This is a genomic window from Thalassolituus sp. ST750PaO-4 (genome assembly GCF_020320405.1).
Taxonomy (GTDB): Bacteria; Pseudomonadota; Gammaproteobacteria; order Pseudomonadales; family Oceanobacteraceae; genus Venatoribacter; species Venatoribacter alkanivorans.
The window spans coordinates 618,790-676,460 of the sequence record NZ_JABVCB010000013.1; the positions used below are offsets into that span (position 1 = coordinate 618,790).

General features: G+C 54.1%; 48 protein-coding genes and 1 pseudogene (1 of these 49 running past the window's edge). 26 read left to right on the forward strand and 23 right to left on the reverse strand.

Annotation, left to right across the window (positions count from 1 at the left end; translation table 11 throughout):
* Window positions 1-159: 159 nt before the first annotated feature.
* The 3 genes from HUF18_RS18290 to HUF18_RS18300 form a co-directional block, all read right to left on the reverse strand.
* Window positions 160-648 carry a hypothetical protein gene (locus HUF18_RS18290; RefSeq protein ID WP_225693291.1) on the reverse strand — a complete coding sequence of 163 codons (489 nt, stop codon included), beginning with the start codon at window positions 646-648 and terminating at the stop codon, window positions 160-162.
* 221 nt (window positions 649-869) lie between these two features.
* Complete coding sequence (locus HUF18_RS18295; RefSeq protein ID WP_145466068.1) at window positions 870-2,357, reverse strand: flavin-containing monooxygenase; 1,488 nt, start codon at window positions 2,355-2,357, stop codon at window positions 870-872.
* Between the two features lie 355 nt (window positions 2,358-2,712).
* A complete protein-coding gene (locus HUF18_RS18300) occupies window positions 2,713-3,021 on the reverse strand; it encodes an MGMT family protein (protein WP_222428426.1) in 309 nt (102 codons plus the stop codon).
* Window positions 3,022-3,152: 131 nt separating this feature from the next.
* Here HUF18_RS18300 and HUF18_RS18305 point away from each other — a divergent pair, with 131 nt between their 5' ends.
* A complete protein-coding gene (locus HUF18_RS18305) occupies window positions 3,153-3,791 on the forward strand; it encodes a hypothetical protein (RefSeq protein ID WP_225693293.1) in 639 nt (212 codons plus the stop codon).
* Between the two features lie 39 nt (window positions 3,792-3,830).
* Here the strand turns inward: HUF18_RS18305 and HUF18_RS18310 are convergent, their stop codons facing one another.
* Complete coding sequence (locus tag HUF18_RS18310) at window positions 3,831-4,667, reverse strand: hypothetical protein (protein ID WP_225693295.1); 837 nt, start codon at window positions 4,665-4,667, stop codon at window positions 3,831-3,833.
* Window positions 4,668-4,886: 219 nt separating this feature from the next.
* Window positions 4,887-5,645 carry an SDR family oxidoreductase gene (locus HUF18_RS18315; RefSeq protein ID WP_145466062.1) on the reverse strand — a complete coding sequence of 253 codons (759 nt, stop codon included), beginning with the start codon at window positions 5,643-5,645 and terminating at the stop codon, window positions 4,887-4,889.
* 292 nt (window positions 5,646-5,937) lie between these two features.
* Between HUF18_RS18315 and HUF18_RS18320 the strand changes: the two genes are divergently transcribed.
* The 5 genes from HUF18_RS18320 to HUF18_RS18340 all read left to right on the forward strand — a co-directional run bounded on the left by HUF18_RS18320 (window position 5,938) and on the right by HUF18_RS18340 (window position 12,714).
* Window positions 5,938-6,384 (forward strand): MerR family transcriptional regulator, encoded by a 447-nt coding sequence (locus HUF18_RS18320; protein WP_225693296.1) that lies wholly within the window; start codon window positions 5,938-5,940, stop codon window positions 6,382-6,384.
* Window positions 6,385-6,894: 510 nt separating this feature from the next.
* Window positions 6,895-8,175 carry a CaiB/BaiF CoA transferase family protein gene (locus tag HUF18_RS18325; protein ID WP_225693297.1) on the forward strand — a complete coding sequence of 427 codons (1,281 nt, stop codon included), beginning with the start codon at window positions 6,895-6,897 and terminating at the stop codon, window positions 8,173-8,175.
* Entirely contained in the window at window positions 8,172-9,308 is a 1,137-nt protein-coding gene (locus tag HUF18_RS18330; protein WP_145466056.1) for an acyl-CoA dehydrogenase family protein, read from the forward strand. Before HUF18_RS18325 ends, HUF18_RS18330 begins: the two co-directional genes overlap by 4 nt.
* Before the next feature lie 25 nt (window positions 9,309-9,333).
* Complete coding sequence (locus tag HUF18_RS18335) at window positions 9,334-10,539, forward strand: acetyl-CoA C-acetyltransferase (protein WP_145466055.1); 1,206 nt, start codon at window positions 9,334-9,336, stop codon at window positions 10,537-10,539.
* A 33-nt stretch (window positions 10,540-10,572) separates the two neighbouring features.
* Window positions 10,573-12,714, forward strand: a complete 2,142-nt coding sequence (locus HUF18_RS18340) for a 3-hydroxyacyl-CoA dehydrogenase NAD-binding domain-containing protein (RefSeq protein WP_225693298.1) — start codon at window positions 10,573-10,575, stop codon at window positions 12,712-12,714.
* Window positions 12,715-12,858: 144 nt separating this feature from the next.
* Here HUF18_RS18340 and HUF18_RS18345 read toward each other — a convergent pair whose 3' ends face one another.
* The gene (locus HUF18_RS18345) at window positions 12,859-13,845 is read right to left on the reverse strand and encodes a caspase family protein (protein WP_225693299.1); all 987 of its coding nucleotides are present in this window, start codon (window positions 13,843-13,845) and stop codon (window positions 12,859-12,861) included.
* Complete coding sequence (locus tag HUF18_RS18350) at window positions 13,845-14,216, reverse strand: TIR domain-containing protein (RefSeq protein ID WP_225693300.1); 372 nt, start codon at window positions 14,214-14,216, stop codon at window positions 13,845-13,847. Before HUF18_RS18350 ends, HUF18_RS18345 begins: the two co-directional genes overlap by 1 nt.
* Window positions 14,217-14,723: 507 nt before the next feature.
* Between HUF18_RS18350 and HUF18_RS18355 the strand changes: the two genes are divergently transcribed.
* The 3 genes from HUF18_RS18355 (at window position 14,724) to HUF18_RS18365 (ending at window position 16,850) form a co-directional block, all read left to right on the forward strand.
* Window positions 14,724-15,083, forward strand: a complete 360-nt coding sequence (locus HUF18_RS18355) for a hypothetical protein (protein WP_225693301.1) — start codon at window positions 14,724-14,726, stop codon at window positions 15,081-15,083.
* A 673-nt stretch (window positions 15,084-15,756) separates the two neighbouring features.
* Window positions 15,757-16,467 (forward strand): spondin domain-containing protein, encoded by a 711-nt coding sequence (locus HUF18_RS18360; RefSeq protein WP_225693302.1) that lies wholly within the window; start codon window positions 15,757-15,759, stop codon window positions 16,465-16,467.
* 107 nt (window positions 16,468-16,574) lie between these two features.
* Window positions 16,575-16,850 (forward strand): hypothetical protein, encoded by a 276-nt coding sequence (locus HUF18_RS18365; RefSeq protein ID WP_225693303.1) that lies wholly within the window; start codon window positions 16,575-16,577, stop codon window positions 16,848-16,850.
* Window positions 16,851-17,155: 305 nt separating this feature from the next.
* On the opposite strand, the gene HUF18_RS18370 is transcribed toward HUF18_RS18365, so the two are convergent.
* Window positions 17,156-17,563, reverse strand: a complete 408-nt coding sequence (locus HUF18_RS18370; protein ID WP_225693305.1) for a GFA family protein — start codon at window positions 17,561-17,563, stop codon at window positions 17,156-17,158.
* A 33-nt stretch (window positions 17,564-17,596) separates the two neighbouring features.
* The gene (locus tag HUF18_RS18375) at window positions 17,597-18,646 is read right to left on the reverse strand and encodes a tRNA dihydrouridine synthase (RefSeq protein WP_225693307.1); all 1,050 of its coding nucleotides are present in this window, start codon (window positions 18,644-18,646) and stop codon (window positions 17,597-17,599) included.
* A gap of 295 nt (window positions 18,647-18,941) precedes the next feature.
* Between HUF18_RS18375 and HUF18_RS18380 the strand changes: the two genes are divergently transcribed.
* From HUF18_RS18380 to HUF18_RS18390, 3 genes are read left to right on the forward strand one after another with little or no spacing between them, the layout of a single operon-like run.
* Window positions 18,942-19,187, forward strand: a complete 246-nt coding sequence (locus HUF18_RS18380) for an OadG family protein (RefSeq protein WP_145466031.1) — start codon at window positions 18,942-18,944, stop codon at window positions 19,185-19,187.
* Window positions 19,188-19,247: 60 nt separating this feature from the next.
* Window positions 19,248-21,020 (forward strand): sodium-extruding oxaloacetate decarboxylase subunit alpha, encoded by a 1,773-nt coding sequence (gene oadA / locus HUF18_RS18385; protein WP_225693308.1) that lies wholly within the window; start codon window positions 19,248-19,250, stop codon window positions 21,018-21,020.
* Between the two features lie 9 nt (window positions 21,021-21,029).
* On the forward strand, window positions 21,030-22,331 hold the full coding sequence (locus HUF18_RS18390) for a sodium ion-translocating decarboxylase subunit beta (RefSeq protein ID WP_225693310.1): 1,302 nt from the start codon (window positions 21,030-21,032) through the stop codon (window positions 22,329-22,331).
* Between the two features lie 124 nt (window positions 22,332-22,455).
* Here HUF18_RS18390 and HUF18_RS18395 read toward each other — a convergent pair whose 3' ends face one another.
* Window positions 22,456-23,001, reverse strand: a complete 546-nt coding sequence (locus HUF18_RS18395) for an NADPH-dependent FMN reductase (protein WP_225693312.1) — start codon at window positions 22,999-23,001, stop codon at window positions 22,456-22,458.
* 198 nt (window positions 23,002-23,199) lie between these two features.
* Between HUF18_RS18395 and HUF18_RS18400 the strand changes: the two genes are divergently transcribed.
* Window positions 23,200-23,805 carry an outer membrane beta-barrel protein gene (locus tag HUF18_RS18400; RefSeq protein ID WP_225693314.1) on the forward strand — a complete coding sequence of 202 codons (606 nt, stop codon included), beginning with the start codon at window positions 23,200-23,202 and terminating at the stop codon, window positions 23,803-23,805.
* A gap of 84 nt (window positions 23,806-23,889) precedes the next feature.
* On the opposite strand, the gene mqo is transcribed toward HUF18_RS18400, so the two are convergent.
* Window positions 23,890-25,368, reverse strand: coding sequence for a malate dehydrogenase (quinone) (gene mqo / locus HUF18_RS18405; protein WP_225693316.1), 1,479 nt, complete (start codon window positions 25,366-25,368; stop codon window positions 23,890-23,892).
* Window positions 25,369-26,018: 650 nt separating this feature from the next.
* On the opposite strand from mqo, the gene gap reads away from it, so the two are divergent.
* From gap to HUF18_RS18420, 3 genes and pseudogenes are all read left to right on the forward strand, one after another.
* Window positions 26,019-27,014, forward strand: a complete 996-nt coding sequence (gene gap / locus HUF18_RS18410; protein ID WP_145466021.1) for a type I glyceraldehyde-3-phosphate dehydrogenase — start codon at window positions 26,019-26,021, stop codon at window positions 27,012-27,014.
* 224 nt (window positions 27,015-27,238) lie between these two features.
* Window positions 27,239-29,926, forward strand: a pseudogene (locus HUF18_RS18415) (cation-translocating P-type ATPase); the annotation flags it as partial.
* 156 nt (window positions 29,927-30,082) lie between these two features.
* Complete coding sequence (locus HUF18_RS18420; RefSeq protein ID WP_225693318.1) at window positions 30,083-31,420, forward strand: Lcl domain-containing protein; 1,338 nt, start codon at window positions 30,083-30,085, stop codon at window positions 31,418-31,420.
* A gap of 40 nt (window positions 31,421-31,460) precedes the next feature.
* On the opposite strand, the gene HUF18_RS18425 is transcribed toward HUF18_RS18420, so the two are convergent.
* The 3 genes from HUF18_RS18425 to HUF18_RS18435 all read right to left on the reverse strand — a co-directional run bounded on the left by HUF18_RS18425 (window position 31,461) and on the right by HUF18_RS18435 (window position 35,277).
* Complete coding sequence (locus tag HUF18_RS18425) at window positions 31,461-32,018, reverse strand: GNAT family N-acetyltransferase (RefSeq protein ID WP_225693320.1); 558 nt, start codon at window positions 32,016-32,018, stop codon at window positions 31,461-31,463.
* 300 nt (window positions 32,019-32,318) lie between these two features.
* Window positions 32,319-34,277, reverse strand: a complete 1,959-nt coding sequence (locus tag HUF18_RS18430) for a metallophosphoesterase family protein (protein WP_225693322.1) — start codon at window positions 34,275-34,277, stop codon at window positions 32,319-32,321.
* 391 nt (window positions 34,278-34,668) lie between these two features.
* Complete coding sequence (locus tag HUF18_RS18435) at window positions 34,669-35,277, reverse strand: TetR/AcrR family transcriptional regulator (protein ID WP_225693324.1); 609 nt, start codon at window positions 35,275-35,277, stop codon at window positions 34,669-34,671.
* A gap of 169 nt (window positions 35,278-35,446) precedes the next feature.
* On the opposite strand from HUF18_RS18435, the gene HUF18_RS18440 reads away from it, so the two are divergent.
* From HUF18_RS18440 to HUF18_RS18455, 4 genes are all read left to right on the forward strand, one after another.
* Window positions 35,447-36,064, forward strand: a complete 618-nt coding sequence (locus tag HUF18_RS18440) for an HD domain-containing protein (protein WP_225693326.1) — start codon at window positions 35,447-35,449, stop codon at window positions 36,062-36,064.
* On the forward strand, window positions 36,061-36,480 hold the full coding sequence (locus HUF18_RS18445) for a hypothetical protein (RefSeq protein ID WP_225693328.1): 420 nt from the start codon (window positions 36,061-36,063) through the stop codon (window positions 36,478-36,480). Before HUF18_RS18440 ends, HUF18_RS18445 begins: the two co-directional genes overlap by 4 nt.
* A 343-nt stretch (window positions 36,481-36,823) precedes the next feature.
* The gene (locus tag HUF18_RS18450; RefSeq protein WP_225693330.1) at window positions 36,824-38,341 is read left to right on the forward strand and encodes a Fic family protein; all 1,518 of its coding nucleotides are present in this window, start codon (window positions 36,824-36,826) and stop codon (window positions 38,339-38,341) included.
* A 180-nt stretch (window positions 38,342-38,521) separates the two neighbouring features.
* The gene (locus HUF18_RS18455) at window positions 38,522-39,157 is read left to right on the forward strand and encodes a hypothetical protein (RefSeq protein ID WP_225693332.1); all 636 of its coding nucleotides are present in this window, start codon (window positions 38,522-38,524) and stop codon (window positions 39,155-39,157) included.
* Window positions 39,158-39,368: 211 nt separating this feature from the next.
* Here HUF18_RS18455 and gcvP read toward each other — a convergent pair whose 3' ends face one another.
* The 5 genes from gcvP to HUF18_RS18480 form a co-directional block, all read right to left on the reverse strand.
* Entirely contained in the window at window positions 39,369-42,284 is a 2,916-nt protein-coding gene (gene gcvP / locus HUF18_RS18460; RefSeq protein ID WP_225693335.1) for an aminomethyl-transferring glycine dehydrogenase, read from the reverse strand.
* 118 nt (window positions 42,285-42,402) lie between these two features.
* Complete coding sequence (gene gcvH, locus HUF18_RS18465; RefSeq protein WP_145466000.1) at window positions 42,403-42,786, reverse strand: glycine cleavage system protein GcvH; 384 nt, start codon at window positions 42,784-42,786, stop codon at window positions 42,403-42,405.
* Between the two features lie 49 nt (window positions 42,787-42,835).
* Window positions 42,836-43,930: a glycine cleavage system aminomethyltransferase GcvT gene (gene gcvT, locus HUF18_RS18470; RefSeq protein ID WP_225693337.1), complete on the reverse strand. Its 1,095-nt coding sequence runs from the start codon at window positions 43,928-43,930 to the stop codon at window positions 42,836-42,838.
* Window positions 43,931-44,215: 285 nt separating this feature from the next.
* Window positions 44,216-44,908, reverse strand: a complete 693-nt coding sequence (locus HUF18_RS18475; RefSeq protein WP_225693339.1) for a TetR/AcrR family transcriptional regulator — start codon at window positions 44,906-44,908, stop codon at window positions 44,216-44,218.
* A 32-nt stretch (window positions 44,909-44,940) separates the two neighbouring features.
* Window positions 44,941-45,957 (reverse strand): helix-turn-helix transcriptional regulator, encoded by a 1,017-nt coding sequence (locus HUF18_RS18480; RefSeq protein WP_145465995.1) that lies wholly within the window; start codon window positions 45,955-45,957, stop codon window positions 44,941-44,943.
* 260 nt (window positions 45,958-46,217) lie between these two features.
* On the opposite strand from HUF18_RS18480, the gene HUF18_RS18485 reads away from it, so the two are divergent.
* The 4 genes from HUF18_RS18485 to HUF18_RS18500 all read left to right on the forward strand — a co-directional run bounded on the left by HUF18_RS18485 (window position 46,218) and on the right by HUF18_RS18500 (window position 51,261).
* Complete coding sequence (locus tag HUF18_RS18485; protein WP_225693341.1) at window positions 46,218-47,366, forward strand: efflux RND transporter periplasmic adaptor subunit; 1,149 nt, start codon at window positions 46,218-46,220, stop codon at window positions 47,364-47,366.
* A gap of 10 nt (window positions 47,367-47,376) precedes the next feature.
* On the forward strand, window positions 47,377-50,424 hold the full coding sequence (locus HUF18_RS18490; RefSeq protein WP_225693342.1) for an efflux RND transporter permease subunit: 3,048 nt from the start codon (window positions 47,377-47,379) through the stop codon (window positions 50,422-50,424).
* A 181-nt stretch (window positions 50,425-50,605) separates the two neighbouring features.
* Window positions 50,606-50,956: a DUF3301 domain-containing protein gene (locus HUF18_RS18495; protein ID WP_145465991.1), complete on the forward strand. Its 351-nt coding sequence runs from the start codon at window positions 50,606-50,608 to the stop codon at window positions 50,954-50,956.
* A 71-nt stretch (window positions 50,957-51,027) separates the two neighbouring features.
* Window positions 51,028-51,261, forward strand: a complete 234-nt coding sequence (locus tag HUF18_RS18500; protein ID WP_225693344.1) for a GNAT family N-acetyltransferase — start codon at window positions 51,028-51,030, stop codon at window positions 51,259-51,261.
* A 51-nt stretch (window positions 51,262-51,312) separates the two neighbouring features.
* Here the strand turns inward: HUF18_RS18500 and HUF18_RS18505 are convergent, their stop codons facing one another.
* Both HUF18_RS18505 and HUF18_RS18510 read right to left on the reverse strand, forming a co-directional pair.
* Window positions 51,313-52,017, reverse strand: a complete 705-nt coding sequence (locus tag HUF18_RS18505) for a glutamine amidotransferase-related protein (RefSeq protein ID WP_225693346.1) — start codon at window positions 52,015-52,017, stop codon at window positions 51,313-51,315.
* Window positions 52,018-52,028: 11 nt separating this feature from the next.
* Window positions 52,029-52,286 (reverse strand): DUF3820 family protein, encoded by a 258-nt coding sequence (locus HUF18_RS18510; protein WP_145465988.1) that lies wholly within the window; start codon window positions 52,284-52,286, stop codon window positions 52,029-52,031.
* A gap of 178 nt (window positions 52,287-52,464) precedes the next feature.
* Between HUF18_RS18510 and HUF18_RS18515 the strand changes: the two genes are divergently transcribed.
* The gene (locus tag HUF18_RS18515) at window positions 52,465-53,118 is read left to right on the forward strand and encodes a flagellar brake protein (protein WP_145465987.1); all 654 of its coding nucleotides are present in this window, start codon (window positions 52,465-52,467) and stop codon (window positions 53,116-53,118) included.
* A gap of 26 nt (window positions 53,119-53,144) precedes the next feature.
* Window positions 53,145-55,808: a putative bifunctional diguanylate cyclase/phosphodiesterase gene (locus HUF18_RS18520; protein WP_225693348.1), complete on the forward strand. Its 2,664-nt coding sequence runs from the start codon at window positions 53,145-53,147 to the stop codon at window positions 55,806-55,808.
* A gap of 37 nt (window positions 55,809-55,845) precedes the next feature.
* On the opposite strand, the gene ppnP is transcribed toward HUF18_RS18520, so the two are convergent.
* Window positions 55,846-56,127, reverse strand: coding sequence for a pyrimidine/purine nucleoside phosphorylase (gene ppnP / locus HUF18_RS18525; protein WP_145465985.1), 282 nt, complete (start codon window positions 56,125-56,127; stop codon window positions 55,846-55,848).
* 71 nt (window positions 56,128-56,198) lie between these two features.
* Window positions 56,199-57,671: the 3' portion of an ATP-binding protein gene (locus HUF18_RS18530; RefSeq protein ID WP_225693350.1), read on the reverse strand. It continues 609 nt past the right edge of the window; 1,473 of the gene's 2,082 nt are visible here — the last part of the coding sequence; its start codon lies beyond the right edge, outside the window; its stop codon occupies window positions 56,199-56,201.

Below are 57,671 nucleotides of genomic sequence, written 5' to 3' on the forward strand. Positions count from 1 at the left end.
ACCAGAAAGCGTGAAGCTGGGATCGGCCCGCCGGCAAGGGGATAAGTTCTCCTGGGAGGCATTGGGTCTGGATGTTAAAAAATGCTGTTTTTGTTAGCTACGGTGCTGATTAAAAACTGTGGGACAGCAGTGAAGTAAAGCTTCCCTTTTTTATTGCAATTATTCTGTTTTTCTCAGACTCTCACCCAGCTCACGCACACTGCGTTTACCGTTAATATGGCGCACATAATACAAGGCTTCACGCGGAATAGTTTTACTGCCTGGCGCAATCTGCCAGTCGCAGCTTAAATGCGCGTTACTCAATACCAGCATTTCCATCAGTTCTTCAACGTCGTCGGCAGCAATATCCACACTCTGTTCGTCTGCCCGACGAACCAGCATGTTTCCTTCACCGATGCCGGACATACCGCCAATCATCAGCAGGCCCTCGTCATTGGTGCAGAAGCTGACAAACATATCCAGTGGTGCTGCTTTGCCCACGGGTAATTCAAACAGATAGTGGTATTCGTGGTAGCGGGAAAACTCGCTGACCGGTAAATCCCAGACAAAACGGGGTTCTTGGTTGACGGTGGTGGGAGTGGTACAGGCGCTGAGAGAAAAAGCCAGTGCCATGGTGCTGATGTTCAGCAGCGTGGAGCGCGCGTTCATAAAATAATACTCTTATTAACAATTGCAATGGCAGCTACTTTGCCCTGATCGGGCTGTGGCGGCAAGTGATGCCTTTGTCGATACAGAATATTGCCGGTTGCGTGGGGCTTTTATGTTGCAGTACTAAACGGCGGGCAAAAAAAAGCGCCGCAGTAGCGGCGCAAACGATCTCCTTAAAATGAATCCGGAGTTCGGAGTGAGAGTAGCGTTATCGTGATTGCTTAAACGGCTCCGCTGGTAGCTGTATTCTCTTCAATGACCGGGTTGGCGTATTCCAGTGACGGATCATCCAGGCTGGCCATTTTGAGCAGTGTCATATCCAGGAAGTAGTTCTGATACAGCTTCCATGGACGTTCATCACCCTGTTGCGGAATCTGATCTTTAACCCGGGAAATATAACCCGACTGCATATCAATAAACGGCAGGCGTTTAATGGTCAGGTTATGGTTGCGCGGGGTAACCTGGCGCACACCTTTGTCATCCATATGCTTGAGCAGACGGCAAACATAGCTGGAAATCAGATCGGCTTTTAATGTCCAGGATGCATTGGTGTAACCGAATACCATGCCCATATTCGGCAGGTCTTCGAACATCACGCCACGGTAACTCATTTTGGTATTTGGCTTCAGCGGTTCGCCGTCAATGGTTACCTGCATATTACCCAGCATCTGCACTTTCAGGCCGGTAGCGGTAATGATGATATCGGCTTCCAGTTTTTTACCGGACTTCAGCTGAATTCCATCTTCAGCAAAACGCTCAATATGATCGGTCACAACAGAGGCTTTACCCTGTTTAATCACCTTGAACATATCGCCTTCGGGTACTGCACACAGACGCTCATCCCATGGCGCGTATTTCGGTGTGAAATGCGTCATATCGAAATCAGCCGGTAACTGTTTTTTTACTGTCCACTGCAGCAGTTTACGGGCCGCATTCGGGAAGCGTTTACAGAAGCGGTACAGGCCAAGAGTGATAGAAACGTTACGGCCGCGGATAATGCGGTAAGCCAGTTTCTGCGGCAGAATTTTGCGCAGCAGGGCAACCATCGCATCCTGTTGCGGAACGCTTAATACATAAGAGGGTGAACGCTGCAGCATGGTGACATGAGCGGCTTTATCGGTCATCGCAGGTACCAGCGTAACTGCAGTGGCGCCACTGCCGATAACAACAACGCGCTTGCCGCTGTAATCCAGATCTTCCGGCCATTGCTGTGGATGGATCACCTGGCCTTTAAAATCATCGCGGCCTTCGAATTCCGGTGTAAAGCCTTCTTCATAGCTGTAATAACCGGTACAGCTCAGCAGGAAATTACAGCAGTATTCTTTTTTGCTGCCGTCGGCCAGCTCAACATCCAGAGTCCAGGTTGCGTTAGCACTGCTCCAGCGAGCAGCTTTTACTTTGTGGCCATAACGGATATGCGGATCAACGTTATTTTCGGCTGATGCTTCACGGATGTAATTACGGATATCGGCACCGTCGGCGATACCTTTTTTATTGGTCCAAGGTTTGAATTCATAACCCAGGGTGAACATATCGGAGTCGGAACGGATGCCAGGGTAACGGAACAGATCCCAGGTACCACCGCTGGCGTCGCGCCCTTCAAGGATTGCAAAGGATTTACCCGGACATTCTTTTTTCAGGTGACAGCCGGCGCCGATACCAGACAGGCCTGCGCCAATAATCAGTACATCAAAATATTCAGTAGCCATGGTGATTTCCGCTTTTCAGAGGTGATCGTTATTGTTATTCGTTGTTCTGATGATCACTTTCTCTTATCGGCGTGTAAAAAAACAGGTGATCCCCTGTCATGTTTGCGGCTTTTATTTTCACTTATTCGGGGTTGGGTGGTACTCAGGCGGCAATGTCGCAGTCTTTGGCCTGATCGGAAAGTAATGCTGTCAGGCGCCAGATCACCGCAGGAAACATCAGTCCCTGCGAGGCTGTAAAGCCTGTTGGCATGGGCTTTTAGCCGGGTAAGGCAGAGGCAGGAGCAGTAAACAGGGGAACAGCGGGTGAAACCCTGCCATCTGGCTTACGGGGGCGTATATGACGGAGGTAAGGGGGTTAGTTCAGGCCAAAGCGTTTCAGATTGATACGCCCGCTGGCACTGAATTCAACGCCTTCACCGTTCAGCAGCGCCTGCTGGCGTGCAGCAGCAGCGCTGCCTGGCGGAAAACTGAGCCGCCCCTGAGCATTAATAACCCGGTACCAGGGCAACTGAGAGCCTTCCGGCAGTTGTGACAACACCCGCCCGACCCAGCGCGCCCGTCCGGGCATACCCGCCAGCGCCGCCAGTTGGCCGTAAGTCACGACGCTTCCGGCAGGAATGCCTGCCAGTGCGGTGTAGAGTCGTTCGTAGGAATCCGATTGCATGGGCAGATAATAACAGTCTCGCTTTATGCGTGGGAACAGAACCGGAAAAGTGGAAAGCTTTTTGCTGATACATCTGCTCATAACCAAAACTCTCAGCAAGAACGCAGAGTCACCTGAAGGAGCAGAAACCTATGGATATGCGCATTCATCCCCAGTCCGGCAGCGTCAGCCCGTTACTGAGTCAGCAGCCACAGACAACAGCCGTTGCCGCCAGTGGCAAGGCATTGCCGGCCGATGGCTATATACCCTCCGCCGAAATTCAGCAGCAGGCCGAAGCCCGTGATGAGCAACTGACAGCCACTTTACAGAGTCTGGATCTAGGGCTGCTGAATCTGCCGGGGCCGGGCGATATCCGCAGCTTTGAAAAGCAGTTTAATCAGGCTCTGGCAGAGGCCGGTATCGACAACAGCCAGGAAATTGAATTGCAGATAGAAAGCGATGGCAGTGTGACGGTCGCAAATGATCACCCGCAGAAAGAGCGCATCGAAGCTTTGTTTGCCGAGCGCGAGTTACAGCAGGGGTTGGTGCGGGCGCAGATGGCGCAGACCTTCGGGAAAATTGGCGCCCTGCATGATCAGTGGCTGCAGAAACTGGCGGCGGGTATGCCCGAAGAGACGGCCAATCAATGGCTGGTAAATGCCACCAAAGCGGTAACGGCCGAGGAAAGTAATCTGAGCTGGAAAGGTGGGAAGGTGCAGGGCGGTGGTGAAGCCATTGCCCTGCACGAGAATCAGCAGTATCTGGCGGTACAGGCCATGGGAGCAGGCTGATGCCTGCCCGGTGCCGTCGTGGAAGTTAGTGAAGCAGCGTCAGTAGCGGTTCATCTGTAAGGCGATCATGCCGGTCAGTTGTTCGACTAATTCGCGCATCTGCGGCGCTCTTACCGGTGACATGCTGTTATAACTGATGCCGGTGGCAATGGCATCGGTGGTGGAATCAATCAGAATATACATTAACCCTTCGGCAATCAGACCGACGGGATTATCCGACTGATATTCATGGGTACTGTTGGAGTCCTGCTCTTCAACGCATTTATGCACACCGATTTTTCCAACCGGGGTGCTGCTCCACAGCATCGTCCGTTGTGACATATCCCACAGCACCATGTTCAGTTGCAGGTTGGTTCCGGCATGCTGACAGCGGCTGCTGGTACGCTCGGCGTGTTTCATTCGTTGCCAGTCAAGAACGCGGAAGTCGATCAGATAATCAAACTGCTGTTGCTGATTTACCAGCAGATTATTGACGACGGCAGAGCGCGCAGGCATCTCCGTGGTTTTAATCTCCTTATCGGCGCTGAGCGCTTCCTGTTGTTCGCTGTCTGATACTGTGGTGGTGTCAGCTGCAGCTGCTGGTTTAGTGAGAATAAAAGACGTGGCATTGGCGACATTGCGGCTGCGTTTAAGCTGGTCGGCCAGCGAGGTGGAAATTAAACGGATTAATTCAGCCTCGTCCGCATCGTCGCCTTTGTGATAACCGGCAATCAGTACTCTTTTATCATCGAAGGTAGAAGTAAAAAAAGCATCGCTGCGATATTCATCTTCCAGCGACACATAAGAGTAGGGCGTGGTGTTGGTGGCGCAGGCGGTGAGTAAAAGGCTGGCTGCCAGAACCATAAAAGCAGAGGCACGTTCTGTTAATGTCGGCATAAGTAAACTGCATCATCCATGAAATAAGATGATCCAGAATAAATACTCCGCTGCCGATAACCAGAGCCTTTATTGCAACAATACGTTGTTGTTAAGCAGCCAATTCATGGCCGCAGAAATATTTCTGTTTTATTACACTCAGCCGCCATAAAAAACGGCAGCCAAAGCTGCCGTTTTTTATTTTGCGGAAATATCCCCGGAGTAACCCGGGTTGGCGGATTACAGACGCAGACCACCGTCTACTTCAATAATACGGCCCGACATATAATCGTTTTCCAGCAGGAAAGCGACGGCCGAGGCGATTTCTTCCGGCTGTCCCATACGCTTGGCCGGAATGCCTGCGGTCATTTTTTCCAGTGCTTCCGGTTTCATGCTGGCGGTCATTTCGGTGGCGATAAAGCCCGGTGCAATGGCGTTGGCACGGATGCCGTAGCGCGCCAGTTCTTTACCCCAGACAACGGCCATGCTGGCAACACCGGCTTTGGCGGCAGAGTAGTTGCTCTGACCCATATTACCGGCGCGGGAAATACTGGAGATATTGATGATGCAGCCGCCTTCGCCGCCGTTAATCATCTGTACCGCCGCTTCGCGTCCGCACAGGAACACGCCGGTCAGGTTCACGTCGATCACGCTCTGCCACTGCGCCAGGCTCATCTTGCTGACTTCGCCGTCTTTTACTTTCACCATCAGACCGTCGCGCAGAATGCCGGCGTTATTCACCAGACCGTGCAGACCGCCCATATCCGCAGCAATGGCGGCGAAGGTGCTTTCTACCTGTTCTTCATTGGCAACGTTACACAGGTAAGTGTTGCCGTTGCTGCCGGCCGCTTCGACCTGGCGTTTTGTTTCATCCATGTGACCCTGATCGAGGTCGATAATGGCAATCCGTGCCCCTTTTGCTGCCAGATAAACCGCCATCGCACGACCCAGACCCTGGCCCGCGCCGGTAATGGCGACCACTTTGTTTTGCAGATCCATACAGAACTCCTGAAATGTTGAAAAGGGGGGTGTTTGTTCGCCGCGGCCTTGCTGAAAACCAGAACTGCAGCCGGGACAGAGGGTAAACAGACGGTCAGATTATAGTCAGTTTTTGTCCCGTATTGACCTATTTGATCTGGCGAAACATAAAAATCCGCCCGATTATACGCCGATAGCATGAGGCCGTGTTATCCGCTGATGGTGGGGGTGATGGTGGGCTTGATTCTGGGGCAGATGCTGGGAATCCGTTCACGCAGTGGTAGACTGCGCGTTTTCCCTGTTGCCGATGCACATGAGCGATAACAATTACACCGTTGCCGATCTGGCCGCTGAGTTCGGCATTACTCCCCGTGCCATCCGTCTGTACGAGAGCAAGGGGCTGATTACCTCGCGCCGCGTCGGGCGCACCATGATCTACGATCACCGCCAGCGCGCGCGGCTGAAAATTGTGCTGCGTTCCAAGCGTGTGGGCTTCTCGCTGGAAGACACCAAATCCTACCTCGATCTGTATGACGCCGACCGCTCCAATCCGGAACGTCTGCTGGGCTTAATGCATCAGTGCCGCACGCGTTTACAGGAGCTGGAAGCCCAGCGCCGCGATCTCGATGCCACCATCGCCGAGCTGCAGAACGTCGAGCAGGCCGCCGGTGCCGATCTCAGCCAGCTCGATATTGCGCCGGAAGAGGCGTACCAGCAGTTTCTGCAGCGCCTGCCATTGTCAGATGACCAGCCAGGCTGATCTTTTTCGTCACGATTTTTCCTCTCATAAGTGCAAATCTGTCAATCCGCTTGAGCGATTTGCACATTGACCCCCCACAGCTCCCCCCGGTAGTCTGAGTTACGTTAAGGTAACTCAGCGGCACTAGCCCCTGTTCCGGCCCGGCCGGAATACCCAGGGCCTGTCGACACTAATTGAATAGGTCCTGCTGAGAGCCAGTTTTTCTCAGAACAAGGAGTGAGGAGGGATATTAACGGGTTAAATGAATGACGAACGACGAAGTTAATGAGAAAAACTGGCCTCAGCCCGAAGGGTTATGGCTAAAAATCCCTCATCCTGCGTTGCTGTTCGCTCGCTGAACCCGTTAGGCCACACTCTCAGCGCCTTGCCTGAGAAATTTTTAGCCAATAACAGGCCTGTTTAATTAGTGTCGACAGGCCCTAGCAAGCTCACGACGAATGGCGGTTAATGGACAACAGCACCGCCGTAAAACGGGCACAAGCCTGCAGATAACAATAATGAGGGCGCAACATGACTTTACCCCTGTCCGGCATGCTGGTGCTGGATCTGTCGCGTTTATTGCCAGGGCCCATGTGCTCGATGCACCTGCACGATATGGGCGCGCGCGTTATTAAGGTGGAAGACACCGGCGCCGGCGATTACACCCGCTCACTGGGCATGCCAAAAGGCTTTGTCAGCCCGGCGTTTCATATTCTTAACCGTGGCAAAGAATCCATCAGCCTCGACCTCTCTATTGCAGAAGGTCATGAACTGCTGATGAAGCTGGTGGCCAAAGCCGACATCCTGCTTGAGAGTTTCCGCCCCGGCGTGATGAAAAAACTTGGTCTGGCTTATGAACAGCTGAAAGCGGTTAACCCGCGGCTGGTGGTCTGTTCCATTTCCGGCTTTGGCCAGACCGGCCCCTGGGCCGACAAAGCCGGTCACGATATGAATTACTGCGCCACCGCCGGCGTGCTCGATCAGGTCGGTGAAGCCGGTGGTGCGCCAACCTTAAGTAATTTCCAGATTGCCGATCTGGCCGGTGGTTCACTCAGTGCCGCCATGGCTATTTTAGGCGGTGTGGTTGGCCGTCTGAATTCGCAATTAAATGGCGGCGCGGGCGAAGGCTGTTACCTCGATATTTCCATGACCGACTGCACCTTCGCGCACAATGTGATTCCGCTGGCGACCATGAATTTAATGGGTAAATCATTACCGCGCGGACAGGACATGCTGACCGGTGCGCGCCCCTGTTATGGCATTTATAAAACCGCCGACGATCTGTATATGGCAGTGGGCTCGCTGGAGCAAAAATTCTGGAATCAGGTCTGCGAAGTTCTGGGTCATCCGGAATGGCAAAACCGGTACTGGGATATGGGCGCCAAAGCCGAATTATTACGTGCTGAAGTGGCAGAGGTTTTTGCCTCTGAACCACAAAGCCACTGGCGCGAAGTCTTTGCCGATACCGATTGCTGCGTTACGCCGATTTTAAGTCCGCAGCAGGCGTTCGAGCATCCGCAATTACTGGCGCGGGAAATGGTGCAGGTATTAACCACCGCCCAGGGGCAGAAAATCCGTTGTCCGGCACCGGCCATTCAGTTTGGCGAACAAAAACACATCACCGATAAACCCGGCCCGGAGCAGGGCGAACACACACTCAGCGTTCTGCAGGAGCTGGCATTGGCCGAGGCCGATATTCAGCAACTGCTGAGCCGCGGAGTAATCCGTCAGGCCGGACATGAAATGGCCACATCCACCGATAACAGTAATAAAAAATCATCGACACCAAGCACCAAGGAGACCACGGTATGATCCCACGCAGTGTATTTACCGAAGAGCACAACATGTTCCGCGACAGCGTACGCAAATTTATGCAGCGCGAAATTCAGCCACACTGGGAAGAGTGGGAAGCACAGGGTCATATTTCCCGTGAAGCCTGGCTGAAAGCCGGTGAAGCCGGCATTTTATGCACCCATATTCCGGAAGAATACGGCGGTGCCGGTGTGGATTTCCGTTATTCGGCTATTGCCATCGAAGAGCAGGGTTATGTGTTTGCTTCAGGCCCGGGTTTCTCCCTGCACTCCGATATTGTTGCCCCGTATATCCTGCATTACGGCAGCGAAGAGCAGAAACAGAAATGGCTGCCAAAAATGTGTACCGGTGAAGTGATTACCGCCATCGCCATGACCGAGCCGGGCACCGGTTCCGACCTGGCCGGTGTGCGTACCACCGCCACCGAAGACGGCGACCATTATGTCATTAACGGTTCCAAAACTTTTATCACCAACGGTCAGATGGCCGACCTCTATATTGTGGTCGCCAAAACCGATACCAGCGCCGGCGCCAAAGGCGTGAGCCTGTTTCTGGTCGAAGCCGACCGTGCCGGTTTCAGCCGCGGTCAGAACCTGAAAAAAGTCGGTATGAAAGCGCAGGATACCTCTGAGCTGTTTTTCGACAATGTACGTATTCCGAAAGAAAACCTGCTCGGCCAGCGTAATGCCGGTTTTATTTATCTGATGCAGGAACTGGCACAGGAGCGTCTGAGCGTTGCCATTATTGGCGCCGCTGCTGCGCGTGCCTGCTACGACGCTACTGTTACCTACGTGAAAGAGCGTAAAGCCTTCGGTAAGCCGGTGGCTTCTTTCCAGAATACCCGCTTTAAACTGGCCGAAATCCGTACCGAACTGGAAGTAACCCAGTGCTACGTTGACCGCTGTCTGGAACTGCATTGCGAAGGCAAACTGAGCATCGACGCTGCGGCCTCGGTCAAACTCTGGGCCACCGAAGCACAGTGCCGCATTATCGACGAGTGTGTGCAGCTGCACGGCGGTTACGGCTATATGTGGGAATACCCGGTTGCCCGTGCTTACGCCGACTCGCGTGTACAGCGTATTTACGCCGGTACTTCTGAAATCATGAAAGAAATTATTTCGCGTACTATTTAAGCCTGTGCGCACAAGGAGTTTTTAAATGACTGATGCCTATATTTTCGACGCGGTACGCACACCGCGCGGTCGTGGTAAAAAAGACGGCGGCCTGCACACAGTAACACCGGTCAGCCTGATGTCGGGTTTATTGCGTGGCCTGCAGGAACGCCACGATCTGGATACTTCTCAGATTGACGACGTGGTACTGGGTTGTGTGGAACCGGTAATGGAACAGGGCGCCGATATCGCCCGTACCGCGGTATTAATGGCCGACTATGCACAAACCTGTGCCGGTACTGTGGTCAGTCGTTTCTGTGCTTCGGGCCTCGAAGCGGTGAATATGGCTGCCGCCAAAGTCAAAGCCGGTGAAGCGCAGATGACCATCGGCGGTGGTGTGGAATGTATGTCACGCATTCCGATGGGTGCCGGCGGAGGCGCTTATTACACCGATCCTGCAGTAACCAATAAATTGTCGTTTGTACCTCAGGGCATTTCCGCTGATTTAATTGCTACCCTGAATGGCTTTTCCCGTGCCGATGTGGACGCCTACGCGGTGGAATCACAGCGTCGCGCCAAACACGCCTGGGATAATGGCTACTTTAAAAATTCCATTATTCCGGTGAAAGACCAGCTCGGTTTAACCCTGCTCGACCGTGACGAACATATGCGCCCGGAAGCGACGGTTGAATCGCTGGCCGGTCTGAAGCCATCGTTCGAAATGCACGGCGGTCTGGGTTTTAACGCCATTGCCCAGCAGGTGTATCCGCAGGTTGAGCGTATTAACCACGTGCACCACGCCGGTAACTCCTCCGGTATTGTTGACGGTGCTTCGGCGATATTAATCGGTACCAAAGAAATGGGTCAGGCGCTGGGATTAAAACCACGTGCCCGTATCCGCTCGGCAGCGTCTATTGGTTCTGAACCAACCATCATGCTTACCGGTCCGGCGCCGTCTGCGCGTAAAGCGCTGAAAAACGGCATGATGCAGGCCAGCGATATCGACCTGTGGGAACTGAACGAAGCCTTTGCCTCGGTGGTTCTGCTGTTTATGAAAGATATGAATATTGACCACAGCAAAATCAACGTGAATGGCGGTGCCATTGCCATGGGCCATCCGCTGGGTGCAACCGGAGCCATGATTCTTGGCACTGTGCTGGATGAACTGGAGCGTCGCGACCTGAACACCGCATTAATCAACCTGTGCGTTGGTGGTGGTATGGGGACTGCCACCATCATCGAACGGGTTTAAAAGCTCAGGCTTTGACAGATTAAAGGATATGTTATGACTACATTTACGCATGAAATCGACGCTCAGGGTATTGCGGTTTTAACCTGGGACGATCAGAACGGGCCGGTAAACTCACTGGCACAGAGTGCGGTAATCGCACTGAACGAAGCACTCGAAACCCTGCTGGCTAACGATGCGGTAAAAGGCATTGTATTAACCTCAGGTAAATCCGATTTTGTTGTCGGCGCGAATTTAAAAGAAATTCAGACCATGCCGCAAAATGCCGAAACCATTATCGGTTTTGTGCGCAGCCTGCATCAGATTATGCGCCGCATGGAGCAGGGCGGTAAGCCGATTGTTGCTGCCTTAAACGGCACTGCACTGGGTGGCGGTATGGAAATCGCGCTGGCCTGCCATCACCGTATTGCCGCCGATAATCCGAAAGCCGTGTTCGGTTTTCCTGAAGTGAATCTGGGTCTGCTGCCGGGTGGCGGTGGTACTCAGCGTCTGGCGCGTATGCTGGGTATTCAGGCGGCGATGCCGTGGTTGTTGCAGGCGACCCAGGCGAAAGCGAAAGAAGCCAAAGCCGCCGGTCTGATTAACGACGTGGTTGCCGCAGAAGAACTGATTGCCGCGGCCAAACAATGGCTGCTGGATAACCCGAAGGCCTGTGTACAGCCATGGGATGAGAAGAAATTTAAATTACCGGGTGGCGAAGTCCAGTCAGCTAAAGTAGCGCAGGTATTTATGGGCGCAGAAGCCATGCTGCGCAAGAAAACCATGGGTAATTACCTCGCACCACAGCGTATTCTGCAGGCCTTGTTTGAAGGCTGTCAGCTGCCGATTGATCAGGCACTGGATGTTGAAGCGCGTTACTTTACCGAGCTGCTGCTGTCTGATCAGGCAAAAGCCATGATCCGCACTTTCTTTGTCGCGCTGCAGGATGCCAACAAACTGAAAAACCGCCCACAAGGCGTGGAGAAAAAACAGTTTAACAAAGTTGGTATTTTAGGTGCCGGTATGATGGGTGCCGGTATTGCCTATTCTTCCGCCATGAGCGGTATGGAAGTGGTGCTGCTGGATACCGCGCAGGAATCCGCCGATAAAGGCAAAAGCTATTCTGAAGGCCTGCTGAAAAAACGTGTATCACGCGGAAAAATGGCGCAGGAAAAAGCCGATGCGACACTGGCACGTATTCTCGCCACCACCGACTATAACGACCTGAAAGGTTGTGATCTGGTGATCGAAGCGGTATTCGAAGACCGCGCTATTAAAGCCGACGTAACCGCCAAAGCCGAAGCCGTGCTGGGTGATGACGCTATTTTTGCTTCCAACACCTCGACCCTGCCGATTACCGGCCTGGCCGAAGCCAGCAAACGTCCTGAGCAGTTTATTGGTCTGCACTTTTTCTCACCGGTCGACAAAATGCCGCTGGTGGAAATTATTATGGGCGAAAAAACCTCGCAACATACCCTGGCCTGGGCGCTGGATTATGTGCAGCAACTGAAGAAAACCCCGATTACCGTTAACGACAGCCGTGGTTTCTACACCTCGCGTGTATTTAAAACCTACGTGCTCGAAGGTATGGCGCTGCTGAAAGAAGGCGTATCACCGGCGCTGATCGAAAACGTAGGCAAACTGGCCGGTATGCCGGTTGGCCCGCTGGCGCTGAGCGACGAAGTTACGCTGGAACTGATGGACCGCATTGGCCGCCAGACCCAGAAAGACCTGGGCGACGCCTATGTATCGCACCCGGCTGACGAAGTGGTGCAGTACATGGTGCACGAAGCCAAGCGTATTGGTAAAAAAGCCGGTGTCGGTTTCTACGATTATCCGGCCGACCCACAAGGTAAAAAATCCCTGTGGAGCGGACTGGCAGAACGCTTCCCGCTGGCGGCTGAACAGCCATCGGTGGAATACGTAAAACAGCGTCTGCTGTACGCACAGGCGGTAGAAACCCTGCACTGTGTGGCCGAAGGTGTGATTACCCGTGCTCATGAAGTCGATATCGGCTCCATTTTTGGCTGGGGCTTTGCGCCACAGACCGGCGGCGTAATCTCCTTTGTAGAAACCATGGAAGGCATCGATACCTTTATCGCCAATGCCGACCAGCTGGCCGCCAACGTTGGCGACCGCTACAAAATCCCGGGAATGCTGCGGGAAATGGCTGCGCAGGGTAAATCTTTTTACGCCTGAGGTGGTTGTTAGATTAAGCGTGAAATAAAAAAGCCTGCCGGGAGACCGGCAGGCTTTTTGGTTTTGGGTAACGCTGCGCACAGCGGCCGGAGGTCCGTTGCTGCGCCTTGTTATGCACTTTTTGGGTAACCGAAGAGAACACCTTTAGATAAGCCCTTTATGAGCTAAGCTCCGGTAATGCTCCCCAAGCACAGTAAGGCGAACGCTTTTACTTTCCATGGCTGCGTGCCACATATGTGGTGCACCTTCTGGAACAACCAAACCAACGCGATTGTACTTCTGTAATATCTCAAAAATTGCATTGTGCTCTGGATCTGGAGCTGGAATGCCTTGAGGATTTTTTTCCCATGATTCGTGGCGTTCTGGCTCATATGTTGGATCAAGTTTAAACTGGAAGCCTGATGAGGGGAAAAATTCAGAAATACGGCGAAGCTCAGTAATTGCCAATGGGGGCTGGACTTTTCGCAAAGACACAAAACGGTTTACATTAGTTTTGAAAACCGGTCGTTGAGCCCATGGGCCAAGAGACTGATCAACATGTGCGTAGACGCCGCCTGGTGTTACATCACCAACAAGGTTTCCGGCTGCACCTCCTAATGCATCAACCAGAAGGCTAGTGAAAACACCGGCACCGTTTTCTTCTGTTGCATATTGTTCAGCTGTTGATGCGGTTAGAATCGTCACACCATCACTTATCTCTGCCACTTTTTGCTGTAAAGCACTTCCTCCGGCGACTCCGCTATGACAACTGTCTAGAACGATTACCCTATTCTGTATTCTAGACTGGTTTGCCATAACCATTATCTCTGCTAACGGAACACCATCATTTCCAGTTTTTACATCAGAAGAACAAAGGTATCCACCTGTAGCCTCAATATGCCCATGGCCAGCAAAATACAAAACTGCAACTTCACCATCACCGGAAAACAATTCCTGAATTGAACTACGTAGTTCATCGCGATCACATGTGTCGCTGGGGCCCGTCGAAACGAGATGCTTGACTCCAAAATTTACTGAACCGTCCGCATGTCGTTCCAGCATAGCTTTGACAGCAAATGAGTCGTTAACGCAGCCAAAAAGTGGACTAACGTTTGCGTAATAATCAATTCCTACAATCAGAGCTTTGCGCATTAGAGGCTATCAATCCAGTTAGCAATGTTGTCCCATGTCCAAACCATCGTATTCAAACCTTCGATGTTGGTACGATCATCTTTGTATGCCCAAATTCCTCGAATTTTCACTTTCTCGTCTTTGGCGCACTTAATTTCCCACTTCTGACCGGTAGAGGTTAATGAGTTTTTGCTAACAATTGCTAGCACACCATCAGACCGGAGTATCCGTGTTCGTACTTTTTTCTTCCATTCTTCGTCGTATGCCTCTTTAACAGACATATCTATATACTCGAAAGGAGAGTCCGTATTCAGGGATTGACCCTTTATCATATTCCTAATTTTTTCGTCTTCGATTGCAAAAGCTACAAAGATAGTTTTCTTACTTGCCATAGTTCAGTTTCCTTTTTTTGCATAACAGTTTATTCGTAGGCATGCTCATTAACACACCTAAGCCCTTATTCAGATTTCCAGCCTAACCTATTGTCCGGGCTGTAAAAATCATCGTTATTTTCTTTCTTGTTAGGATATAAATGCGCATGCGCGCTTTTACCCTGAACCGTTCTTTACATTTTGCGCGTTATCACTTTTCGCAGAATCCTAAGTGATTGATTTTCTTGCCCTCTTTCTGGACCGAAGGTGTCAATCCGCGCATGCGCGTTTTGCTGCCGGAGCGTAAACGCGCATCAGTTTCCGCAAACAGTAAAATATACTGGTTGTTTGTACATTGTTTTCTCTGGTGATGTTCAGTGCTTTTCGGCAGTGAAAATCGCTCAGGTCTGCTTGTATTCCAAACACGCTGCCGCCCGTCCTTATAAGCGCGGGTCAGGAATAGCGTGGTTTTATCATTCGGGGTTGTAAGCGGGGAGGACGTATGTCCGGACGGTGTGTTCGTACGATATGGCGGCATCCCTGCGATGGTTTGAGAGTACTGAATTTGGGAAGTGGATTCAATTAGTTGATAAATTTGGTTACAAGTGGCAAATGGCGACAGGTATTGCTTTGGCTCTTCCTGATAATGAAAGCGGTTGTCTGGTGGGCAGTGCCCACCCTACCTATCGGCATTTCAGCCTGAACTTATGTTCATCTGTTGTCGCGGATAAGATCCGCTCCTGCAGTGCGGTGTCTGTTGTTATATCCGGCGTTGCGTTTGAATTTCTGCGTCTGCAGTTCACGGTATCGCGGCTGAAAGCCGCTCCCACGACAGATAGCTGTTCCTGCAGTCTCGCGGGCATGGGCATGGCCCGTTCCTACAACTAGGCGTTTGTTTTATATACGGCGTTGCGTCTGAGTTTTTGCGTCTGCAGTTCACGGTATCGCGGATAAAATCCGCTCCCACAGTTGGGCGTTTGCTTTTATATAAGGCCTTGCGTGATTGATGGTTTGTGCGCCTGCAGGACGCCGGTTTGAATAATGCTGCGCCGGTACGCCCCGGCATGGATGCCGGGCGAGCGAATAGGGCCATGGACGGCCCATTATTCGCGCTACCGCGACCGCAGGATTATTCAGAGCGGAAGAAGTCCTGCACAGCGCGAAGCGGGGAGTTTGCCCGACCGGCGTGAGGGGTAAGACCCCTCAAAGAGGTCATAGGGCCGGGCGGCAGCCTAAAAAGCCAGCCCGCGCAGCGGCTACAACTCAGAGCGTAGTAGCGGGCCGCACAAAAATCAGTCCACGCAGCGGCTGCAAAACAAACCAGCTATCGCGGCTGAAAGCCGCTCCCACAGGTCCCGGCTTTATCGCGAACAGAAAAAATCACAGGGCCGGGCGGCAGCCCAAACACCAGCCCGCGCAGCGGCTGCAACTCAGAGCGCAATTCTTTCCAGAACCAACAAAGCGGCAGGCACTACTACGCAGAGCGTAGTAGTGAGCTGTGCTCTGTAAGAAACCTCCCCTCCACACGACTACCGGGTTATCTCAAAAAAAGGATAACGCTATGAACCGCTTTCTCACGACTTCATTTTCTGCAGCACTCCTGGCATTGGCTCTGTCGGGCTGTGGCGGTAACGACTCTGACTCTTCAGATAATGACCCGCAGGGTCAGGGTGAGGTGCAGTACAAACTGACCTTTACCACATTGTGGAATGCAGAGGATTTTCCACAGGGCTTTCCATCCAATCCGCATTTTTCGCCTTTGGTCGGCGCCACTCATAATGAGCAAACGGTGATCTGGCGACCGCTGGATCAGCAATCAACCGCAGGTATTGAGCAGGTTGCGGAAACCGGTGGTACTTCGCTGTTCCGGGCTGAGTTACAGGAGCGTAAAACCCAGGGCTATGTGCAGAATATTCTGCTGGCTGGTGGTGGTGTGGGCAGTCCGGGCGAAACCGTGCTGCGCTTCCGTGCCAGCGAGCAATTTCCGCTGTTGTCGATTATCAGTATGATCGCACCGAGCCCGGATTGGTTTGTCGGCCTGCGTGATGTGAATCTGCGCGAGGGCGGCGAATGGCTGGAGTCGGCGACATTTAATCTGGCGCTGTACGATGCCAGCACCGATCTTGGTGTTGCTTTTACCAGTGCCGACAGTGACGGTGGCGACGGCATTATCCGCCTGTTAAGCAGTGATGTCAGCGATACCGATTTTAATAACGGCGTACACCGTAGCAGCGGTTTATATGTCGCGACCATGCAGTTGCAGCGAGAGTAATAACAGCGTTGTTGCCGTATTTATTTACATACGCATAAAGGGAAGCGGTTTTTCATAAGTGAAATATTTATTCTGAGAAACCGCTTTGCGTCTTAATAAAAACGTACTTGCTGATTCAGGTCGCGGATAAGATCCGCTCCTACCATTCGGAGTTTGTTTTTAAATCCGGCGTTGCGTCTGAATTTCTGCGCACGTGGCCCGCCGCAGCGAACGATGGTTTTTCTGATTCGCCGGGCATGGATGCCCGGCGAGCGCGCAGCGACTGGGACCATTTTGTCCGGAACAAAATTGAACAGCCGCAGGCTGGCCCGAAGGGCGAAAGGCAGGATGCCTGGAGTCTCTGCACGGGCGCGTGGTCAGAAAAACCGAGTGAGCAAGGATAAACGGGCAACAAAGCGCAAAGCAGGGGCCCGGGGAGAAGTTCCCCGGATTGGGGCGCAGGGGCTTGCCCCGCATTGGCTTTGAATTAATAGAAAAAGCCAGCCCGCGCAGCGGCTACAACTCAGAGCACAATTATTTTCAGAACCAACGAAGCGGCAGGCACTACTACGCAGAGCACAGTAGCGAGCCGAGTATCGCGGCTGAAAGCCGCTCCCACATCTGAAAGCCGCTTCCACAACAGAAAGCTGTTTCTGCAGCCTCTCGGGCATTGCCCGTTCCTACTCAGTCGTATCGGTAAGGCTGCCCATCACCCCGGCAAACCATCCAGTTTGGCCACATCCTCTAAATCGTGATCCCAGTCGGCCTTACTCGCCATAAATAAATGCGCATTGGGGCGCATGCTCAGGCTGTTATCCAGACTGCCGGCGGGCACCACCAGTAACTGGCCGTCCATCTGCTGGGTGGGCAGGGCAGAGCCACATTCGCGGCAAAAACTTTTGCAATGGCGGCTGTCGGGCAGGTTAAACACCTTTACCTGTTCTGCGCCGCGCTCCCAGTTCAATGTGGCACTGGTGGAGAACAGGTTGGCGGCATGGGCCGAGCCGGTGTCTTTCTGGCAGTGCTGGCAGTGGCACAGGAAAAAACTCTGGAAGTCGCCGTTTACGGTAAATTGCACGGCGCCGCAAAGGCAGGAGCCTTTATACGATGTGGTCATGGTTATCCTCCTTAATAGCTGCTGACCAGACTATCAGAATCCTTGGTGCTGGTAAGCCTTGTAGTCGGAGGCGTTTGGTGGATTAGCGGCAACGTCGGCGCTGGTTTCGGCCAGGCTGTTAAAAAAGTCCTGCAGGCTGCGCTGGCGTTTTACCTTCTCAAACACGGCGCGGATTTCGAGCGATTGCAGTGAGAAATAATGCAGCCACTGTTTTAAGCGGTCGGTCTGGGCTTTTTCCGGCAGGTGCGCGAGGCAGGGTATTAATGCCTGCATCATCTCCAGATGCTGCTGCCAGTGGTGGGCACTGTGCGCAAGTAAACCGTGGTCGGCTTTAATCTGCAGCGCTAAATCGGGCACGGCGACTAAACCACGGCCAATCATAATCAGGTCGGAGTGGCTTTCGGCCATGCACTGACGCGCCTGCTGTGGCGTCCAGATCTCACCATTGGCAATCACCGGGATGTCGGTTGTTTCTTTTATCCGGGCAATCCAGTCCCAGTAGGCCGGTGGTTTATAGCCTTCGGTTTTGGTGCGGGCGTGAACGGTCAGCCACTGTATGCCGCCGGAGGCCAGGGCACGGGCGTTGTCCAGCGCCAGTTCTTTATCGGCAAAACCGAGGCGCATTTTCGCGCTGACCGGAATATGCGCGGGCACGGCCGCGCGTACGGCGCTGGTAATGCGCGCGAGTAAATCCGGGTATTGCAGCAGTACGGCACCGCCCTGGCTTTTATTCACGGTTTTGGCCGGGCAGCCAAAATTCAGGTCGATGGCCGGGGCACCGAGCATCGCCGCTTTGCGTGCGTTGGCGGCCATTAATTCCGGATCGGAGCCTAATAACTGCACATGCACCGGTGTGCCGGCGGGAGTTTTGCCGCCATTGAGCAGTTCCGGGCAATAACGGCGGAACACTTTGGCCGGGTAGACCTGCTGGGTAACACGGATAAATTCGGTCACGCAGTGGTCGATGCCGCCGACGCGGGTTAACAGGTCGCGCAGGTGGTGATCCATCAGCCCTTCCATCGGTGCGAGGGCAATATAAGGACGGTCTGCGTGGGTGCTGAAAGGCAGTTGGCCTGTAAACATGGCGGCGGGTCTTGGTGATCGGGCCGGCATTATAGCGGTGGCGCTGTGGCAGCTCCAGCGTGGGGCCTTGCGGCAGATTATTTTCTGACCGGATGGTCAGCTCAGGCTGCACCAGATCTGGGCTTAAGTCTGGAGGGCTGCAATACCTGACGCGGGTCAGGATTGGGGGGGATCTGGTTGCGCTGGTATAGCCTTTTCAGTAATCTACGTCGGTTTTGCCGCCCAGCCCGGAAGGTGATTTTGTAGCCGTGTGGCGGGTGGGGAGCACAGAACCAATCATTCAAAGGAGCCCCTGATGTCAGAGCCTAGTCTCGTATCACAGGGTTTGGAGCTGATGATTTTCGGTATGGGCGTGGTATTCGTCTTCCTGACGATGCTGGTGTTCGTAACCGGATTCATGTCCAAGCTGGTAAATAAACTCGCGCCTGAGCAGGAAGTTGTCGCCGCCCCCGTGCGTGCCGCCAAGCCTCAGGGTGTGGACCCGCAATTGCTGAAAGTACTGTCAGCAGCGGTAAAAGAGCATCGCGCGCGCCAAAAGTAGCGAGCGATATAATAACAACCCAAACGTTTACAACGTTAACGGAAGAAAAGGCCATCACCCATGTCCGATTCTAAGAAAGCTTTAGGAATTACCGACGTCGTTCTGCGCGACGCCCATCAGTCCATTCTGGCTACCCGCATGCGCATTGATGACATGCTGCCAATCGCTGCAAAACTTGATCAGGTTGGTTACTGGTCTCTCGAATCCTGGGGCGGCGCTACGTTCGACTCCTGCATTCGTTTCCTCGGTGAAGATCCGTGGGACCGTATCCGCGAATTCAAAAAAGCCATGCCGAACACCAAGCACCAGATGCTGCTGCGTGGTCAGAATCTGCTGGGCTACCGCCACTACGCCGATGACGTGGTTGAAAAATTTGTTGAACGCGCTGCCACCAATGGTGTTGATGTATTCCGCGTGTTCGACGCGATGAACGATCCGCGCAACCTGGAAACCGCGTTAAAAGCGGTTAAAAAACAGGGTAAACACGCGCAGGCCACTCTGTCTTACACCACCAGTCCGGTACATACACTGGAAGCCTGGGTAAGCCTGGCCAAGCAGATCGAAGATATGGGCGCAGACTCTATCGCCATTAAAGATATGGCCGGTGTGCTGACCCCTTATGCTGCTTTTGAACTGGTTTCCCGCTTAAAAGCACAAACCGACCTTGAAGTTCAGCTGCACGCTCACGCGACCGCTGGTCTGTCGGATATGACCATTCTGAAAGCTGTAGAAGCCGGTATTGACCGTGTGGATACCGCTATTTCTTCTATGTCCATGACTTACGGCCACACCGCCACTGAGTCTGTGGTGGCTGCACTGGCAGGTACCGAGCGCGATACAGGTCTGGATCTGCTGCTGCTGGAAGAAATTGCTGCTTACTTCCGTAACGTACGTAAGAAGTACGCCAAGTTTGAAGGCGCCCTGAAAGGCACCGACAGCCGCATTCTGGTGGCTCAGGTTCCTGGCGGTATGCTGACTAACATGGAAAACCAGCTGCGCGAGCAGGGTGCTTCTGACAAGTTTGATGAAGTACTGAAAGAGATCCCGCGTGTGCGTGAAGATCTGGGCTTTATCCCACTGGTTACTCCTACCTCTCAGATCGTGGGTACCCAGGCGGTGCTGAACGTACTGAGCGGTGAGCGTTATAAGTCTATCTCGAAAGAAACCCAGGGCATCCTGAAAGGCGAATACGGTGCAGCCCCTGCGCCAATGAACGCCGAACTGCAGGCCCGTGTTCTGGATGGCGCTGAAGTGATTACCTGCCGTCCGGCAGACCTGCTCGAAAACGAGCTGGACAAAGTGATTGCCGACGTTGAAAAACTGGCGGCCGAAAAAGGCTTCAAGCTGGCTGCCGACAAGATCGACGACGCCCTGACCTTCGCTATGTTCCCGCAGGTTGCGCCTAAGTTCCTGGCCAACCGTGGCAACCCGGATGCCTTTGAACCGGCTCCGAAAGGCGACGCTGAAGATACCTTCACCATCACCGTCGATGGCAACGAATACGTTGTTAAAGTCGATGAGGGCGGCGATGTAACTCAGCTGGCGGCTGTTAACGGCGCACCAACTTCACTGGGTGGTGCTGCACCAGCCGCTGGTGCTGCTCCGGTTGCAGCCGGTGGCGGTGATCCGGTGGGTTCTCCACTGGCGGGTAACATTTTCAAAGTGATGGTTCAGCCTGGTGATCAGGTTGCTGAAGGTGATCTGGTGATCATCCTTGAAGCCATGAAAATGGAAACCGAAATCCGTGCACCGAAGGCAGGCACCATTGGCAGCGTAAGCGCTAAAGAAGGCAGCGCTGTCAAAGTGGGCGACACTCTGTACACAATCGGGTAAGGAGCTGTCATGCATAGTCTGATTAACCTGTGGCACGATACAGGGCTTTATCATATCGAGCTGGGCCAGGTCATTATGATGCTGGTTGGCTTCGTTATGTTATTCCTGGCCATTAAGAAAGGCTTTGAGCCTTTGCTGCTGCTGCCGATTGCCGTTGGTACGCTGATGGTAAACATTCCGGGTGCGGGTATGGGCTGGTCTGCAGCCGAAGCCGCTATCCGTGGTGGTGATGCGGCGCTGCTGGCGCAATTCCGCGAGCTGTTTGGCCTGGCGGCAAATGCCGACATCGGCGCGATGCTGGAGGCTTATCACCACGCTGGTGTGGCCGAATACAACAAAGCGCTGAGCATGGGCGCGGCGGCCGGTTTTGAACACGGCATGCTGTACACCTTCTATAAGGTCACTATTGCCAGTGGTGTTGCACCGCTGCTGATCTTTATGGGTGTGGGCGCGATGACTGACTTCGGTCCGTTACTGGCCAACCCTAAAACCCTGCTGCTCGGCGCTGCCGCACAGTTTGGTATTTTCGGTACGCTGTTCGGTGCCGTGTGGATGACCGATATCGGCCTGATGGACTTCACCATGCAGCAGGCGGCGGCGATTGGCATCATCGGTGGTGCTGACGGCCCGACCTCGATCTTTATTGCTTCGAAGCTGGCGCCTGAACTGCTGGGTGCAATTGCGGTTGCGGCGTACTCTTACATGGCACTGGTGCCGCTGATTCAGCCACCAATCATGCGGGCGCTGACTTCAGAGAGCGAGCGTAAGATTGCCATGAGCCAGCTGCGTACTGTGAGCAAAGCCGAGAAGATTATCTTCCCGATTGCGGTACTGGTTCTGGTGGCACTGTTGCTGCCTTCTGCAGCACCGCTGCTGGGTATGTTCTGCTTCGGTAACCTGATGAAAGAATCCGGTGTGGTTGAGCGTCTGAGCGATACTTCGCAAAACGCGCTGATCAACATTGTGACCATCTTCCTCGGTCTGTCTGTTGGTTACAAAATGAGTGCCGACGCCTTCCTGAATGGCAGCACGCTGGCCATTATTGCGCTGGGTCTGGTGGCTTTCTGTGTGGGTACTGCAGCCGGTGTTCTGATGGCAAAACTGATGAACAAGCTGAGCAAAGAACCGATCAACCCGCTGATTGGTTCTGCTGGTGTATCGGCAGTGCCGATGGCGGCCCGCGTATCCAATAAAGTGGGTCTGGAATCCAACCCGCAGAACTTCCTGCTGATGCACGCAATGGGCCCGAACGTGGCTGGTGTTATCGGTTCGGCGGTGGCTGCCGGGGTGATGATTTCCTACTTCGGCTAAGCATTATTGCGGGCTTTGCCCGCCATATGCAGCCAATAAAAAACGGCGTCTGTGCTACACAGATGCCGTTTTTTTTATGCCTGTTTTTTATGCCTGTTTTTTTATGAACGGGTTTAACGGGTATTTATACCGTTGCCGTGCGGGTGCCAATGCTCAGATAAAACGCCTGCAGTGCATTGCGCAGACGTTCGGCCAGATCCGGCCGGGCAACAATGCCGCTGCTGTCTAGGTCGCTGCCCAGTAATGGCACGGCCAGACAGGCCTCCTCAGCCAGATGACCCGACATCGTGGTAATGACTTCACGCAGGGCTGCCTGTGCGTGGGAAGCGCGTGGCGAGGTATTCACCAGCATCACCGGCATATCGACAAATTCAGGGCCACTGACCAGCCAGTCGAGTGCGTTTTTTAATACGCCGCTGATGCCGTGGGCGTACTCGGGGCTGGCAATAATAAAACCATCGGCTTGTGCCGTTGCCTGTTTAAAAGCATCCACAGCTGCAATGCCGCTGTCTTCAAGGTCGGGATTAAACAGCGGTAAATCAGCCATCATGTCGGCGCTAACAATCTGAATATGCGTCGGTGCCAGTTGTTGTAAGGCTTCAATCACAGCGCGGTTATACGATTGCCGGCGCAGGCTGCCACACAGCGCCAGCAGCTGAATAGTATGCATCAGATAACTCCTTGTTCTGGTGCCGACAGTATATCGGAGCTTATGCCTGAGTCAGACAGAGATTGCTTAACAGAAAATAATGCCGAACGATTCTTGCGCTTTTCGTCTCAGGCCATTGTCTTAAAAATCAATGCGCTGTATGTTTCCCGCCGCCTGCGCAAAGCAGGCGACTGGAGTTTTTATATTAAGGATAAACACATGTCTTATGTTCGTTATGCTGCTGTCCCTCTGCTGTTACTGGCCTGTCAGGCGGGTGCTGCCGAAGCCGGTTATTTTGCCGGTATCGGCTTATCAACCAGCGTGTCCGGCAAGGCCGAAGCGGAACTTGAAAATGCTGATGTAACACTGTCAGAAGATATCGATGTTGGCGCTCTTAACCTGTTTATCGGTCATCGTTCAGTACGCAATAACCGTTTTATTTTCTCGTATGACAGCATCAGCTTTGATCTGGATTCGAGTAACACTTCGGAAGATGCAACCGGATTCCGCTTTGACTGGCAGTTTGTATATGGTGAAGAGCAGGTTCAGCCGTACTGGGGGCTGGGGTTCGGCTTATATAACCTGCAGGATGCCACCATTCTGAATGGCAGCAATCTGGAAGGCGATGATATGTCAGGTATTTCGTTCCAGATGGCCGTGGGTGCAAAAATCGATGTTGCCGATAACGTTGAACTGGATGTTTCTCTGCAGCGCCAGGCTATTGCCTGGCAGGAAATTGAATTCAGTGGCTTTGGCAGAACAGAAACGATTCAGATGAGTTATGCCTATAACTTACTGAGCGCGGGTGTTGCCTTTAAATTCTGATTATTTAAAGCCATGTCGCAATAAAAAAACGGCGTCTGTGTTTGCACAGACGCCGTTTTTTATTCCTGCTGGCTGAAGCTGAAATTACTTCAGCTTCAGCGTGCTTAGCGTATGTTCGCGGATGCTGTTAAGCAGGCCTTCGTTGGTTTTCAGATCTTCGCCATAGGACGGAATAATCTCTTTTAACCGGGCTTTCCACTCACTCTGCATTTTGTCTTTAAAGCAGCGTTCCAGTACTTCGATCATCGCCTGTACCGATACCGATGCCCCCGGAGAAGCACCTAGCAGAGCGGCTAAGCTGCCGTCTTTGGCGGCGACCAGTTCGGTGCCGAATTCCAGTTTGCCGCGGCCTTCTGCATCTTTCTTGATGACCTGTACACGCTGACCGGCTTCGGCCAGGGTCCAGTCTTCATCTTTGCAGCTCGGGAAGTAACCACGCAGGGTTGCTACGCGATCTTCGTGTGATTGCATCACTTCGCTGATCAGGTATTTGGTCAGATCCATGTTGTTAATGCCAACCGACATCATCGGCAACAGGTTGCTGATGCTGACCGATTTCAGCAGGTCGAGCTTGGAGCCTGCTTTCAGGAACTTGGTGGTAAAACCGGCATAAGGTCCGAACAGCAGGGCAGGCTCGCCATTGATGATGCGGGTATCCAGATGCGGTACCGACATCGGGGGCGCACCGATAGCGGCTTTACCATACACTTTGGCGTGGTGCTGGCTGACGATGGCCGGGTCTTTACACACCAGCCACTGGCCGGAAACCGGGAAGCCGCCATAGCCGTTGGCTTCGTCAATACCAGAAGCCTGCAGCAGTGGCAGAGCGCCGCCGCCGGCACCGAGGAAGACGAATTTGGCATTAATTGTTGAAGCTTTGCCGCTCTTGCGGTCATTAACGCGGACAAACCAGCTGCCGTCGTGGGAATGGTCAAAATCATCCACTTCATGGTTCAGCAGCAGGGTGAAGCTTTCTTTTTCCTGCAGGCGTTTTACCAGATTGCGGGTCAGTGAGCCGAAGTCGACATCGGCACCGTGCAGCACACGGGTAGCCGCCACTTTTTCGGCCGGATCGCGTCCGTCCATCACCAGTGGCATCCACTCACGCAGAACCGCCGGGTCTTCGCTGTATTCCATCTCTTTAAACAGATGGTGAGCGCTCATTTTGGCATGACGCTGACGCAGGAAAGCAACGTTGTCTTCGCCCCAGACAAAGCTCATATGCGGTGTCGGGTTGATGAACTGGGTAGGTTCCGGCAATACGCCGTTTTCCACCATGTGTGCCCACAGCTGCAGCGACACTTCGAAGTTGGCGTTGATTACCAGCGCGCGGTCAATGGCAACGTTGCCCTGAGCATCTTCGGCGGTGTAGTTGAGTTCGCAGTAACCTGCGTGACCGGTACCGGCGTTGTTCCAGCCGTCGGTACTTTCGTGAGCCACATGGTCCAGACGTTCGACCATGGTGATTTTGAGTGATGGGTCCAGCTTGGTAAGCAGGGTTCCCAGAGTAGCACTCATGACCCCGCCTCCGACGAGGAGCACATCGACCTTTTGTATAGTCATGGATTTCGCCTTTAAATCAGAAAATCAAAATCTGCGTGCATGCCAGACAACTGGCGTCCCCATGGGCATCGGCTGATAGCCTTATGGCCTGAACTCTGCCGGGACTTGTGGCCGGGGCAGCGGGGAAGGATAAATCGACGCTTTATACACAGCGCCCTAACGGCTTACAACCGCTAATGAGACAGCTACTACTAATGTATATTCCAGTCGCCGGGGCGCTAACTTTCAAGCGCTGCGCGGGTTTATCCCGTGACTTTCCGTACTGGCTGAGCACTGGTAGCAGGCATCGTCATGCACAAAATCAATTACCAATCCGGCCATAGCTGGGTATGACGGTCACCGCCGGAGAAGCGGGCGGCAGAACAACGGATGGCGGGGTAAGGAGTGGCTGTGCCGGGGCCGGCTTCCGCTGACTGGCTGAAACAGATTGGTTGCCGCATAGGGCAAGGTGTTTCAGCAGGAATGTCAGTTTCCGGAAGACCTCGGTCTTACCACAAACACAGCGACGTTTAAGGCCGCGAAAAATACCGGAAACGGCCTGCATGGTCAAACCATTGATCCTGCAACAGGTTGTTCTTTTGTGCCAGATCAAGCGGGCATTTACGCCGCAGCAACTACACTGACAGAACATACATCAGTGCGGAGTCACTATGCTGCGGATAGCAATTAACGGGTTTGGCCGTATTGGCCGCAATGTTTTACGGGCGCTGTATCAGTCGGGTTTCCGCGAGCAGATACAGGTGGTGGCGATCAACGATCTGGGCGATGCCGAAACCTGTGCGCACCTGCTGGAGTTCGACTCAGTGCATGGTCATTTTAATGCCGGTATCCGTCTCGAAGACGGCCTGCTGGCGCTGGGGGACGACGCCATTATTCTGCTGCGCGAAGCCGAACCGCTGAAGCTGCCTTGGGGCGAGCTGGATATCGACATCGTGCTGGAATGCTCAGGGCGTATGACCAGTGCGGTGAAATCCATGGCGCATCTGGATGCCGGTGCCGGCAAAGTGCTGATTTCAGCGCCGGCGGAAGATGTCGATGCCACGGTGGTGTTCGGCGTTAACGATAACGTGCTGCAGGCCAGCGACCGCATTGTTTCCAACGCTTCCTGCACCACCAACTGCCTGGCGCCGGTGGCGCGGGTACTGCACGAGCAGTTCGGCATTGAAGAAGGCAGCATGACCACCATCCATGCCTACACCAACGATCAGCACCTGCTCGATCTGGGGCATGATGATCTGTATCGTGCGCGTGCGGCTGCATTGTCGATGATCCCAACCCGTACCGGTGCGGCCAAAGCCATTGGTCTGGTACTGCCGGGGCTGGATGGCAAAATTGCCGGTATGGCGGTGCGCGTGCCGACCGCTAATGTGTCGCTGGTGGATCTGGTGCTGCGCGTACACGACACGCCGTCGCGCGATGAAGTGAACGCGGTGATGCGCGCTGCCGCAGCGGCCAGCAGCGTACTGGATTATAACGACCGTGCGCTGGTGTCGGTCGACTTTAACGGCAATCCGGCGTCCTCCATCTTTGATGCCAACCATACCCATGCACAGGGCCATCTGCTGCATGTAATGGCCTGGTACGACAATGAATGGGGCTTTGCCCACCGTATGCTGGATACCGCACTGGCGATGAGCCGCGCCTGAGTTATCCGCTGCCGCGGCGGTTTCTGGCCTGTGCAGGCCCGTAATCGCCGCTGGCGTAACTTGCCCGCCTTAATCTTGACCCGCCGCAACCCCTCCTGCCTGCAGAAACGGCACACTAAACAGCCTAATTTCAGGACGAAGCTATGACCCTTGCCCGCGACCGCAAAACCGCCGATCGGCTTGTTGATGACCCCACTACTATGGCGGCCAGTCAGCTTGCTGTGGCCGAGATCCGCGTCCGGCTGCAGGCACCGGAAGAGGGTCTTAGCAGCAGCGAAGCCGCAACACGGTTACAGCAACTGGGCAGCAACAGTCTGCCGCAGGCACGCGGGCGTTCGTGGTGGCAGCGCTTATGGGCACAGATCAGTAATCTGCTGATTCTGGTGCTGCTGTCGGCGGTGGTAATTACCGCGCTACTTGGCCACACCCTCGACAGTGTGGTGATTCTGGCGGTGGTGATTTCCCAGGCGCTGATCGGGCTGGTACAGGAAGGCCGTGCAGAACAGGCGCTGGCGGCTATCCGCCATATGCTGGCACCGGCGGCCAGTGTGATCCGCGATGGTCACAGCCAGCGCATTGCTGCCGCCGATCTGGTGCCCGGCGATACGGTGCTGCTTGAACCCGGCGACCGGGTGCCGGCGGATATCCGTCTGGAACGTTGCCACAGTCTGAGTCTGGATGAGGCCATTCTGACCGGCGAATCGCTGGCTGTGGAAAAGCAGCCAGAGGCTCTGGCCGCCGCCAGTGCGCTGGGGGATCAGACCAATATGGCCTTTTCCGGCACGCTGGTGGTGCGCGGTACCGGCCGCGGCGTGGTGGTGGCGACCGGCAGCCGTTCAGAAATCGGCCGCATTTCAGGCTTATTGCAGCAAACAACCGGCTTACAAACCCCGCTACTGGCACAGATGGATCGCTTTGCGCGGCTGATGGCGACGCTGGTGCTGGCCGGTGGCTTACTGATTCTGCTGCTTGGCCACTGGCTCAGCGGGCTGCCATTTGCCGATTTATTTATTGCCGTTGTCGGTCTGACGGTGGCGGCTATTCCGGAAGGGTTACCCGCCATTCTGTCGATTACCCTGGCCGTGGGGGTGCGGCGTATGGCCAAGCGTCAGGCCGTGGTGCGGCGCATGCCGGCGATTGAAACCATTGGTGCGGTGTCGGTGATCTGCTCGGATAAAACCGGCACCCTGACACGCAATGAAATGATGGTGGCGGCCCTGGCCTGTGGCGCTCATTACCGCCAGGTGCGTGGTGATGGCTACGCCCTCGATGGCGGACTGGATAAACCCTTACCGGAAGCGCTGCAGACACCCCTGATGCTGGCGGCGGCACTGTGTAACGATGCCAGTCTGCAGGCCGCCGAAGGCGCGGTAAAAATTCACGGTGACCCGATGGAAGCCGCATTACAGGTACTGGTCCACCGGCTGGATGGTGATCCGGTGCGTTTGGCCCAGCACTGGCCACGGCGTGACGAAATTCCCTTTGATGCCGAATACCGCCTGATGGCGACGCTGAATCACAACCATCAGGGGCGGCATGTGCTGTGGGTAAAAGGCGCGCCGGAAGCACTGCTGCAGCGTTGCCGCCAGCAGCTGGATGACGCCGGTAACAGCGTGCCTCTGCAAACCGGATACTGGCTTGAAATGATTGAGCGGCTGGCCGCCGATGGCCAGCGGGTACTGGCCCTGGCCTGCAAAGAATACAGCGGCAGTGAGCTGGAAATGTCCGACCTGAATGAGCTGCAGCTGATCGGTCTGGTCGGTTTGATGGACCCGCCGCGCGCCGAAGCCATCGCCGCGGTGGCGGAATGCCATGCTGCCGGTATTGCGGTGAAGATGATCACCGGCGATCACGCACTGACCGCCAGTGCCATTGCGGCAAGGCTGGGGCTGAGTAACAGCGGTGAGGTACTGACCGGCAAACAACTGGACGAGCTGGATGATCAGGCGCTGCAGGATTGCGTCGGGCGGGTGAATGTTTATGCCCGCACCAGCCCGGAACATAAGCTGCGGCTGGTGCAGGCGCTGCAGAGCAGCACTGATCTTGGCAATGATCGCGGGAATGACCGTGGCAATCAGCGCGCTAATGATCAGGGCGGCGCCGTGGTGGCGATGACCGGCGATGGCGTGAACGATGCGCCGGCACTGAAAGCCGCCGACGTGGGCATTGCCATGGGACACAAAGGCTCACAGGCGGCGCGTGAAGCCTCGGCGGTGGTGTTGCTGGACGACAACTTTGCCAGTCTGGTGGCCGCGGTTAAGGAAGGCCGCACGGTTTATCAGAACCTGAAAAAAGGCATCGCCTTTATGCTGCCGATTAACGGCGGTGAATCCATCAGTCTGGTGGTGGCGCTGTTGCTGGGGCATACCCTGCCGATTTCAGCGCTGCAGATTCTGTGGGTGAATATGATCAGCTCGGTGATTCTGGCCATGACCCTGGCGTTTGAGCCGGCCTTACCCGGCATGATGCAGCAGCCACCCCGTGCCCGCTTTGAGCCTCTGCTCAGCCGGCGTCTTGCCTGGCAGGTACTGAAGGTGTCGTTGCTGTTTCTGGCCGGTATTTTTGCCGCCTGGCACTGGGGGATGGCGCATTCCGGCAGCGAGGCCTTTGCCAGTACCGTGGCGGTAAATGCGCTGGTGGCGATGGAGTTATTCTATCTGTTTGCGGTGCGTTACCCGCCGGGGCAGGCCATAAGTTTGCAGGGTTTTAAAGGTACGCCGGTAATCTGGGCGGCCATTGCGGCGCTGATTGTGATGCAGTCTTTATTTAACTGGCTGCCGCTGTTTCAGCGTACCTTTAACAGCAGCGCGCCGGATATTGCAGCGCTGCTGGTGGCGGCGGGCTGTGGCATCGTACTGTTACTGATACTGCAGCTGGAAGGCTGGGTGAGCAGGCGCTTTCAGGCCCGCTGATCTGATAACCGTAAAATGGTCTTCACTACCCGTAAGCGAGAGTCAGTTCTGCAATATTGGTTTTTATTCGTGCAATAATGCGCGCTTTCCATAAGTCGTTGTTTTCTTATGTTCAGTCGTTATTTTCCTTCATCTTCTGTCCGGTTTCCGGCTGTTATGGCTGTGTGTGCCCTTTCTCTGCCGGGGCTGACAGGTTGCGATAGTGACACTCGGGCCGATAAAACCCCGCAGGTAAAATCCGCTGCTGAACCGCGTCTGGGCTTCTCGGCCCTGCCGCCGATTCCGCAACTGCATGAGCGTGCACTGGTTGAAGGACAGCTGATACTGACGGCAACAACGGTCGACTGGTCTGGTTTTCGGGTGCAGTGGCTGTTTGATGATGAACCTGTGGGTGAGGCGGTAAGCGTTGCAGCTGACGGCCACTTCCGCCTGCCGCGACCAGTACAGGATGCTCCGGCCGGACTCTGGGCTGAAGCCTGGTCCGGCGCTTACCGTTTACGTGGTCGCCCGGACGAGCACGGGCAGTTGCAGCTCAGTGCTCTGAGCACTGCCCGTGCGGCCCTCAGTAATGGCAGCCGTGCCGAACCGGCCAATCCACAGCTGGAACCGCTGCATAATATTCTGCATGCCGTCTTGCTGGAGGGTATCAGTGACGGTGCGGATACAGCGGCGGCTCATCCTGCCGGACCGCTGCTGACGCACTATCAGAGCAGCTGGCAACTGGCACAGGTGCTGGCGCGCAGCCCGGTACACCGTATTGGTTTTCAGCTGCGTCATCAGCAGGCACTGGCCGACAGTTTTGCCTTGCTGCATCAGCGGCCGGATTTTGGCCATGGCGATTTATCTGAACAGCAACGTATGGTGCGCCTCGACCGCTGGGGCACCCCACTGCGCTGGCAGCACCGCCCGTATCAGGAGCAGGCCTGGGGCTGTGTCGATTACCTGCAGCTGGGACAGCGCTGGCTGGTCAGTGAAGAATCGGCCACCGCGCTGACTCTGAATGCGCTGCAGCAGCGTCTGGATGCATTATCGCAGCAGCATTTCTGTGGCCAGGATCAGTGGCGCCTGCCGACGGTGAATGAATTACACAGCCTGATTAATCATGATAATGGCGGCTGGGCGTTTCCGCTCAGCCTGCCGTTTGCCGGCAGCGATATTTACTGGGTTCAGGATGAGCAGGGGCAGGCACAGATTTTTGATCTGCAGCGCAACAGGGTTATTTCTGATGGTAAGCAGGCGCACTGGCTGCCACTGGTGGTAAGAGGCGAGGAATATTCCATGCGCTCGCAGAGCCGGCGCTCAGTCAGCAGTAACCGCTCGGATATGTTTATGGATTTCTCTGTGCTGCAGGCGTTGTATGGGGTTGCATTTTCTGGTGCAGATAACGATCAGCCGGTGTCTGACAATAGTCAGCAGACGGATGATGTCTGGCTGCAGGAATCCTGTTCCGAGTGTCACTCTGATCCGCAAACCGAACCGCAAACCGACCCTTAAAGCCGAAGCATGAATCCGGCTTAATCCGGTATCGGTTATATCAAAGCGCGCAGGTCAGATAAGCGGCTTCGCCATAGACGCTGATTCTGGCCTGCAGCTCCGGCTGCTGTGACAGCGGATGGCGGTTATGAAAACCATAACGCTGCCAGAACGGCACCGAATTCTGAATGGCAATCAGGCTGGTCTGGCTAAAACACCGCGCTCTGGCAGTATTAAAAAATGCCTCCAGCAGTGGTGCGCTTAAACCCAGGCCGCGCGCGGAGGGATCAATGGCTAAATCATGCAGATATAAACAATCAGCCTCCGGTGGCACGATAAAATCATCGGCATCCAGTGCGGGCGGCTGTTCTGTGTGGATTGGCAGGGCAAATAAATAGGCCAGTAATTTTCCATTTTCTTTTATCTCTGCATCACTATTGTTGCCCGCATCTTTAATAATGTCGTTTTTATCTTCAACAACAAAAGCACAGCCGGGTGCCTGCTGTAATTTATTAATAAAAGCTTCGGCTCTCTCAGGCTCGATGCTGGTGTAGCACAGCGCCTGAATGCGCAGAATTTCCGGAATATCGGTTATGAGAGCGGGGCGTAACGAAGACATAAAACAGTGCGGTGATTAAACAATCGGCCATGTTAGCGGATGGGGTATTTTTTGCCAGCGTATAAAACAGGTATCAGATAATACAGCGAAAAATACATAACCTGGCTCCCACGCGGAGTATCACCTGGCTCCCACGCTGAGCATCACACCTGGCTCCCACGCTCTGCGTGGTAGTCTTTACGGAATTGCATTCCCACGCGGAGCATGGGAATGAGCTACGCGGGGTATGGAAACGAATTAAAAAAAGACCTCAGCGGCAGGTCGCTGAGGTCTGTTTCTGTATTGTGCAAGATACAGGTATCAGAGAGTGATCAGTGCCAGTTCGGCATCCCGGTTCAGAACCGTCCACCAGGTATTTTCGCCGGCGTCGTAGCCTACCAGTGGTTGACTGGCACATTCTGCCGGGCGGACCGGTGGCGTTTGCAGGTAGCTTTTCAGCCAACGGCCAGCGGTTACACAATTGCCGCTGGTCAGTGGTTGCCATTGGCTGGCTTTCAGGCTGGCAAGCTGAGCATTATCAGCGGTCAGATTTTCCGCCCCTTTAAATTCAACCGCGTAAGCGTCGGCAACAGCATCGCTGATATTCCAGTTGCGTGTTGCGCTGGCCGGCAGAACAACCGGTGTTTTAGCGGATGATGCATCGGTGGTCGAACCGGGCAGGCCTGCGTCTGTGAGGATATCTTTGGTTTCACCATAATCGCCCTGATAAACGCCGGTCTGGTTTTGCGTACCACTGACAATCAGAATATCGGACAGGGTATCAGCGGTTGCCGGTGTCCAGCTCAGGGTTACATGCTCTTTCAGATCAATAGTGGTTTCCGGGATATCCAGCACATTATCAACGGTATTAGGAATAATCCGCTGTTCACCGTTCAGGTTAGGAGTCCAGCTCTCATGAAACTGATACATCCACTGATACGCCAGGCGGGTAAGATCGGTCAGCGTTTCTGCGCGTGAAAAACCGGGCATATATTCCATATCCCGGCCACGGGTATCGGTACGGTTAAAGGTGTTATTCACACCACCGGCGAGGCGTGCCACAGAGCCGTCATCTGCCAGACAAATATCCGTGATGTAATCTGGCTGGAAAACCATTACCGAGCGCGTGCCATCAGGAATGCTGTTTGGATACACCACGGTTTCACAGCGGTTGCCGGTGCGGGTGAACTGATCATGCAATTGCCAGTCGGCGGTAAAGGCCTGATCGCTGTTATTGCTGGTGGCGGTATGTTCGGCAAAATATCCCTGATAATTAACCCGGTCGTTATCAAAATGCAGCAGCCCGGAATTTACGTCAAAGTGGGTTGAACCACCGCTTTGGGTCGCATTTTTCTGCGCAATAATCATCTGCACCAATTCACGTTCGCCATAGCGGAATTCGTAGCCTTTATAGGATGCATTGCCCGCCATGATCTGCGTGTAAGCGTTCATCCGGTAATTACCGCCGGAAGGTGTTGAGCCGGACGGAAAAGTGGTTTGCGCTGTATCTTTGGCAATTAATGAGCGCTGATATTGATGCTCATGCCCTTGTACATAAATAACATCGTGATGTGAAAACAACGCACGGATCTGATCGGCAACAGCATATACCCAGTCATCGTCTTTGGTGCCTTCAACAATCTGTTCGCGGGTGAGGCCGTACTTTGCACCAATCAGACCATCGTGGCTGGCAACAATCACGTGATCGACTTGCCCGGCGGTTTTTTCTAATGTTTCTTCAATCCAGTCGATAGCAATCGGCAGGTTGTAATAAGCAAGGCCGATAACCAGAACATTTTCGCGCACGACATAATAATTGATCCACTCGTAGCCTGGCATATGAACCGCATCTTCAGGAATATAATCCCGCATTGTTTCCACCCAGGCGTGGGTGTAGCTGTAGTTCATTTCGTGATTACCCATAACCGGTAAAAACTCCATACCCTGATCACGATAGGTTTTGGCTACGGATGTCCATTCCTGCCATTCAACGGCCGATCCTTTATCGGTCAGATCACCTAACGCAATAACCATATCAGCGCCTGCCGCTGACTGATGCTTTAATACTTCGCGCAATGGGTGCAGGGCTACATGAGCCTGGCCGGAGGCATCACTGCCACCCTGAGTGTCAGGCAGCAGGCCAATGGTAAAAGGTTGGTAGTGTTTTTCATCGACAACGACGGCGGTGGTGTCCGTTTTATTGGATGAATCGTCATTACAGCCAGTCAGCAAACTGCTGCCTATCAGCGCCAGCGGGATAAGTAAGTGGGGTGATTTCACAGGTGGACTCCTTCTTAATTGAAGGACGCATTGAGAGGCTTGTTTATTAATATGGCGTGACAGTTTTAATATAAACAAAATCTCAGCGAAATAATGTTTTCTTCAGGTTTCAAATGGTTTCAGAATGGCTCTGTTAATGGCTTGCTATTATTTCTAAGCAGATGGTTTTTTTATTGAGCGGGTCGGTAGTATTTCAATCCGGTCATTAATGGCCGTTTTTTTACTGGAAATCACCTGATTGTTAAGGGTTGATGATGATATTAATAAAAAACATGCAAAATTCCGGAACAGTATTTTTCGCAGATTTTCTGCAATAAAACGCCGCAGTGCATATTAATGCAATATAACTTCAGGCGTATATTGGCGCATCCGTACGCTGAGTGTGTTCGGCTTATGAATTATTTGCCTGCAACATACCTGTGAGCGCCTGTTTCAGTAAACGGGCTGCATAACCCGGGTTCGCTGCCGGGGCTGTGGTGGCCAGCTGGTAACTGCCCTCGATACTGGCGATCACAAAGGCGGCGATATCTGCCGTTTGTGACGGGTTGAGCGTTACGCCATTCTCTGCCGCCGCCTGCTGTAATAATTCGCTGAGCTGCTGGCTGTGCTGGCGGATAATCTGCTGATACAGCGCGCGCACTTCCTCAATACGCACAGCCTCTGCGCCAATAATGACCCAGGCGGTTACCGCCTCCGGGTTGCTGCCATCACCTAACGCCAGTGCGGCGTCGATATAGGCATCGAGCTGTTGTTGGGCATTCCCGGCGGCGTCTGCCAGCAGGGTAAAACGCTGCGCGGCCTGCTCGCTGATCTGATGAATCAGCGCAATCAGAATCTCCTGCTTGGTTTTGAAGTGATAATGAATCAACCCCGGCGATAAGCCCGCCGCTTTGGCAATGCTCTGAATGGAGGCCTTTTCGTAGCCCTTGTCGGCCATGGCCTGCATCAGGCCGTTGACGATTTCCTGGCGGCGGTGCCCGGTATTGGAAGGTCTGGCCATGATGGGTCCCGGATAAGTATTTTGGTTATTCAACCAAAATACTTGACGACAGGGAAGTGGATAACCTATCTTTGACTTAAGTTGGTTGACCAACCAATTTATAGGATGTGACTGGCAGAGCGAAAGCGCCAGAGAGAACACGCCAGAGAAAATGGTAAGGAGAACAGCGATGCAACAACTCAGCGAGCAATGGCAGCAACAGGCGCAGCAGTGGGGGGCCGACAGTCAGGCCTGCCAGCAGGTGTTTAACCTGCTGCAGAGCAGCTACAGCGGCGCGCAGCGCTTCTACCACGGCATTGGCCATATCCGGCAGATGCTGGAGCTGGCGCAGCAACAGCGCGCGGCGATAGCAGACTGGCCGGCGTTCTTCTTTGCCATCTGGTTTCACGATCTGATTCAGCAGAACAAAGGCAATAACGAAGAGCTGAGTGCGGCACTGGCACGTGAATATCTGCAGCCGCTGGCGGTTCCTGAAGCGGTGATCGCCAAAGCCGAACAACTGATTCTGGCAACCCGTACTCATCAGTATCAGGCCGACAGTGATGTGCAGCTGTTTATGGATATCGACCTGTCGATACTGGCCGCCGAACCTGCGGCTTACCGTGCTTATGCCAGCCAGTGCCGCAAGGAATATTTTCTTCCCGACTTTGTTTACCGCTTTGGCCGCCGCCGTTTTCTGCATGAGCTGTTAGAGCGTGAATGGATCTTCTCCAGCCCGTATTTCAGACAGTACAGCGAGCAGGTTGCCCGCGCCAATATTCACTGGGAACTGGAGGAATGGTTATGAGCCTTTTTAAAAAAATCAGCGAAGGCTGGCAGCGCGCGGTTAAGGGTAAAGCGGTGAGCGAGTCTGGTTTACAGGAGATAGTGCAGAAGAGTGCGAAGGAGAGCGTGCAGTTCAGCGACAGCGGTATGCATATAACTCAGGGCAATGGCCGCGAGCGGGATATTGCTTACCGGGCCGTAGAACAGATCGACATTATCACCACCGATCAGGGCCCGTGGCAGGAAGATGTCTGGTGGTGTTTTTACCTGAGGAATGAAGAGAAGCCGGTGTATTTACCGCAGGGCATTAAAGGAGAAGAGCAGATACTGCTCGTGCTGGAAAAGCACTTTGCCGGTATCGATTTTCAGACGTTTATTATGGCTATGGGCTCGGCAGATAATGCGGTGTTTAATCTGTGGCGACGGGCGGAAGGCTGAAGGTGAATGGCTTATGGATGCGGGCTCATCTGGCTCCCATGCTCTGCGTGGTACCCCTGGCTGGCTCAGTTGCATTCCCACGCGGAGCATGGGAACGAGTTACGGGCGGAAGGTTGAACATCTGGCTCCCACGCTCTCATCTGGCTCCCACGCTCTGCGTGGGAGTCTTTACTTACGGAGTTGCATTGCCCGCGGAGCATGGGAATGAGAAAAACAGCAAATAGCACAATAAGCTATAAACCGTAATGCACAATAAGCTATAAGACGTGATGCATAATAAGCTATAAACCACAATGCATGATAAGCTATAAACCGCAAAGCAGAATACGCTGACGGTGGTGTTATGAATGATGTATCGCAGAAGCTCGCAGACTCGTTAGAGCAGCTTAAAACCCTTCAGGATCAGGGCATTACCGCTATCCGGTCGGCGCAGCTCAGTCGTGTCCACCGTGAGCGTCTGCTGAAATATGGCTTTATCAAAGAGGTGATCAAAGGCTGGTACATTCCCTCGGCACCGGATGAAGCACCGGGGGATACCACTTCCTGGTACACCTCATTCTGGGCGTTCTGTGCCGATTATCTCAACGAGCGACTCGGGAGTGACTGGTGCCTGTCGCCGGAACAATCCCTCAGCCTGCACATTGGCGACCGAACCGTGCCTGCCCAGTTGCTGGTGCGCTCGCCCAATGCCCGCAACCAACCAACCGGACTGCTGTACGGCACCTCGGTGTTTGATATGAAACTCGCCGTGCCGGAACCCGCAGACAGAACAACTCTGGAAGGGTTGAACGTACACAGCCTGGCGTCGGCGCTGGTGAACTGCGCACCGAAACACTTTGTCGCCCAGCCGGTGGTGGTGCAAACGGCTCTTTCCATGATCAGCGATGCCTCCGAACTGCTCAGCCTGTTGTTAAAGGGCGGTCACAGTACCGTCGCCGGACGGCTGGCCGGTGCGTTCCGCGCTATTGGCCGCGAGCAGATTGCCAGCAACATCGTTAAAGCGATGACTGCAGCGGACTACACCATTAACGAAGTGAATCCTTTTACAGAACAACCGCCACTGCAGTTTGGCCGGCGTGATACCTCGCCTCATGTAAACCGTTTACGCCTGCTGTGGGCGACGATGCGCGACGATGTGATTGCACATTTTCCTGCGCCGCTTAACACGCCGGTATCCGCTGCGGAGTATTTAACGGATGTCAGCGATAAATACGTCAGCGATGCCTATCACTCGTTATCCATCGAAGGCTACCGGGTAACGCCGGAACTCATTGAGCGTGTGCGCACCGGAGGCTGGAACCCGCAGCAGAACGACAACGACCGGCAGCAGGTCGATGCACTGGCAGCTAAAGGTTACTGGGATGCGTTTCAGCAGGTAAAGCACGCGCTGGAACGGGTTCTGAATGGAGAGAATGCCGGTACTGTGTTGGAAGAAACACACGGTGACTGGTATCTGGCATTATTCGGCGCCAGCGTTGCCGCCGGTATTATTAACGCCACCGATCTGGCCGGATACCGCAATGGCCCGGTGTATATCCGCCGCTCCATGCACACACCGCCAACGCCGGACGCCGTGCGCGATATGCTGCCCGCTTTATTTGAGCTGCTGCAACACGAAGAACATCCGGCTGTGCGTATTGTGCTGGGGCATTTTTTCTTTGTGTATATTCATCCGTATTTCGATGGTAACGGCCGTATGGGCCGCTTTTTAATGAACCTGATGATGGCCGCCGGTGGCTACCTCTGGACCGTGGTGCCGGTTGAACGCCGCACGGAATATATGGACGCGCTGGAAGCCGCCAGCGTGCGGCGGGATATTGTGCCGTTTACCAAATTTTTAGGTGGAATTATCGGTGGGTGAGCGGGCAGAGATTCTGACTGTCGCGGAATGTCAGTCTGTTTGAATAGCAGGCTGGGTAAACAAGGGTGCTTAGAGTGGGTGTCTCGATAGCGGGTGAGATTTCAGTGGTTCGCTAGAAGAAAATTAAGGTATCATGATTGATGAAATATATCTTCGAAAAATCAGGTAAAAGGATTTTAAATGATCGTAAAAAATTCATGCTTCATAATTTCAGCACTTTTTTTATTCGGTTGTAGCACGGTGAAGCCAATCGAAAGGTTTTCTGAGTCAAAGAATATAAAGTTAGAATTCAAGTCAGGAATTTCTGCTAAACGAGCAATGGAAATAATCGAATATGACCTTGTCAGTGCATCGGGTATTAAAGACAAAGCCCGTTTTAATCAGACTAAAGATATTCGCGTTCCACGACCTGATCTGGTTTTGGGAAAGGAGGTTTTTAAAGATTGTACTTCCGAGACAAATTGCGTAGTTACCTTTGTCTTTCACAAAGGACAATATCTGGGCGAGACCAAACGCTACGACACAGTAAATGATCGGTTAGTTGCAACCTCTAGTAATCCAAAAATAACTGGAGAGGCAACTACAAAACAAACTATTAAGATTCCGGTGATTATGTCTAAAAGCGCATCAGGTAATACGGTGGCAAGTGTATACATTGATGGTAAGGTTGAATATAAGAAATACGAAGGAGTTTTTGGGCTAACCAATATTGTTAGTGGAAAAACATATTCCCCACTTTTGAGTAACGATGAAGTGGCTGGTGTTATTGAGAGATTTAAAAAAATATCTCCACCAGAAGCAATGCTGCTCCAGTAACCCATGAGTAGCTTTTATGCCGGGATTTGGGATTATGTTGGTTGGTAAGTATGTCTAAAAAATGGTTGGCGCACCAAACTTGACGATCTTACCTGGTGCAGTTTATGTAAGCGTTAAAAAGCCCGCTTTCGCGGGCTTCTTTATGTCGTTCACCAGGTTCCTTTGAGGAGTCTGGCAATGATCAGGCGGTGCGCAGTGCGCACCCTACGAATCAATCTTCGTAATTCTCAATCGCCGGACAAGAGCAAATCAGGTTCCGGTCGCCGTACACGTCATCAATACGGCCAACGGTTGGCCAGAATTTATGGGCGCCGAGTTCTTTAACCGGGTAAGCGGCCAGTTCGCGGCTGTACGGACGGTCCCATTCGCCGGCAATTACCGGTGCGGTGTGCGGGGCGTTTTTCAGTGGGTTGTTTTCCGCATCCAGTTCACCGCGCAGTACCGCGTCGATTTCGCCTTTAATGCTGATCATGGCGTCGGCAAAGCGGTCGATTTCGGCTTTGGATTCCGATTCGGTCGGCTCGATCATAAAGGTGCCGGCAACCGGGAACGACATGGTCGGCGCGTGGAAACCGTAGTCCATTAAGCGCTTGGCGATATCCACTTCGGTAATGCCGCTTTCGGCTTTCAGCGGACGCAGGTCAACGATACATTCGTGCGCTACGCGGCCGTTCTGGCCGGAGTACAGAATCGGGTAATGAGCCGACAGACGCTTGGCCAGATAGTTGGCTTTCAGCAGTGCGTTCTGGGTCGCACGGCGCAGGCCTTTGCCGCCCATCAGGGTGATGTACATCCAGCTGATGGTGAGAATGCTGGCGGAGCCGTAAGGCGCAGCCGATACCGCACCATTGCCTTTGGCTTCGTTCTCCAGCGGGCGTACCGCGTGGTTGGCCACGAATGGCGCCAGGTGTTTGGCAACGCCGATAGGGCCCATGCCCGGGCCGCCGCCGCCGTGTGGAATGGCGAAGGTTTTGTGCAGGTTCATGTGCGATACGTCGGCACCGATAAACGCCGGCTGGGTAATACCCACTTGTGCGTTGAGGTTGGCGCCGTCCATATACACCTGGCCGCCGAGGCTGTGTACCAGATCGCAGATTTCACGCACGCCCTGTTCGTAAATACCGTGGGTCGACGGGTAGGTCAGCATCAGGCACGACAGCTGGTCGCCGATTTCTTCGGCTTTTTTCTTCAGGTCGTCAAAGTCGACGTTACCTTCGTCATCGCAGTTGGTAACCACTACGCGCATCGAGGCCATTTGCGCCGACGCCGGGTTAGTACCGTGGGCAGAGCGCGGAATCAGACAGACGTTACGGTGACCTTCGCCACGGCTTTCGTGGTATTTCTTGATCGCCAGCAGACCGGCGTATTCGCCCTGCGCACCGGAGTTCGGTTGCATACAGATGGCGTCAAAACCGGTAACGGCTTTGAGGTAGTCGTCCAGCTCGGCAATCATCTGTTCGTAGCCAACGGTCTGTGACTTAGGCGCGAACGGGTGAATATTGGAGAACTCAGGCCAGGTGACCGGAATCATTTCGGTGGTGGCGTTCAGTTTCATGGTGCAGGAACCCAGCGTGATCATGCTGTGGTTCATGGCCAGGTCTTTCGACTCCAGACGCTTCATATAACGCAGCATTTCATGCTCGGTATGGTAGCGGCTGAAGGTCGGGTGGGTCAGGAAGGCGGTGTTACGTGCCTGACCGGCGTCGATGCTGTTGGAGCCGCTGGCAACAATCTGTGCATCCAGTGCGTACACGTCCAGACCATGACCTTCGCCGAGAATAATATCGAACAGTTCCTGAACGTCGGCGGCGGAGGTTTTCTCGTGCAGGCTGACCCCCAGAGTGTCTGCTGCCATACCCAGAGCGGCGTCGTCACGCAGGTTCACTTCACGCGCTTCGGCGCGGGCCAGTACCGCGGCTTTGTCGCTGGCGTTAAAGGTCAGGGTGTCGAACCAGTGGTTGTTGACCAGTTCAATGCCGTTAGCCTGCAGACCTGCTGCGAGAATATCGGTTAAACGGTGAATACGGCCGGCAATGGTCTTCAGACCCTGTGGGCCGTGGTATACGGCGTAGAAGGAACTCAGGTTGGCCAGCAACACCTGCGCAGTACAGATGTTGGAGTTGGCCTTCTCGCGGCGGATATGCTGTTCACGGGTCTGCAGTGCCATACGCAGCGCAGGCTTGCCCTGAGCGTCGATAGAAACACCGATAATACGGCCGGGAATATTACGCTTGTAGGCATCGCGGGTGGCGAAGAACGCCGCGTGCGGGCCACCAAAGCCCATCGGTACGCCGAAGTGCTGGGCGTTACCCAGAACGATGTCGGCACCCATTTCGCCCGGTGCTTTCAGCATCACCAGCGCCATCAGGTCGGTGGCCACGGCAGCCAGCGCGTCTTTGGCGTGCAGGGCGGTAATCACGTCGGTGAAGTCGCGTACGTCACCGTTTTTACCCGGATACTGGAACAGTGCGCCGAATACATCGGCGTCGGCAGCGGCATCCGCCGGGCCAACCAGTACGTCCCAGCCAAAGGCTTCGGCGCGGGTTTTCACCACGTCGATGGTCTGCGGCAGGCAGTTTTCATCAATGTAGAAAGTGTTGGATTTGTTTTTCTTTACCGAGCGTTTGGCCATTGCCATGGCTTCGGCAGCGGCGGTGCCTTCGTCCAGCAGCGAGGCGTTGGCCAGTTCCATACCGGTAAAGTCGATCACCATTTGCTGGAAGTTCAGCAGGGCTTCGAGGCGGCCCTGGGCAATTTCCGGCTGGTAAGGGGTGTAGGCGGTGTACCAGCCCGGATTTTCCAGCACGTTGCGCAGAATCACCGGCGGAATAATGGTGTCGTGGTAACCCAGACCGATGTAGCTCTTAAAGATCTTATTTTTCGCCGCCAGCGACTTTAAATAATTCAGCGCATCGTATTCGCTTTTACCGTCGGCAATGTCGAGGAAAGGCGCGCGCAGAATATCAGCAGGCACGATTTCGGCACTCAGGGCTTCCAGCGAGTCGGCACCAACGGCAGCCAGCAGAGCGGCTTCTTCGTTGCTGTCCGGGCCTGCGCCATTGGAGGCAATGTGACGGCCGATAAAATTATCGCGTTGTTCCAGATCTTTAAGAGACAGTGTGGTCATGGGAGAACTCAAAAAAGTTAAGCTGGTGAGGCAGTGCTGCTAACGGAGTTAACAGCACGTCTTAACGGCACTTCTTAATCACTGCGCCTGCGCTGCGGCAGGCGCCAGTGGTGTCGTCTTACTCGCAGGCAGCCGCGTAAGCGTCGGCGTCGAGCAGGTTGTTCAGGTCGTCGGCGTTAGCCAGTTCCATTTTGAAGAACCAGGCGTTGCCGTACGGATCTTCGTTAACCATTTCCGGAGTATCAACCAGCGCGTCGTTAACGGCGATGATTTTACCGGCCAGTGGCGCGTAGATGTCGGAAGCGGCTTTCACCGATTCAACTACGGCGATGTCCTGCTCGGCTTCCACTTCGGTACCGGCTTCCGGCAGTTCAACGAATACCACGTCACCCAGCTGAGCCTGGGCAAAATCGGTAATACCGATGGTTACGGTGCCGTCGGCTTCGAGACGGATCCACTCATGGGAAGTCACGTATTTCAGTTCGGCTGGGATATTGCTCATGTTGATCTCCACTCAAAAATAAAAAGCGTAAAACGAATTCGTTAAGGTATCAGAACTGCTGCTTGCCGTTACGGACGAATGGCAGCTTAACCACGCGTGCGGGCACTAATTTACCACGCATTTCCACCAGACACTTGTCTGCGGTGCCAACCGGTACGCGCGCCATGGCAATGGAATACTCCAGACTCGGGGAGAAGGTACCGGAGGTGATTTCACCTTCGCCAACGCCGTCAACCACAACCTTCTGGTGTGAACGCATCACGCCGCGCTCTTCGAGTACCAGGCCAACCTGCTTCAGTGCCTGCTGTGGGTTAGCTGCGCGCTCTGCTTTTTCGGCTTCCAGTGCGGTACGGCCGATAAAATCGCGCTCTGCCGGTTCCCAGGCAATGGTCCAGCCCATGCCGGCCTGCAGTGGCGAAATGCTTTCGTCCATATCGTTGCCGTACAGGTTCATACCGGCTTCCAGGCGCAGGGTATCACGTGCGCCCAGACCGGCCGGAGCAACGCCGGCATCCAGCAGCTGCTGCCAGAAATCAGCCACTTCGGCTTCCGGCACCATGATTTCCAGACCGTCTTCACCGGTGTAACCGGTGCGGGCGTAGAACCACTCGCTTTTGCCTTTGCCCTGGAAAATTTTCAGGCTGCCGATCAGTTCGGCGGCGTCGGCTTTTACCTGTTTTACCAGCTCAATAGCTTTCGGGCCCTGCACGGCAACCATCGCCAGTTCCGGGCGTTCGGTCAGGCTGACTTCAAAGCCTTTGCTCTGACGTGACATCCACTCCAGATCTTTTTCGCGGGTGGAGCAGTTCACCACGGTGCGGTACCAGCCATCCATCTTGTAGACGATTAAGTCGTCGATCACGCCGCCTTCGTTATTCAGCATGCCGGAGTACAGGGCTTTGCCGGTTTCCTGCAGCTTGGCGACATCGTTGGCCAGCAGTTTCTGCAGGTAGGCGGTGGCATCCGGGCCGCGCACATCGACGATGGTCATATGCGATACGTCGAACATACCGGCCTGCTCGCGCACAGCTTTGTGTTCCTGAATCTGCGAGCCGTAATGGATGGGCATATCCCAACCACCAAAGTCGACGATTTTGCCGTTGGCTTCGAGGTGCTTGGCGTACAGAGCGGTTTGCTTGGCCATGTTATGTCCTGCTGTAGTCAGTCGTGATGTGATCGTTTGCTGTCTTTATTCTGCCCCGCCAGCGCTCTGGCAGAGGGTGCTTTGTCTGCCGTAAAAGCGGACGAATGCTTTGTTTCAGATCGTAAAAAAGGGCGGCAGTATAGCGCCTAAAACGGACTTAGGCACCCTCCAATCTGTAAATAGCTGGACTATGGTTCCATTTTATAAATATTGGCCTGTTTAAGCCTGCGGGCCGCATGGCCGCTGGGTTGATGCTGTTACCTTAAATGGTGGAAATCTGACTGTTTAGTCAGAAAAAGGTATGGCACCGGGCAGGTTTTGCGGGATGTGCTGTGGGGCGTACTGAATCGCGCGCAGGGTCAGCTGCAGGTGTGTGCGCAGCATGTCGTCAAAGCCCAGCGGTTGTTCCTTGCGGGCAAACACGCCGTCGATGGTCAGCAGGGCAAAACCGTGGATCGACGACCAGCAGTTATTGGCCAGAATCATCGGCTCTGTGTTGAGGAATTCGCCGCGCTGCGCCCCTTCAGCCATCAGCTGCAGCAAGACATTAAAGGCACTGTGGGCGGATGTGCGTAGTTGCGGATATTGTTCGCGGTTGGTGATGCTGCTGCCGAAAATAAGACGGTACTTTTCCGGGTTGGCAATGGCATAACGCAGGTAGGCCTCGCCGGCCCGCAGCAGGTTCTCGGCACTGCTCAGGCTGGGGTCTATACAGTCGCTGGTAATACCGCTGAGTTCATCGAAGGTCTGGCGTGCCAGTTCGACCAGCAGGCCATTTTTATCGGCAAAGTGGCGGTAGGGGGCGGTTTGTGAAACGCCGACCACCCGTGCCAGGGCGCGCAGGCTGAGATTCTCGGCGCCCTGTTCACGGATGCTGTCGACCGCTGCGCTCAGCAAAGCCTCACGCAGATTACCGTGGTGGTAGCTGGTGGTGGCGTTGTTCTGGTTTGAGGCGACGCTGGTCATCGGGAGATCCATAAAAGATTCCCGCTATTCAAACCAGTTACGCCTTAAGCGTCAACTTCACTGAGCTGTTTATTCTGTTCCGCCGGCGTGCCGCTGACGCTGCCGTTTTTCGCCAGATGCGCCTGGCTGGGAGAGTACCCACACCATTTTTTAAACGCTTTGGAGAAGTTGGCAACGCTGGAATAGCCCAGTTCAGCGGACAGTTGCGTGACGTTATAAACCCGTCGCTGCAGCCAGTCGCGGGCCTGAATCAGGCGCAGTTCGGACAGCAGCTTCTGGTAGTGCGTGCCACTGTCCTGCAGGCGCCGTTTACAGGTGCGTTCACTCAGGCTGAGCGCCTGTGACAGCTGCTCCAGTGATGGCGGTTCCGGCAGTTCAGCGCGCAGCAGATTGGCCGCTTTGCTGGCGACCAGCATGCTCGGTCGCGGTGGCAGTTCGCGCTGCAGTTGCGGCAGATTATGCGGGTCTGCCTCATTGTGCAGCAGGCGTGTCGGCAGGCGGATGGCCAGGTACGGTGCGTTGAAGTGAATTTTCAGCGGCACATAAGCGGCGTAACGCTGTGGTTGTTCGCAGCCTTGTGGCAGGAACAGCTGAATATCGCTGTGGCTGGTGGCGGTCAGTGGCAGGCAGGTGGCGTGCAGCCAGGCAACCAGTACATCCAGCACACTGGCCGGCAGTTGCTCGGCCACCGTCGGATTGGCGCGCCAGCGCAGCTCGATATGGCAGGTTTCGCCATCGTCTTCCTGATACAGACCAAACAGTCGCGTCAGCAGGTTGTCTTCACGCAGCAGCGCGCAGCCCTGCGCCAGAGTGTTAAACAGCGTTTCCTGATGCAGTGCCAGCGCCAGACCGTAGTCGAGTGCCAGATTCTGTTGCGGCAGCTGTTCCTGTGCCCAGTCGAGCAGGTTCAGGATCTGGCTGACCGCAACGCGGCTGCGGCTGTTAAACAATGCATCGGCCGGCAAATCCATTGGCGGCAGTTGCTGATTTTTAATGCCTTTGCTGGCCAACAGGCGCAGCAAAATATGCAGTGAGTTAGCAGTACAGTTTAAAGGGCCCATGGTGTGTCTTTTTTTTATGTGGTGAGAGTGCAGAACTGTACGGCAAAACAAACGTTTAACAATGTGTTATCTGGCAGACATCTACCCAGAAATGGCCTGTAACCACCCAAAGATTTTCCGGATGGGACATTTTTGTTGTGTTGACGATGCTCACATTGTCGTCATAGTATGTTTTCACTGTAAACATGCCGGTGTTGTTAATGCGCCCGGCGGTGTTCGTCGTGATCAATGGGTTTGCATAATTACAACAGGAGCGCCCTATGTTTTTTCTGCGTCTGCAAGGTCGTCATTCCGGCCGTTTTCTTTTTACCTTAATTGGCCTTTTTCTGGCCGGATCTGCTCTGGCACAACCGGCCTTACCGGTCGAAACCGTCAGTGTGCAATGGCAGGAATATGCCCGGCCACTGCGCATCAGCGGTGTGCTGGAAAATAAGTCTGAACAGAATCTGGCGTTTAAAATCAACGGCCTGGTACGCCGCGTGGCCGTGGATGAAGGGCAGTGGGTAAAAGCCGGGCAGGTGCTGGCGGCCCTCGATCTGGAAGAAATCGACGCGCAGGTGGCCAAGGCGGAATCGGTGCTGGCCAATGCCGAGCGTAATCTGGCGCGTTTTCAGTCATTACAGGGGCTGGATGCCTTATCGGTGGAGCAGTTACAGAGTGCCGAAACCCAGGTGGATGTTGCCCGCTCCGATCTGACCGTTGCGCGTTTTAATCAGCGTCATGCAGTTATCCGTGCACCGGCTGATGGCCGGGTGCTGAAGCGTTCGGTAGAAGCCAATGAAATGGTCAGCAATGGCAAGCCGGTGTTTCTGTTTGCCGCCCGCACCAGTGGCTGGGTGCTGCGTGCCGGAGTGACCGACAAAGATATCGTTCGTCTGCGTCTGCAGGATCACGCCGAAGTAACCTTTGATGCTTACCCCGGTGAAATATTTCAGGCGGAGCTGAGCGAGCTGGCCGGACGCGCCGATGCCAGTCAGACCTTTGAGATCGAATTACGTGTGAGCGGTAAACCTGAGCAGCCGCTGCTGGCCGGTTTTGTTGGCCATGCTGTGATTATGCCGGCACAGACCCGTCCGGCGGTGTTGCTGCCGGTTGGTGCTATGGTCCGGACCTATAACAAACAGCCTGCGGCTCAGAGTGCTCATCAGGGCGGTCATCAGGGGGCTCGCGCCGAAGTGGAAGTGTTTGTGGTGCAGAACAACGACGGTGAGTATCAGGCGCAGTTACGCCGTCTGCCACTTTTGGCGCTGGATCATGATCAGCTGGTGATTACCGGTGGTTTACAGGATGGTGAACAGGTTGTGGTGGTGGGTGCGTCTTATCTGAGCCATGGCCGTGTGGTGACGCTGCCGGAGTCTGCGCTGGTGGAAGCGGCACCTGCTGTGCCGGTACCGGCTGTGGCTGAATAAGGAGCGGGTTATGCAATTACCTCAACTCGCGATCCGCAATCACCAGTTCACCTGGGTAATGTTTTTATTGCTGGTGCTGCTTGGCGTGGTGTCATTTTTTACCATGCCGCGCTCAGAAGACCCGCAATTCGATTTTTCTGCCGCCGTAATCAAAGTGGTGAATCCGGGAACAACGCCGCTGGATATGGAAAAGCTGGTGGTTGATCCGCTGGAAGCAGCACTGAATGAACTGGATGACCTGCGCGAAATTAAAACCAGCGTGGAAGATGGTCTGGTGGTGATCCGTGTGGAGTTTTTATACGGCACCGATCCTGATGATAAATACGATGACGTGGTTGGCGCGGTATCGCAGGTACGCGATCAGCTGCCGGCCAGTATTGTCGATCTGGATATCGACAAAATATCCCCGGCCGATGTCAGTATTCTGCAATTGGCACTGGTATCAGAGCAGGCGGATTATCCGGAATTAAAAAAGCACGCCGAAACCCTGGAACAAAAACTGGAGCGGGTCAGTGGTGTTAAGCGGGTGGATATTGCCGCACTGCCAACACTGGAAGTGCAGATTCAGGTCGATCAGCGCAAGGTAAATGGTCTGGGTATCAGCCTGAATGAAATTCAGGCGGCGGTAGCCAGTGCCGCGCAGAATTTACCTGGTGGTCACGCCAATGCCGGTGAGCGGCGCTTTACCGTACGCACCAGTGGCGACTATGAATCGCTGGATGCTATCGGCGATACCGCCGTGCGCGGTCAGGGCCAGCGCCTGATTTATCTGCGTGATATTGCGCAGATTTCGTTAACCGAAAGTCTGCCCAGTTACCGTGCGCGTTTAAATGGCGAAAAAGCGGTATTTATTTCTGTGGTGCAGCGTAAAGGCAGCCAGATTTTTCAGGTACGCGAGGGCATTCAGAAGGTGCTGGATACCTACACTGATAAGCGTCTGCCGCAGCATATTGCGTTAAAAACCGTAATGGATCAGTCGCTCAGTGTTGAGCGTCAGATTGACGGTTTTTTTGATAATTTAAATCAGGGGCTGATTCTGGTCGCTGTATTGTCACTGATCGTGCTGGGTTTGCGTCCGGCGCTGGTGGTGGTCGCGGCGATTCCATTATCGATTTTTATTGCCATTGGCTGGGTCGATTTAGCCGGCTTTGGTCTGCAGCAGATGTCCATTGTCGGGCTGGTGATTGCGCTGGGCTTACTGGTGGATAACGCCATCGTGGTGGTGGAAAACGTTGCCCGTCATTTGCGTGACGGTGACAGTCCGACCGAAGCCGCGGTTAAAGGCAGTTCACAGGTAGCCTGGGCTGTGGCTTCAGGTACGCTGACCACCGTACTGTCTTTTTTACCCATGTTATTGATGCAGAATGGCTCCGGCACTTTTATGCGCGCTATGCCGGTTACCGTGGTATTAACCCTGTTTGCATCGTTATTAATTGCCCTGACTTTAACGCCGTTACTGGCGAGTAAATTAGGTAAAGCCGCAAAAACCACCACCCGCAGCCAGAAAAAACTGGAAGCAATCGCCGATGGTTTTTATCTGCGCTGGCTGAACCGCGCGCTTGCCAAACCTAAGCGGGTGTTGGGTATTTCTCTGGCGTTATTAATCGGTTCGTTGTCGCTGTTTCCGTTAATCGGTGTCAGCCTGTTTCCGAAAGCCGAAAAACCAATGATTCTGGTGAATATTGATATGCCGGAAGGCAGTGGCTTTGAGCAAACCGAAGCCATGGCACAACGGGTTGAAGCGCTGGTGCGTAAACAGCCTTTAGTGGTGGATATTGCGCAGAACGTTGGCCGCGGTAATCCGCGGATTTATTACAACATTATGCCATCGCGGCAGACGGTGAATTTTGCGCAATTATTTGTCACCTTAAGTGCGTATGAACTGGCACAGGTCGAACCTTTGGTTTCATCCCTGCGTGATGAGCTGGGCCGGATTGCCGGTGCACAGATTACGGTTAAGGAATTTATGCAGGGGCCTCCCGTCGAGGCGCCGGTTGAAATCCGCATTATGGGTGAAGAGCTGAAGCAGATTCAGCGGGTGTCGCTGGATGTCGCCAGTATTATGGAGCAGACCCCAGGCGTCGTTGGCGTGGATAATCCGGTCGGCAAATATAAGGTGGATCTGCATGTGCAGATTAACCGTGATAAAGCCGCCATGCTGGGTATTCCGCTCAGCACCATTGACCGTACCATCCGTACCGCACTGGTGGGTTTACCTATGGGTGTTTACCGCGATGATGACGGTGAAGAATACAATTTAGTGCTGCGTTTATCGGAATATCCGCGTCCGGAGCTGGCGACCTTTGACGATATTCAGATCACCACTGCGCAGGGAAAACTAGTGCCGCTTTTGCAGGTTGCCAGTCTGGAACTGGAAACCAGCATTGCCCGCTTCCAGCATTTTGATACCGAGCGTATGGCACGGGTAACCTCGGATGTGTTACCGGGTTTTACCACCGAAGCCGTGACTAACGCCGTGGTTGAACAACTGCAGCAATATGCCTGGCCGGAAGGTGTGCACTTTACTATTGGCGGTGAGCAGGCCAACCGCAAAGAAGCTTTCGGCGGTATGGCCCAGGCTCTGATTCTGGCGGTATTCGGGATTTTTGCCGTGCTGGTGCTGCAGTTCCGTTCTTTTGTGCAGCCATTAATTGTTTTTGCCGCCATTCCTTTTGCCTTAATCGGTGCTTTACTGGCGTTGTTTATTACCGGCTATACCTTCAGTTTTACCGCCTTTATCGGTCTGACCTCGCTGGTGGGGATTGTGGTGAATAACTCCATTATTCTGGTGGATTATGCCAACCAGATGCGGCGCGAAGGTATGGAACAACTGGCAGCCATTGCCGCTGCAGCGCAAACCCGTTTTGTACCTATTGTATTAACCACGCTGACCACTATTGGTGGTTTATTGCCGCTGACCTTATCCGGCTCCAGCATGTGGTCGCCAATGGGTTGGGCCATCATTGGTGGCCTGCTGGTTTCGACCCTGCTGACCCTGATAGTGGTGCCGGTGCTGTACCGTTTTCTGGGTAAAATGCCGGAAGAGCCAGAGGCGTAGTCAGTAAGGAACCAGAGGTGTAAGCCGCGGCGCTGATGCGTGCGGCCAATAAGGCGGAAACCTTTTGTGGGTTTCCGCCTTTTTTATGGTGCTGATCCGGGCTTTTAATTTGCCCGCTTTGCCTCCATATTCTGCCCATCGGTAATTTATGTCCGCAAGGGCGGAATTAAAGGCGGACATTATGATGCTTGGCTGGATTTTCTTTTTTGCCTGCGTAGCGCTGGCGTATCTTTTCTGGAACCGGCAACAGCAGGCGCGGCTTCTGGCGCTGCAGTCGGTGCGTCGTCATTGTCAGCAGGAAGATGTACAGCTGCTGGACGATACCCTGGTGCTGGAGCGGATACGCATCCGCCGCATTCCGTCTTTGCAGCTGGTAAAAGGTGAGGGCCGCAGTCAGCCCGGCGGCTGGCGGTTGGTAAGGACTTACCGTTTCGAATTTTCTTCTACCGGTGATGAACGTTATCAGGGCCTGCTGACGCTGATTGGCCGGCGGGTGGCAAAGCTGGAGTTACAGGCGCATCGTATTCACTGATCCGGGAATGTACTGACAGATATTTCAGGATCAGGAGATTTAAAGCCGGGTTATTGATAGGCGGAGGTTGTATGGTTATTCATCAGGCAGAACAGCAGCGTTTTATTATTGAACAGGACGGCCACGAATGTGTGCTGGACTATGTGGTTGAAGGCAAGCAGATTGATTTTACCCACACCTATGTGCCTTTCCGTCTGCGCGGTAAAGGTCTGGCCGAAGAGCTGGTAAAAGAAGGGCTGGCCTGGGCAAGGGGTCAGGGGTATGACATTCAGGCCAGCTGCTGGTATGTGCGTAAGTTTCTCTGATGGCTGTTCTGGCCAGCAGATATTTCTCAGTTTTTTTAACGGCGAATAAATTTATAGGCGGATAAATTCTGCCAGCCAGCGTCCAACGCTATCGGCATCGGTAGGTTGGGCGAGGGTATTCATCCCTTCGCGGAACAGATCCGGGCCGATGCAGTTTTCCCGCCGTGGCAGTAATTTCTGGGTGTAATCCACGGTAAATTCAGGGTGCCCCTGAAAGGTCAGCACCCGCTGGTCAATATAAAACGCCGCATTTTCGCAGAATTCACTGCTGGCCAGACGCCGTGCTTCAGGCGGCAGGGTCAGTACCTGATCACGGTGGCTGTATATCAGACGTAAATGCGACAGGTCATCGTTGAGCCAGCTCGGGCGGTGTTCAATACGGGTGGTGTGCACGCCGATGCCCCAGCCTTTATCGCTGCGCGCGGCATAACCGCCGAGGGTGTGCGCCAGCAGCTGGTGACCAAAGCAGATACCAATCATTTTACTGTGCTGGGCGTAGGCCTGCCTGATCCAGTCCTGCAGCGGTGCAATCCACGGCAGGTCGTCATAGACACCGGCTTTGGAGCCGGTAATCAGGTAAGCGTCGCATTCTTTAATATCCTGCGGTAATTCCCCTTGTTGTACCTGATAAAAGCGGTATTCGAGGGGGATGCCCAGACGGGAAAAAAATTGCGTGAACATATTGCCGTACGAACGGTATTCGTCCAGCAAATCGGGGTAGAGGGTATCGGTTTCCAGCAGGCCCAGCGTTTTCATAGCGTGTGTCGTCAGTGCAGAGTGTCGGAAGCAGGGTTGACCAGTACAGTCGCTGACTGGCCGCGTAACGGTTTGAGAATATCTTCCAGACCGTTGATTTTAATTTCCAGTGCTAATGCCAGCAGCATGCCCAGCTGGCCGGCCGGCATGCCCTTGTTATTCAGCCACAACAGGTATTCTTCGGGAATATCGATCAGCACCCGCCCCTGATATTTGCCAAAGGGCATGGTCATGGTGACCAGGCGGAGCAGGTCGGATTTATCAAACACAGGCTACCTCAGAATGCTGTTAAAAGGGGCCATTCCCATCAGTTTGTGGTGTGACCATCGACATGATGAGCGGTGGTCGCGCAGCCTGCAAGTGCTGCAAAACGCTTGGGCACTTTGTCAGGCATTTTTCTGGTCTACACTAAAGTATCAATAACCACTTTGGCCAGATGTACCGGGCATGGAAGAAAAAAATACACGATTTGAGGATCTGCGGCTGACGCCGGGCCAGCCGTTGCAGCTGGATTTTGAGGGCTATACCACGGAACGTGACAGGTCCGTTCTTATTGGCTATCGCGCCGGACAAAGCATTGTTGTTACCACACCACTTGTTAATGGCTCACCCATGGTGCTTAAGCTCGGAGCACCACTGGCTGTGCGTTTATTTGCCACGCAAATGAATTGTGCCTGTGCCTTCCGTACCGAAATTACGCATATTTCCCGTGCACCTTATCCGCACCTGCATCTGGCAATGCCATCTTCTCTGGTGCTGGGTGAAGTACGCAGCTCGGTCCGGGCCAAGGTCGCGCTGATTACTTCGGTACATTACGGCGATAACTTCGCGCAGAAATGTTCAGCCATGATTAAAGACCTGAGCCTGGGTGGTGCGCGTCTGGAAGCAAAGATGCTGCCGGTCGAGGTTGGCGAAAATGTTCAGCTCACGGCGCAGGTGGCGGTGAGTGGTATTGAACGCATTATTAAGCTTGACGCTATTGTCCGTGCGATTACGAAAGAAACCGGCGGCGTCGGCGTTGGGCTGCAGTTTCAGGCTATGAGTGATTCTGATCGCATCACATTGCACGCTTACGTGCTTTCCAATATCCACCGGCAGTAGCCGTTTTCCAGTTCTGGAGTAGTTGCATGACTGGTATGTCATTTTCTGCCGACCGGCAGGACCACTGGAGTCAGATCTGGAAAGATCTGATCAGCGGCAAAGCGCCTGATAACGGGTTACAGAAACCGGCCCTGGTTGTCAGTGCGCGGCTGGAGTCGTTGCTGGAAAGCAGTGCGCAGCGTTTTTTACACAGTCGCTCCGCTACCTTAAGCGCCGATCTGCAATCCTCTTTACAGCGGATTGCTGCCCGTTTGCAGGCTTCTCAGATCGCTCTGTTGTTATGCCCGCAAGGTGTTCATACGCAGCCGTTGTGCATTCTGGCCAGTCAGGATGAAGCCAGCACAGGAAAATTACACGGGCTTGCCGCACAGCGTGAGCAATGGTGTGGGCTGGTTAATGGCCAGCAGCCACGGTTGCTGTCAGCAGCGCAAGCGCCGGGTGAGGATGAACGCCTGGTGCTGCAGGCGATGGCTTGTGATCAGGTGCTGCTGTTGCCGGTTACCGGCGGTCATAATGCCGCTGGCTGTATGTTGCTGGGCTTTAATGCTGCCACGCCGGTACCGGGGGAAGGTGAGCGCTCGCTGCTTTCAACCTTTACCCAGCTTTGTTTTCTGGTGGTCGACCGTCTGGCGGTTATGAATCATCTTGAGCAGCGTGAGCGTTCATTGCTGCAGACTGAACGTCTGGCCAGAATCGGCAGCTGGTACGATGACGTACTCAACAACTGCATCACCTTTACCCCTCAGGCGGGCGAAATTTTTGAGCTCAGCCCACAGATCACTCAGGTCAGCCTTGAACATTACATTGCCTATCTGCATCCGGAAGATAAGGACCGGGTTATCAGCACGTTGCAGCACAGCCTGAAAACGCTGCAACCCTCTGATATGACTTATCGCATCTGCACGCCGTCAGGGCTGGTCAAAGTGATTCACGGCATCGGCGAAATTCTGGTAAACGAAAACGGCATTGCTGTGGCACGGGTCGGTACCGTGCAGGATATTACCGAGGCTCATGCCCGTGAGCAGCGGTTGCAGCAGTCGGCGCGGGTATTTGAATCCACCATGGAAGGGGTGGTGATTACCAATCCGGATGGTCTGATTGAAGCGGTCAATCCGGCCTTCAGCACCATTACCGGTTACAGTGAAGAGGAAGTTCGTGGCCGGTCTGTGGATATGCTCAACCCCGAGCGGCGACAGCGTAACGTTTTGCAGGATATCCGCCGTGAAGTGCAGGAAAAGGGATTCTGGCGTGACGAGGTGTGGAACCGGCGTAAGAACGGCGAGGTGTTTCCGCAGTTTTTAACGGTAACCAGTGTCCGTGATGAGCGTCAGGCAATCAGCCATTATGTGGCGGTGTTTGCCGATATTTCACGTCAGAAAGAATCTGAGCAGCAACTGGATTATCTGGCCCATTACGATTCACTCACCGGTCTGCCCAACCGCAGCTCGCTGCTGGTTAAGCTGCAGACTGCCATTGACCTGGCAACTCAGAAACGGCGTAAAGTCGCCGTGATCACCATCGATCTGGATCATTTCAAACACATTAATGACAGCCTTGGCCATCCGGCCGGCGACCGTCTGCTGCAGGAGTGTGCCCGGCGCTTGCGTGAACGCCTGCGTGACTCTGATACCGTGGTACGGCAGGGCGGTGATGAGTTTGTGGTGGTGCTGGAAAATATCGTCAGCGAGGATCAGGTCAGACGCGTGGCTGAGATTATTCAGCAGTTGTTCGCCAGTGCTTTTGATGTGGGTATCGGCCGCGAACTGTTTATCGGCGCCAGCCTGGGTATCACGCTGTTTCCCGATCATGGCCGTGATGTTACCCAGCTGATCAGCAATGCCGATGTGGCGATGTACCAGGCCAAGAGTAAAGGCCGTAACCATTATCAGTTTTATACCAATGACCTGACTCAGGCGGCGACTGACCGGCTGGAGCTGGGTAATGAACTGCGTCATGCGTTACAGCGCGATGACGAGCTGCAGCTGCATTATCAGCCACAGGTCTGTATCCGCAGCGGCCGGGTGACCGGTGTTGAAGCTTTAATCCGCTGGCAGCACGAACAGGAAGGCATGATTCAGCCGGGACGTTTTCTGCCGGTGGCGGAAGACAACGGCCTGATGCCGGAACTGGACAGCTGGGTGCTGAATAAAGCCTGCCGGCAGCTTGCTCTCTGGCAGCAGCAGGGGATTGCTCCGCTGATTCTGGCGGTCAACATTACACAGCCGACCTTTGTTGCCGGTGGACTGGTGGAGCGCCTTAAAGCCTTGCTGGATATCTATCAGCTTGATCCCAGCTGGCTGGAGCTGGAAATCACCGAAGGGGCTTTGCTGGAACCGACCGCGCAGGTGCTGTCGACCATTGCCGGGCTGAAAGCGCTGGGGGTGATGCTGGCGGTGGATGACTTCGGCACCGGCTATTCGTCGCTGGCGTATCTGCACCGTTATCGGGTCGATAAACTGAAAATTGACCGCAGTTTTATTAACAGCGTTGAGCGTGAAGAAGAAGGGCGGGTGATCACCAGCACCATTATTAATATGGCGCGCGGGCTGGGTTTGCAGATTCTGGCAGAAGGGGTGGAAACGGCACCGCAGCTGGAGTTTTTACGCAGTAACGGTTGTGAAACCTATCAGGGGTTTTATTTCAGCCGGCCATTGCCGCTGGCTGAACTGGCACTGTTGTTACAGCACTGAAGCGGCCAGCAGGGCTGGCCGCTTACGTGCCAGGCGCTTATTCGTAGGTACAGAAATAGGCGGTCTGAGTCGCCATTTTTACCTGGAATTTAACGTTGGCCGGCACTTCGAAAGATTCGCCCTGAGCGAAGGTCTGCCATTCGCTGGCGCCTGGCAGCAGTACGTCCATGCTGCCGGAAACGACAGTCATCACTTCTTTCTGGCTGGTGCCAAATTCGTATTCACCGGCTTCCATTGCGCCAACAGTCGCTGGCAGAGTCGCGGTTTGCAGGGCAATAGACTTTACCTTGCCATCAAAATATTCGTTTACTTTCAGCACAGTTAAGCACTCCTCGTGAATTGGAGTGGCGATTATACGCATCCGCTGCCGGGCGGCAATCAGCGCTCTGCTCAGTCGGCGCTCTGCCGGCTCAGCGGGAAGCGGATAACAAAGCGTGTACCCTGTCCGGGAGCACTGCTGACTTCGAGCGAGCCATGCAGCTGGTGGCTGACCAGATCCTGAATAATATAGGCACCGATACCGCTGCCGCCCTGATTGCGCTTGGTGGTAAAGAACGGATCAAACAATTGCTTCAGGGTGTCTTCATCCATACCGCGGCCATTATCACTGAAGGTGATTTCTACCTGCTGATCGCGCTGCTGCGCTTCTATATGAATCTGGCCACGCTCTGAGCTGTTGTCATCAAACGCGTGGGTCAGTGAGTTCATCATCAGATTGGTGAATATCTGCGCCACTGCACCGGGATAACCGCTGATAAAAATACGCTGTGGGCATTCAACACTGACATCAATCGGGCGGTATTTATAATTCGGCCGCAGAGAAACAATGATGCTCTGCAGATAATCGCCCAGCTCAAAATCCCGCCGCTGTTCGCTTGACTGGTCGACGGCCACCTGTTTGAAGCGTGCCACCAGATCGGCTGCACGACGTAGGTTATCGGCGGTAATCTGCACGCCTTCTTCCGAGAACTGAATAAAATCATCAAAGGTTGCTTTATTCAGTTGTCCGTTGCGGAACTGCTGGGCAATTTCTTTCAGCTGGTCTTCCAGTGCGCTGACCGCAGTAACACTGATACCCAGCGGGGTGTTGATTTCATGCGCCAGGCCGGCGACGACTTCGCCCAATGCCGCGTGTTTTTCCAGATTCACCAGCTGTTGCTGCGTCAGCTTCAGTTTACGCAGCGATTCATTGGCCTCGGCATTTTTCTGCTCCAGTTCGCGCGTGCGTTCTTCTACTTTGGATTCGAGGGTCGTGTTCAGCTCTTCAACCCGCTGTTGCTCTGCCTGCAGCTGATTGTTGCTGTCTGACAGGCGGCGGGTGAACTGATCAACCTGGCCGACCAGGGTGTTAAAGGCGTTAACGATTGGTGTGAATTCGTTGTCGGCATCGTATTGCAGCGGACGGAACGACGGCTGACTGGCCTCACGGTTGTAGGCCACTGTACTTTGCAGCCGGTTCAGAATCTGTTCGAACGGACGGAACAGCACTTCCAGTACCAGCGCCATAATAGAAATAAACAGCACGGCGATGCCGATGTTGATGGTCATACCGTCAGCCAGCCGTTGTTGTACGGCCAGCGCCAGGTCGGCATGGGGGATGCGCACGCCCAGCAGCAGACCGGTCTGACTGCGGGCGGCAAACAGATATTCGCCGTCTTTTTCCTGCAGCTCACTGGCGCTACTGGTCTTCAGGTTCAGCAGATTGCTGTTGTTAACGATGGTGTTTAATTCGCTGTTTTGCTCCGGGCCAACCAGATAGCGGCCGCTGCTCTGATGCAGCAGAAAAGGGCGTGTGCCCGGCGTCAGTTTGAGTTCACGTACCTGCTGACGCAGTTCATCCATAGCCCAGTCGACGGTGGCAAT

Bases quoted from the DNA above. Each gene is read 5' to 3' on its own strand.
- HUF18_RS18445 (WP_225693328.1), top strand. From the start codon at position 36,061: ATGAGCCTTTTTAAAAAAATCAGCGAAGGCTGGCAGCGCGCGGTTAAG.
- HUF18_RS18305 (WP_225693293.1), top strand. From the start codon at position 3,153: ATGGATATGCGCATTCATCCCCAGTCCGGCAGCGTCAGCCCGTTACTG.
- HUF18_RS18315 (WP_145466062.1), bottom strand. From the start codon at position 5,645: ATGGATCTGCAAAACAAAGTGGTCGCCATTACCGGCGCGGGCCAGGGT.
- HUF18_RS18325 (WP_225693297.1), top strand. From the start codon at position 6,895: ATGACTTTACCCCTGTCCGGCATGCTGGTGCTGGATCTGTCGCGTTTA.
- HUF18_RS18420 (WP_225693318.1), top strand. From the start codon at position 30,083: ATGGCTGTGTGTGCCCTTTCTCTGCCGGGGCTGACAGGTTGCGATAGT.
- gap (WP_145466021.1), top strand. From the start codon at position 26,019: ATGCTGCGGATAGCAATTAACGGGTTTGGCCGTATTGGCCGCAATGTT.
- HUF18_RS18395 (WP_225693312.1), bottom strand. From the start codon at position 23,001: ATGCATACTATTCAGCTGCTGGCGCTGTGTGGCAGCCTGCGCCGGCAA.
- HUF18_RS18475 (WP_225693339.1), bottom strand. From the start codon at position 44,908: ATGGATCTCCCGATGACCAGCGTCGCCTCAAACCAGAACAACGCCACC.
- HUF18_RS18450 (WP_225693330.1), top strand. From the start codon at position 36,824: ATGAATGATGTATCGCAGAAGCTCGCAGACTCGTTAGAGCAGCTTAAA.
- HUF18_RS18360 (WP_225693302.1), top strand. From the start codon at position 15,757: ATGAACCGCTTTCTCACGACTTCATTTTCTGCAGCACTCCTGGCATTG.
- HUF18_RS18335 (WP_145466055.1), top strand. From the start codon at position 9,334: ATGACTGATGCCTATATTTTCGACGCGGTACGCACACCGCGCGGTCGT.
- HUF18_RS18290 (WP_225693291.1), bottom strand. From the start codon at position 648: ATGAACGCGCGCTCCACGCTGCTGAACATCAGCACCATGGCACTGGCT.
- HUF18_RS18375 (WP_225693307.1), bottom strand. From the start codon at position 18,646: ATGTTTACAGGCCAACTGCCTTTCAGCACCCACGCAGACCGTCCTTAT.
- HUF18_RS18425 (WP_225693320.1), bottom strand. From the start codon at position 32,018: ATGTCTTCGTTACGCCCCGCTCTCATAACCGATATTCCGGAAATTCTG.
- HUF18_RS18485 (WP_225693341.1), top strand. From the start codon at position 46,218: ATGTTTTTTCTGCGTCTGCAAGGTCGTCATTCCGGCCGTTTTCTTTTT.
- HUF18_RS18310 (WP_225693295.1), bottom strand. From the start codon at position 4,667: ATGCCGACATTAACAGAACGTGCCTCTGCTTTTATGGTTCTGGCAGCC.
- HUF18_RS18520 (WP_225693348.1), top strand. From the start codon at position 53,145: ATGACTGGTATGTCATTTTCTGCCGACCGGCAGGACCACTGGAGTCAG.
- HUF18_RS18300 (WP_222428426.1), bottom strand. From the start codon at position 3,021: ATGCAATCGGATTCCTACGAACGACTCTACACCGCACTGGCAGGCATT.
- HUF18_RS18380 (WP_145466031.1), top strand. From the start codon at position 18,942: ATGTCAGAGCCTAGTCTCGTATCACAGGGTTTGGAGCTGATGATTTTC.
- HUF18_RS18355 (WP_225693301.1), top strand. From the start codon at position 14,724: ATGGCGGCATCCCTGCGATGGTTTGAGAGTACTGAATTTGGGAAGTGG.
- HUF18_RS18330 (WP_145466056.1), top strand. From the start codon at position 8,172: ATGATCCCACGCAGTGTATTTACCGAAGAGCACAACATGTTCCGCGAC.
- HUF18_RS18505 (WP_225693346.1), bottom strand. From the start codon at position 52,017: ATGAAAACGCTGGGCCTGCTGGAAACCGATACCCTCTACCCCGATTTG.
- HUF18_RS18455 (WP_225693332.1), top strand. From the start codon at position 38,522: ATGATCGTAAAAAATTCATGCTTCATAATTTCAGCACTTTTTTTATTC.
- HUF18_RS18295 (WP_145466068.1), bottom strand. From the start codon at position 2,357: ATGGCTACTGAATATTTTGATGTACTGATTATTGGCGCAGGCCTGTCT.
- HUF18_RS18400 (WP_225693314.1), top strand. From the start codon at position 23,200: ATGTCTTATGTTCGTTATGCTGCTGTCCCTCTGCTGTTACTGGCCTGT.
- HUF18_RS18515 (WP_145465987.1), top strand. From the start codon at position 52,465: ATGGAAGAAAAAAATACACGATTTGAGGATCTGCGGCTGACGCCGGGC.
- HUF18_RS18500 (WP_225693344.1), top strand. From the start codon at position 51,028: ATGGTTATTCATCAGGCAGAACAGCAGCGTTTTATTATTGAACAGGAC.
- oadA (WP_225693308.1), top strand. From the start codon at position 19,248: ATGTCCGATTCTAAGAAAGCTTTAGGAATTACCGACGTCGTTCTGCGC.
- HUF18_RS18440 (WP_225693326.1), top strand. From the start codon at position 35,447: ATGCAACAACTCAGCGAGCAATGGCAGCAACAGGCGCAGCAGTGGGGG.
- HUF18_RS18435 (WP_225693324.1), bottom strand. From the start codon at position 35,277: ATGGCCAGACCTTCCAATACCGGGCACCGCCGCCAGGAAATCGTCAAC.
- gcvT (WP_225693337.1), bottom strand. From the start codon at position 43,930: ATGGCCAAGCAAACCGCTCTGTACGCCAAGCACCTCGAAGCCAACGGC.
- HUF18_RS18340 (WP_225693298.1), top strand. From the start codon at position 10,573: ATGACTACATTTACGCATGAAATCGACGCTCAGGGTATTGCGGTTTTA.
- HUF18_RS18345 (WP_225693299.1), bottom strand. From the start codon at position 13,845: ATGCGCAAAGCTCTGATTGTAGGAATTGATTATTACGCAAACGTTAGT.
- gcvP (WP_225693335.1), bottom strand. From the start codon at position 42,284: ATGACCACACTGTCTCTTAAAGATCTGGAACAACGCGATAATTTTATC.
- HUF18_RS18495 (WP_145465991.1), top strand. From the start codon at position 50,606: ATGATGCTTGGCTGGATTTTCTTTTTTGCCTGCGTAGCGCTGGCGTAT.
- HUF18_RS18490 (WP_225693342.1), top strand. From the start codon at position 47,377: ATGCAATTACCTCAACTCGCGATCCGCAATCACCAGTTCACCTGGGTA.
- HUF18_RS18480 (WP_145465995.1), bottom strand. From the start codon at position 45,957: ATGGGCCCTTTAAACTGTACTGCTAACTCACTGCATATTTTGCTGCGC.
- HUF18_RS18320 (WP_225693296.1), top strand. From the start codon at position 5,938: ATGAGCGATAACAATTACACCGTTGCCGATCTGGCCGCTGAGTTCGGC.
- HUF18_RS18350 (WP_225693300.1), bottom strand. From the start codon at position 14,216: ATGGCAAGTAAGAAAACTATCTTTGTAGCTTTTGCAATCGAAGACGAA.
- mqo (WP_225693316.1), bottom strand. From the start codon at position 25,368: ATGACTATACAAAAGGTCGATGTGCTCCTCGTCGGAGGCGGGGTCATG.
- gcvH (WP_145466000.1), bottom strand. From the start codon at position 42,786: ATGAGCAATATCCCAGCCGAACTGAAATACGTGACTTCCCATGAGTGG.
- HUF18_RS18370 (WP_225693305.1), bottom strand. From the start codon at position 17,563: ATGACCACATCGTATAAAGGCTCCTGCCTTTGCGGCGCCGTGCAATTT.
- HUF18_RS18390 (WP_225693310.1), top strand. From the start codon at position 21,030: ATGCATAGTCTGATTAACCTGTGGCACGATACAGGGCTTTATCATATC.